Source organism: Arthrobacter yangruifuii, from assembly GCF_009192775.1.
Classification (GTDB): Bacteria; Actinomycetota; Actinomycetes; order Actinomycetales; family Micrococcaceae; genus Arthrobacter_B; species Arthrobacter_B yangruifuii.
Genome location: NZ_VTFX01000005.1, coordinates 454455 through 512125, shown reverse-complemented (window position 1 = coordinate 512125; position 57671 = coordinate 454455). Strand labels below are relative to the sequence as shown.

General features: G+C 68.2%; 40 protein-coding genes, 1 tRNA gene and 1 pseudogene (2 of these 42 cut by a window edge). 14 read left to right on the top strand and 28 right to left on the bottom strand.

Going from position 1 to position 57671, the window contains the following annotated elements; genetic code table 11:
• The 12 genes from GD627_RS13225 to GD627_RS13170 all read right to left on the bottom strand — a co-directional run.
• On the bottom strand, positions 1 to 540 hold the start of the coding sequence (locus GD627_RS13225) for a glycosyltransferase family 4 protein (protein WP_152272878.1). It extends 768 nt beyond the left edge of the window; 540 of the gene's 1308 nt are visible here — the first part of the coding sequence; its start codon is at positions 538 to 540; its stop codon lies beyond the left edge, outside the window.
• An 82-nt stretch (positions 541 to 622) separates the two neighbouring features.
• On the bottom strand, positions 623 to 2332 hold the full coding sequence (locus GD627_RS13220; protein WP_246165501.1) for a sugar transferase: 1710 nt from the start codon (positions 2330 to 2332) through the stop codon (positions 623 to 625).
• Positions 2333 to 2598: 266 nt separating this feature from the next.
• Entirely contained in the window at positions 2599 to 5340 is a 2742-nt protein-coding gene (locus tag GD627_RS13215; RefSeq protein WP_152272877.1) for a helix-turn-helix transcriptional regulator, read from the bottom strand.
• Positions 5337 to 7979 carry a helix-turn-helix transcriptional regulator gene (locus tag GD627_RS13210; protein WP_152272876.1) on the bottom strand — a complete coding sequence of 881 codons (2643 nt, stop codon included), beginning with the start codon at positions 7977 to 7979 and terminating at the stop codon, positions 5337 to 5339. Before GD627_RS13210 ends, GD627_RS13215 begins: the two co-directional genes overlap by 4 nt.
• A 398-nt stretch (positions 7980 to 8377) precedes the next feature.
• Positions 8378 to 10471 (bottom strand): LuxR C-terminal-related transcriptional regulator, encoded by a 2094-nt coding sequence (locus tag GD627_RS13205; protein WP_194266052.1) that lies wholly within the window; start codon positions 10469 to 10471, stop codon positions 8378 to 8380.
• A gap of 390 nt (positions 10472 to 10861) precedes the next feature.
• Positions 10862 to 13558, bottom strand: coding sequence for a helix-turn-helix transcriptional regulator (locus tag GD627_RS13200; RefSeq protein ID WP_152272874.1), 2697 nt, complete (start codon positions 13556 to 13558; stop codon positions 10862 to 10864).
• 19 nt (positions 13559 to 13577) lie between these two features.
• Positions 13578 to 16178 carry a LuxR family transcriptional regulator gene (locus tag GD627_RS13195; protein ID WP_152272873.1) on the bottom strand — a complete coding sequence of 867 codons (2601 nt, stop codon included), beginning with the start codon at positions 16176 to 16178 and terminating at the stop codon, positions 13578 to 13580.
• Between the two features lie 401 nt (positions 16179 to 16579).
• Positions 16580 to 17167 carry an aminoacyl-tRNA hydrolase gene (gene pth, locus GD627_RS13190; RefSeq protein WP_152272872.1) on the bottom strand — a complete coding sequence of 196 codons (588 nt, stop codon included), beginning with the start codon at positions 17165 to 17167 and terminating at the stop codon, positions 16580 to 16582.
• 67 nt (positions 17168 to 17234) lie between these two features.
• Positions 17235 to 17843, bottom strand: coding sequence for a 50S ribosomal protein L25/general stress protein Ctc (locus GD627_RS13185; protein WP_152272871.1), 609 nt, complete (start codon positions 17841 to 17843; stop codon positions 17235 to 17237).
• A 282-nt stretch (positions 17844 to 18125) separates the two neighbouring features.
• Positions 18126 to 19109 (bottom strand): ribose-phosphate diphosphokinase, encoded by a 984-nt coding sequence (locus tag GD627_RS13180; RefSeq protein WP_146363596.1) that lies wholly within the window; start codon positions 19107 to 19109, stop codon positions 18126 to 18128.
• On the bottom strand, positions 19109 to 20620 hold the full coding sequence (gene glmU / locus GD627_RS13175; protein WP_281350001.1) for a bifunctional UDP-N-acetylglucosamine diphosphorylase/glucosamine-1-phosphate N-acetyltransferase GlmU: 1512 nt from the start codon (positions 20618 to 20620) through the stop codon (positions 19109 to 19111). Before glmU ends, GD627_RS13180 begins: the two co-directional genes overlap by 1 nt.
• A 75-nt stretch (positions 20621 to 20695) precedes the next feature.
• Positions 20696 to 20767 (bottom strand) — tRNA-Gln (locus tag GD627_RS13170).
• Between the two features lie 166 nt (positions 20768 to 20933).
• On the opposite strand from GD627_RS13170, the pseudogene GD627_RS17055 reads away from it, so the two are divergent.
• Positions 20934 to 21518: pseudogene (locus tag GD627_RS17055) on the top strand (TetR/AcrR family transcriptional regulator); the annotation flags it as partial.
• Between the two features lie 6 nt (positions 21519 to 21524).
• Entirely contained in the window at positions 21525 to 21989 is a 465-nt protein-coding gene (locus GD627_RS17050) for an NUDIX hydrolase (RefSeq protein WP_210250511.1), read from the top strand.
• Between the two features lie 34 nt (positions 21990 to 22023).
• Here GD627_RS17050 and GD627_RS13160 read toward each other — a convergent pair whose 3' ends face one another.
• Genes GD627_RS13160 through rsmA form a run of 3 tightly spaced genes read right to left on the bottom strand, consistent with a single transcriptional unit; the run spans position 22024 to position 25792 of the window.
• On the bottom strand, positions 22024 to 23919 hold the full coding sequence (locus GD627_RS13160) for an ABC-F family ATP-binding cassette domain-containing protein (protein WP_152272869.1): 1896 nt from the start codon (positions 23917 to 23919) through the stop codon (positions 22024 to 22026).
• A gap of 6 nt (positions 23920 to 23925) precedes the next feature.
• Positions 23926 to 24888 (bottom strand): 4-(cytidine 5'-diphospho)-2-C-methyl-D-erythritol kinase, encoded by a 963-nt coding sequence (locus tag GD627_RS13155; RefSeq protein ID WP_152272868.1) that lies wholly within the window; start codon positions 24886 to 24888, stop codon positions 23926 to 23928.
• Positions 24889 to 24907: 19 nt separating this feature from the next.
• Positions 24908 to 25792 (bottom strand): 16S rRNA (adenine(1518)-N(6)/adenine(1519)-N(6))-dimethyltransferase RsmA, encoded by an 885-nt coding sequence (rsmA, locus tag GD627_RS13150; RefSeq protein WP_146363604.1) that lies wholly within the window; start codon positions 25790 to 25792, stop codon positions 24908 to 24910.
• Positions 25793 to 26090: 298 nt separating this feature from the next.
• Between rsmA and GD627_RS13145 the strand changes: the two genes are divergently transcribed.
• Positions 26091 to 27248, top strand: a complete 1158-nt coding sequence (locus GD627_RS13145) for a hypothetical protein (RefSeq protein WP_152272867.1) — start codon at positions 26091 to 26093, stop codon at positions 27246 to 27248.
• 96 nt (positions 27249 to 27344) lie between these two features.
• On the opposite strand, the gene GD627_RS16960 is transcribed toward GD627_RS13145, so the two are convergent.
• Both GD627_RS16960 and GD627_RS13135 read right to left on the bottom strand, forming a co-directional pair.
• Entirely contained in the window at positions 27345 to 28529 is a 1185-nt protein-coding gene (locus tag GD627_RS16960; protein WP_281350000.1) for a resuscitation-promoting factor, read from the bottom strand.
• A 343-nt stretch (positions 28530 to 28872) separates the two neighbouring features.
• Complete coding sequence (locus GD627_RS13135; protein WP_146363608.1) at positions 28873 to 29808, bottom strand: TatD family hydrolase; 936 nt, start codon at positions 29806 to 29808, stop codon at positions 28873 to 28875.
• A gap of 122 nt (positions 29809 to 29930) precedes the next feature.
• Here GD627_RS13135 and GD627_RS13130 point away from each other — a divergent pair, with 122 nt between their 5' ends.
• From GD627_RS13130 to GD627_RS13120, 3 genes are read left to right on the top strand one after another with little or no spacing between them, the layout of a single operon-like run.
• Positions 29931 to 30992, top strand: coding sequence for an AAA family ATPase (locus tag GD627_RS13130; protein WP_152272866.1), 1062 nt, complete (start codon positions 29931 to 29933; stop codon positions 30990 to 30992).
• A complete protein-coding gene (locus GD627_RS13125) occupies positions 30993 to 32378 on the top strand; it encodes a DUF58 domain-containing protein (RefSeq protein WP_152272865.1) in 1386 nt (461 codons plus the stop codon).
• Positions 32375 to 34753: a transglutaminase TgpA family protein gene (locus tag GD627_RS13120; RefSeq protein ID WP_194266051.1), complete on the top strand. Its 2379-nt coding sequence runs from the start codon at positions 32375 to 32377 to the stop codon at positions 34751 to 34753. Before GD627_RS13125 ends, GD627_RS13120 begins: the two co-directional genes overlap by 4 nt.
• Positions 34754 to 34825: 72 nt before the next feature.
• Here GD627_RS13120 and GD627_RS13115 read toward each other — a convergent pair whose 3' ends face one another.
• The gene (locus GD627_RS13115; protein ID WP_152272863.1) at positions 34826 to 36307 is read right to left on the bottom strand and encodes an NAD-dependent succinate-semialdehyde dehydrogenase; all 1482 of its coding nucleotides are present in this window, start codon (positions 36305 to 36307) and stop codon (positions 34826 to 34828) included.
• 171 nt (positions 36308 to 36478) lie between these two features.
• A complete protein-coding gene (rsmI, locus tag GD627_RS13110; protein WP_425481929.1) occupies positions 36479 to 37303 on the bottom strand; it encodes a 16S rRNA (cytidine(1402)-2'-O)-methyltransferase in 825 nt (274 codons plus the stop codon).
• Positions 37304 to 37562: 259 nt separating this feature from the next.
• Here rsmI and GD627_RS13105 point away from each other — a divergent pair, with 259 nt between their 5' ends.
• A complete protein-coding gene (locus GD627_RS13105; protein WP_246165533.1) occupies positions 37563 to 39044 on the top strand; it encodes a dolichyl-phosphate-mannose--protein mannosyltransferase in 1482 nt (493 codons plus the stop codon).
• A gap of 42 nt (positions 39045 to 39086) precedes the next feature.
• On the top strand, positions 39087 to 40895 hold the full coding sequence (locus GD627_RS13100) for an AMP-dependent synthetase/ligase (protein ID WP_152272860.1): 1809 nt from the start codon (positions 39087 to 39089) through the stop codon (positions 40893 to 40895).
• Between the two features lie 87 nt (positions 40896 to 40982).
• Here GD627_RS13100 and GD627_RS16985 read toward each other — a convergent pair whose 3' ends face one another.
• Together GD627_RS16985 and GD627_RS13090 are read right to left on the bottom strand one after the other, a co-directional pair.
• Positions 40983 to 42719, bottom strand: coding sequence for a TIGR01906 family membrane protein (locus GD627_RS16985; RefSeq protein ID WP_343032397.1), 1737 nt, complete (start codon positions 42717 to 42719; stop codon positions 40983 to 40985).
• A gap of 102 nt (positions 42720 to 42821) precedes the next feature.
• The gene (locus GD627_RS13090) at positions 42822 to 43814 is read right to left on the bottom strand and encodes a stage II sporulation protein M (protein WP_152272859.1); all 993 of its coding nucleotides are present in this window, start codon (positions 43812 to 43814) and stop codon (positions 42822 to 42824) included.
• 54 nt (positions 43815 to 43868) lie between these two features.
• On the opposite strand from GD627_RS13090, the gene GD627_RS13085 reads away from it, so the two are divergent.
• Positions 43869 to 44669 carry an RDD family protein gene (locus GD627_RS13085; RefSeq protein WP_152272858.1) on the top strand — a complete coding sequence of 267 codons (801 nt, stop codon included), beginning with the start codon at positions 43869 to 43871 and terminating at the stop codon, positions 44667 to 44669.
• 31 nt (positions 44670 to 44700) lie between these two features.
• On the opposite strand, the gene ahcY is transcribed toward GD627_RS13085, so the two are convergent.
• The 3 genes from ahcY to GD627_RS13070 are packed head-to-tail and all read right to left on the bottom strand — an operon-like array spanning position 44701 to position 46886.
• Positions 44701 to 46185 carry an adenosylhomocysteinase gene (gene ahcY / locus GD627_RS13080; RefSeq protein WP_152272857.1) on the bottom strand — a complete coding sequence of 495 codons (1485 nt, stop codon included), beginning with the start codon at positions 46183 to 46185 and terminating at the stop codon, positions 44701 to 44703.
• 38 nt (positions 46186 to 46223) lie between these two features.
• On the bottom strand, positions 46224 to 46409 hold the full coding sequence (locus tag GD627_RS13075; protein ID WP_152272856.1) for a Trm112 family protein: 186 nt from the start codon (positions 46407 to 46409) through the stop codon (positions 46224 to 46226).
• A 57-nt stretch (positions 46410 to 46466) separates the two neighbouring features.
• Positions 46467 to 46886 (bottom strand): DUF3499 domain-containing protein, encoded by a 420-nt coding sequence (locus GD627_RS13070; RefSeq protein ID WP_152272855.1) that lies wholly within the window; start codon positions 46884 to 46886, stop codon positions 46467 to 46469.
• A gap of 176 nt (positions 46887 to 47062) precedes the next feature.
• On the opposite strand from GD627_RS13070, the gene GD627_RS13065 reads away from it, so the two are divergent.
• On the top strand, positions 47063 to 47572 hold the full coding sequence (locus GD627_RS13065; RefSeq protein WP_146363632.1) for a metallopeptidase family protein: 510 nt from the start codon (positions 47063 to 47065) through the stop codon (positions 47570 to 47572).
• A gap of 16 nt (positions 47573 to 47588) precedes the next feature.
• Here GD627_RS13065 and GD627_RS13060 read toward each other — a convergent pair whose 3' ends face one another.
• From GD627_RS13060 to GD627_RS16870, 3 genes are read right to left on the bottom strand one after another with little or no spacing between them, the layout of a single operon-like run.
• Positions 47589 to 49286 (bottom strand): DUF5719 family protein, encoded by a 1698-nt coding sequence (locus GD627_RS13060; RefSeq protein ID WP_152272854.1) that lies wholly within the window; start codon positions 49284 to 49286, stop codon positions 47589 to 47591.
• Positions 49283 to 52687 carry a glycosyltransferase gene (locus tag GD627_RS13055; protein WP_281349999.1) on the bottom strand — a complete coding sequence of 1135 codons (3405 nt, stop codon included), beginning with the start codon at positions 52685 to 52687 and terminating at the stop codon, positions 49283 to 49285. Before GD627_RS13055 ends, GD627_RS13060 begins: the two co-directional genes overlap by 4 nt.
• A gap of 26 nt (positions 52688 to 52713) precedes the next feature.
• Positions 52714 to 53259: a WhiB family transcriptional regulator gene (locus GD627_RS16870; RefSeq protein ID WP_146363639.1), complete on the bottom strand. Its 546-nt coding sequence runs from the start codon at positions 53257 to 53259 to the stop codon at positions 52714 to 52716.
• Positions 53260 to 53597: 338 nt separating this feature from the next.
• Here GD627_RS16870 and GD627_RS13045 point away from each other — a divergent pair, with 338 nt between their 5' ends.
• Complete coding sequence (locus tag GD627_RS13045; RefSeq protein ID WP_152272852.1) at positions 53598 to 54344, top strand: TIGR03089 family protein; 747 nt, start codon at positions 53598 to 53600, stop codon at positions 54342 to 54344.
• On the opposite strand, the gene GD627_RS13040 is transcribed toward GD627_RS13045, so the two are convergent.
• Positions 54322 to 54873, bottom strand: coding sequence for a GtrA family protein (locus GD627_RS13040; RefSeq protein WP_152272851.1), 552 nt, complete (start codon positions 54871 to 54873; stop codon positions 54322 to 54324). The two genes, GD627_RS13045 and GD627_RS13040, sit on opposite strands and share 23 nt — an antisense overlap.
• 192 nt (positions 54874 to 55065) lie before the next feature.
• Here GD627_RS13040 and GD627_RS13035 point away from each other — a divergent pair, with 192 nt between their 5' ends.
• The 3 genes in view from GD627_RS13035 to GD627_RS13030 are tightly spaced (at most 5 nt apart) and all read left to right on the top strand, a layout consistent with a single transcriptional unit that may run on beyond the window.
• Positions 55066 to 56232 (top strand): 5-(carboxyamino)imidazole ribonucleotide synthase, encoded by a 1167-nt coding sequence (locus tag GD627_RS13035; RefSeq protein WP_246165499.1) that lies wholly within the window; start codon positions 55066 to 55068, stop codon positions 56230 to 56232.
• 3 nt (positions 56233 to 56235) lie between these two features.
• Complete coding sequence (purE, locus tag GD627_RS16865; protein WP_246165498.1) at positions 56236 to 56763, top strand: 5-(carboxyamino)imidazole ribonucleotide mutase; 528 nt, start codon at positions 56236 to 56238, stop codon at positions 56761 to 56763.
• A gap of 5 nt (positions 56764 to 56768) precedes the next feature.
• Positions 56769 to 57671, top strand: partial view of an LCP family protein gene (locus tag GD627_RS13030; RefSeq protein WP_152272850.1) — the 5' portion only. It continues 729 nt past the right edge of the window; the window shows 903 of its 1632 coding nt (coding positions 1–903); it begins with the start codon at positions 56769 to 56771; its stop codon lies beyond the right edge, outside the window.

Genomic DNA, 57671 nt, shown 5'->3' with positions numbered 1-57671 from the left:
CCCCCATTGGCGGTAGGCCCGCCGGAACTCTTCCCCAATGGCCACCACCTGGGTGGCACTGCGCACCACGTTGGCCTCTGTCCTGCGGACCAGTGCGCTGCCGGCTCCCGCGGCCGGCCCCGGCAGCCGGCGGTTTATCTCATCGGAAATGGCATTGCTGAAGAGGTCCTGGTGCCAGAGCACCCAGGGCTGGTTCCATCGCGCAGCAGCCCGCCGGAACGCGGCCAGGGCAAACAGCGGGACGTTGCAGGCCACCACGCAGTCCGGAGCCGTCCGTTCCGTGTGGGCAAGCCAGGCGGAGGCATAGGACCGTTCAAAGCGGATGCGGCCCACGGCGCTGTACTTCTGAAAGGGCCGGCCCGCGGTCAGCGGTGAAAAACGCAGCTGCTGCGGATCTTCCGCCGTTCGTTCCAGGGTTCCCTTTCCGCTGGCGTACTGGGCCGAGTACACATGGTCCACGTTGTGTCCGCGCGCCGCCAGGTAGCGGGACAACTCAGCCGGAAACAGGTGACCCGAGAAATCGTGCATCTGGATATGCATGCCTATCCCCTTCCGGAAACGAGAGAGTTCATGGTTGTCAGCTTTCTTCTTGGTGAGACCAGCCGAAGCCGGAGGGGAATGGCTAATAGGCACCCACGGGCCTGCGGAGCATCTGCACCGTGCGCCAGAGAATGATGAGGTCGCCGGCAAGCGACCAGTTTTCGACGTAGTACAGGTCCAGGCGGACACCGTCTTTCCAGTTGAGTTCGGACCTGCCGTTGATCTGCCACATGCCGGTAAGGCCCGGTTTGATGTAGAGGCGCCGGTGGACACGGTTGCCGTACTGGGCCACCTCGCGCGGCAGCGGGGGCCGGGGACCGACCAGGGACATGTGCCCCAGGAACACGTTCCACAGCTGGGGAAGCTCGTCGAGGGAGTACTTGCGCATCCAGCGGCCCACCCGGGTGACCCGCGGATCATGCTGCATCTTGAACAACACCCCCGAGCTTTCGTTCCGGTCCAGCAGCCCGGCCAGGTCATCCTCCGCCGTCTGCACCATGGAGCGGAACTTAAGCATTTCGAAGACCTCCCCTCCACGGCCCACCCGCTTCTGCCGGAATATCACCGGTCCGGGACTGTCCCGCCGGACCAGCACCGCAAGGATGAGGAAGACCGGGATCAGGGCGAGCAGGGCGGCGCCGGAAAGCGCAACGTCCAGGCTGCGCTTGAGCACGTGCTTGGCGCCGGAATACTGCGGCAGCTCCACGTGCATCAGGGGCAGGCCCTCGACGGGCCGGGAATGGATCCGGGGACCGGCCACATTGGTCAGCCCGGTGGTCAGGATCAGCTGGGTGGAGGACTCTTCCAGTTCCCAGCTGAGTTCCTGGACATAACGGCTTCCGCCCTTGGTGGGGCCCGCGACAATGACGGCATCGGCGCGGAGCCGGCCCACGGCGTCGACCACCGTCTGTTCGTCGGAAACCACGGGCAGCCTGGTGGAGTCCACATCTAGCCAGGTCCGCTTCTTGCCCGTCAGGGCCACGCCCACCACCTGGTAGGCAGCCTTGGACTTGGCGTTGATCTGGTGGACGACGTACCGCACGTCCCGGGCGCGCCCCAGCACAACGACCTTGAAGAGGTACCGTCCACGCTGCCGCTGGGCCTGCAGCCACTGGCGCAGCAGCCACCGCGAGCAGACGAGCCCGCCCACCCCCGCAGGGAAAACCAGTCCGAGATATCCCCGGGACACATCGAACTGGAAGACCACTGAGGCCAGGGCCAGGCCACCCAGCAGCATGACGCTGGCGTTGACCACCCGTTTGTATTCGTCGGCTCCCATGCCGGTGATGCGGGAATCCCGGCTTCGGTAAACGTGCAGGGCCAGCATCCAGCCGGAGCCGACTATCACGGAGAAGACCAGGTAGGTGGTGGTCACCGAACCGATGTGCAGCGGGGCCGGTGACAGGCCGAACCAGGCCAGGTGTCCGGCCAGGGCCGCCGCGAACACCACCACGGCGTCCGTCACGGTGATGATCCGGGAGTATTTGCGGGCCCACGCAGCGGCGGCACTCCTGGACTGGCCGGTCCCGGGAAACGGCCGCCGTTTGGTGAAACTGGGAAAGACGAACGCTTCCGCCGGCGGTGCAGCGGGGGCGGCCGTGCGTACATGGGCAGACGCCGGCGCCGGTGGGAGTGTCCGAAGCGGGCCGGACACATGGCCGGACACCTGCCCGGACAGAGGTGGTGCGTCAGTGGGAAACGGCGTGCCCATGATGTCCGCGCCGGCTGGCGACCCCGGCACCTCCAACGCCGGGGCGCCCGGCAGAAGCCCGGGCTGCATATCAGCACCCATAACGAGACCGTCATTCCTTTTTGTGCAGACCATTTATCCAACGGACATCAATCTAGGAGCGCCCCCCTGCCACGGGCACGAGTACCGGGTACTCAGTTGAACCGGCGGGCGTGCCCCGCACCGCAGGGCTTCTACCTGTCTTGCTACGCGGGTACCGGAAACACAGTGGCTGCTGACACTGCAGGGGTTCCTGTTGACACCGGTATCCGCGGTCCGGCCCGTGCCACCGGTACTGCCGGAAAACTCCTGCCCGTGCCTCCGGAGGGCTAGAGCAGTGACCCCGTCCGGTGGCCGGGTTCCAGGGCACGGTAGGCCGACTCGAGGTCCGCCCTGCGGCTGATTCCGAGCTTCACGTAGATCCGGTAGACGTGCCCTTCCACGGTCCGCTGGGACAGTGTGAAATGGACGGCAATGTCCTTGGTCGTGGCACCCGAGAGAAGCAGATCCACGATTTCGTGTTCCCGGCGGGTCAGCCGCACCAGATGCAGTGAAGGGCTGAGATAGGAAACCGTCACTCCGGCCAGTTCCTCCCGACGCCGCCGCAGCTGCTGGATCAGGGCACGCTGCCGGCGGAGGTTTCCGTGGTTGCCGTAGAAGCGGATGGCATGTCCGATGCTCTCCACGGCCACGAGGTATTTCTGCGCGCGGATGGCATCCTCGGCGGCCGCGACCATCCGGTCCGGGTTGCCTGAGGCGACGGCAACGGCATAGGCGTGCAGGGCCTGGGCCTCCGCGCCGTCGAAGTCCGCAGTCAGCTCCGCCAGGCGCCCCAGCTGCGCGAGGCCGCCGACGGCCAGGCACAATTCCAGGATGTCCTTCTCGCTGCTATGCAGTCCGGCCTCCCTGGCCTCGGCGGCAAGCGCGGCAAGCTGCTCAGGAGGCGGACCCTCGGTGGACTGAGAGGCTTCGGCCGCAGCGGCGTAGGCCTGGGCCGTGAGCCACAAATGCCGGCGGCCGGTGTAGCCCGCCGTGGAAACCCGGGTACTGCCCGCGGGACCGGAGGCTCCGTCGCCGACCACGGCCGATGCGTAACCTGCCAGCCCCAGCGCGTAGGGAAGCAGGACCTCGGGGTCCCCGTCCCGCAGCGCTTCCACCGCAGGCCGCAGCCGGCGCAGCCCTTCGTGCAGCCTTCCCCGGTGGATTTCGAGAGCCCCCTCGATCACACCCAGCGTCCCGCCCAGTGCGGTCAGCAGGTGCTGGGGGCCGGAATGTATCCGGGCGGCCAGCTGCTCCACCTGCGTAAACCGCCCGCTGTGCAGCAGGGCGAAGGCATGGCGCACGAAGACAAATCCGGTGTAGCCCCACAGCTGTCCGGCACTGTTATTCAGCAGATCCGCGGCGGCCTGCGCCTGCTCCAGCGCAGCTTCCACCTCGCCGCACGCCGTGAGGACCTCTGCGTAGAGACCGTGCAGTACGAGCGCCCGTTCAGCATCCTGGTCCGTCTCCCCCGCGGCAAGATCGGCCAGCCGGCTTCGGGCTTCGGTATAGTTGCCGTCCACGATCAGAGCAGCTGCGGCCAGCAGCTGCGCCGCTGCCGAAACGCCGGCCGGTGTGCCCGCGGAGGCATCTTCCGAGGCGGACAGCCGCGTTGCCGCTTCCACCCACCTTTCGGCCAGGCCGGTCAGTTCATTGCCGTCCGCGTGCGACTGGCGAAGCATCAGGGCACTGGTGAAGGCCGTTCGCTGCAGGCTGCGCTGGGTCCAGCTGCCGGCGTCGTCCGTCCCAGCCCTCAGCGTCTCCAGCTGCGTGCGTACCCGCCCGTAGCTGCCCTCCTGTGCATAGGCGACGGCGAGCTCCACCTCCGCGTCCTTCCTAAACGGCAGCGGTCGGACCGCGGCCGCGAATCTCCGGCCACGGGCGCCGTCCCCCATGTTATTGGCCGCACGAGCCGCCGCGAGCAGGTCTTCAGGTGGAAGCCGTTCGCCGCAGTCCAGTGCCCACTCGACATAGCGCAGCGCCATATCGAGCCCCTCGGGGTCCGTCTGCTCCCGCAGCGGGCCTGGGTCATAGCGGCCCAGGACCCTGGCATGGATCTCCGCGCTCCGGGCTGCCGGAACGAGGCAGCGGATGATCTCCTCGTGCAGCGGCTGCACCAAATGCGCGAATTCATCCTGGCCCGGCAGGATTTCCACGAGGCCGTCGATCATCAGCGACCGCACCGCCTCGTCGTCGGAAACCGCCGACGCCACGGACCGCGGCAGGCGCCCGGCGAGTGCCACCGTCTCCAGCACGCTGCGTTCGGCGGGGCTGCGTGTTGCCAGCAGCGTCTTGACCAGGTCAAACAGCGGGGTATCCACGCAGTCCGGCTCGCCGGAGAGGTACCAGGCGCCGTTGCGTTCCACCAGCCGCTGCTGCCGCCGGGCACGGGTCAGCATTTCCTTCACATACAGCGGATTGCCGCGGGACATCCGGTGCAGCACCGTACTGGAGGCCTGCAGTACCGGTCCGCCCAGCACACTGGCGCAGAACTCGTGGACGGCGGGGCCGGACAACGGCTCCAGATCGATCCGGGCCAGCAGCCCGTCCCGGGCAAGGGAGAGAAGTTCATGGATCCGGGGTGCCCTCGGCCGGGAAATCACCATCAGCCGGAGCTCTCCGGACATGGCCAGCTGGGTGAGCAGGTGTGCACTGGCTTCATCGAGATGCTGGGCGTTGTCCACCACCAGGAGGCTCTGCATGCCGCTGGTTTCCGTCAGCCGCTGGAAGTGCGCCCGTACTGTCCGCAGGACGGCCAGCGGTGACTCCATATCGGCGGCGGTGGCCGATCCCAGGTAGGTGGAGAGAATGCCGTACTGCATGCGGGACAACACGGGGCTTCCGCTGACGTAGTACGGAGCCATGACCGAGCGCAGGTGTTCTGCGGCGGATGCGGCCAGGGAGGACTTGCCGATTCCCTCTGCCCCGAGCAGGACCACGCCCCGCAGTCCGGGGTCCAGCAGCCGGCTGGTCACCTCGGCGAGTTCCCGGTCGCGGCCGAAGAGCTCACTGGTCTGTTCCCGGTGTGTCATTTCTTTGCCCCTGCCTGCTCGGCGATAGTGCGTGCCAGCTCCCGGCGGCTGCCTACATGGAGCTTCGAATACACCTGGTACAGATGCCCTTCAACGGTCCGGACCGAAATGCCCAGTTCCTCCGCGATCTTCTTGTTGCTGGTGCCTGCTACGGCTTTGCGGGCAATCGAGCGCTCCCGTGCCGTGAGTGCGCCGAGGAACTCGTCTGAGGCCTCGACCGGAGAATCGGGGGCCGCCGTCCGGCGGCTTCGGTGGATGAAGCGGACCGTGGCGCGGTCCCCGGCGCCGGAGGCGATGCCCAGGGCGTGCTCGGAAATTTCGCGGGCCAGCAGGACATGTCCGGAGCCGGCGGCCTGCTCCGACGCCCGCAGGAGCATCTGCGCGTCGCCGTTGCCCAGGCCCTTGGCATACAGCTCGCACAATGCTGCGAAGTCCCCCTGCTGGTTCGCCGCCACGGACAGCACGTCATCCAGGCTGTCCGCGTCTCCCAGCCGCATCGCGGTGACCCGGGCCAGGAGTTCGTACGCATGGGCTCCGCGCCTGTGGTCCTGCGCGGCCAGGGAAACGAAGCGGGCGCTTCCGTTTCCTCCTCCCAACGCCGCTTCCGCCAGGGCGGCGAAGTGGCGGGCACCGCGCCGGACAACCCAGGGGCCACCGTCGGCCGCTGAGCGCTGCACCTGCAGATACCGGCCCGCGTCCTCACGCCGCTCTTCCAGGGCGTGGCAGTACGCCGCAGCCGCCGCCGCAAGCGGCAGGAGGGCTGCGGGTCCGCTGGCCGCCAACTGGTCAACCGCGGGGGTCAGTGCCGCGAGCGCCGGCTCCGGCTTGCCTGCGAAGGCATTCAGCAGGCCCTCGGCCAACTCCAGGTAGGTGCCGTCCATGCCGGACGTGGCGGAAGGGTCGTCCAGCAACCGCTCGCAGTCGGACAGGGCTCCGGTGAACAGATATGTATGCAGCAGCCGGCCGACCACCCTGGCACGGGTGCCTGCATCCGTTCCTTCAAGCTGCCGTTCCACCTTTCCGGCCAGTTCGGCGGCGTCATCCTGGCGGTTGGTCATGCCCCAGGCCTCGCTCTGCCAGGCGCCTTTGAGGATCCGGAAGTCCGCATCCGGGAGCTCAAGGCCGTCCAGATAGGACGCGTTCACCAGGAACCGGCCGTGGGCCGAATGGCATTCAGCCCGGGAGAGCGCCAGCTCGCGCACCAGCCCGGCGGTGTTCGCCCGGCCCACTCCGGTCAAGGCCTCGATTTCGCGCTCTATCTGTTCAAAGAGCTCCGTGTGCCGCATGCGTGCCGGCTCGGCTGCGGCTTCGGCGGTGCGGGGATCCCGCAGCCCGGTGGCCTCGATGCACAGCACCCGGCACTCGGCGAGCAGCAGGCGGATCCTGTCCTCGGCGGACGGAACGACGTCGCTGCCCCGGAAGCGTGCCAGCACTCCGAGTGCGGCCCCGTATTCGCCCTGGGCCGTGCGTGCGCGGGCAAGTTCGATAACGGCGGCCGCGTTCTCGCCGCCGTCGAACGCGGCTGAGATCAACCGGACGGCGGTTTCCGGCAGGCCGGTGACGGTCGCCTGCCGAGCGGCTTCCACAGCCAGGTCCCGGGCCGGCACTTCGCCGATGCTGTCCAGCCACCGGGCCAGGACGAGCGGATCCAGGACCAGTCCGGTGTTCAGCGAAGGCGCAAGTTCCTCGAAGAGCTGCCGCTGCCGTGACGGAGTCAGCCCTGCCCGCACCGAGCGTGCCATTACCGGGTTGGTGATCAGCACGTCCGGTACGGGATTCGCATTGAGGGTGACCAGCCCCTGCTCCTGCAGGGAATCCAGCTCCGTGCTGTCCAGCCGTGCCAGGACCACCGGAAGCGGCAGGGACCCTGCCATCGACAGCAGCTGAAACAACGTGCTCTGGGAAGGTGTCAGCGCCGCCATGGTGGACGTCACCGCACCGGCCACCCGTCCGGCGCGGATATCCTCACCGGGAACCAGGATCCAGCTGCCGTTGTGCTGCCTGAGCCGGCCTGCGTCCTGGAAGTCTGCCTGTGCCAGGGTCAGCAGATGCGGGTTGCCTCCGGCATAGTCGTTGATGGCGGCAGCCGCGGCGCGGGAGACCGTGCCCCCCAGCAGTGAGCCGAGGTAGGCGGCGGTTTCCTTGACGCTCAGCGGCTCCAGATCCACCCGCGCAAGGATCCCGTCCCGCCAGAGGCCCGCGAACTCCGCCGGAGCCGAACAGAAGTCGCGGAAGGCAACAAGCATGCCTGCGCTTCGGTTGTGCACCATCTGGGTCAGCACCATGGCGGAGAACTCGTCCAGTTCCTCGGCGTTGTCCACGGCCAGCAGGACGGGAAGGCCACCGGCACGCTCCGTGACCAGGCGGGTGAGTCCGCGCAGGATCATGACCGGATGCTCGGAAAACTCGGGGTCCAGGTCGGAGAGCAGGAATGTCAGGGCGCCGAACGGTGTCCGGCTCGCGAATTCCGAACCCCGCACCTGCACAATGTAGGTCTCCGCCTCCAGGTTCCGAAGCACGTGCTGCATCACGGCGGTCTTCCCGATGCCGGGTTCGCCCACGAGGAGACAGCCCGCCCCCGGTGTTGTTCCGGCGAGGTTCCGCAGGATTTCCTCGACGACTCCGGCTCTGCCGATCATTGCCGGGTAGGCACCCTGGCCGGCCGGGACGGCAGGTGGAACCGGTGCCGGTAGACCGGAAGGAGAAGCGTGGAGCGGGAGTCGCTGATCATCATGTGGCTGCACTTTTGAGACCCGGTTTCTGTCGGTTCAGATTCGGCGGTTCAGATTCGGCGGTTCAGATTCGGCGGTTCAGGTGTGTCGGTTCAGCAGCAGGTAGCCCTCTACCCTGGGGGAGGGTTGCCACCGGTATTGCTGTTGTCCACCAGAGTAGGAAGGCCTTCCGGGCGCTACACGAGTAGCGCTCCCTAGTTCCGCTACTCGATTACTCGGAAATCGCCCGTACATGGCCGTGTATGCCTACGTAATTACCGGTGCGAACCACCTGCGACGGTCCCGCCTCGCGAAGATCTGCGCCCTCAAGTACGCTGTTCTTCCGTTTCCAGACACTCACGCAGTTCCGCGCGGCCGGAAACGCGTAGCTTCGCGAAGATACGGCCGAGATGCCAGTCGACGGTCCGGGGCGAGAGATGCAGCGCCGCAGCGAGGTGGGAACTGCTGGTTCCCGCCGCGGCGCCCAGTGCCAGCCGCTGCTCGAAGCCGGTCAGTTCCGGCAGCCGGTCGGTTACGGAATGAGAGGTCCGCAGCATCCGGTAGCTGGTGTTCGCCAGCCGGGTTGCGGCGCGCAGCCGTGGCCTGTCCGCCGCTCCGCGGGACAGGTCTGCCGCATGCCGGGCCGCCTCATGGGCCATCAGGAACTGTCCCCGCCCGTAGGCCCGCTCTGCCGCCCGGAGGATGGCGGCGGGCTCCGACGCCGTGAGACCTTCGGCCAGCTCGAGGTACATCCGGGCGGCGTCCCCGCTGCAGCCGGCTGCCGTGGTGCCGAGTTCCCCTGCTGCTCCGGGCCTGCCCTGCAGCGCAGCAGCGGCGAGGACCAGGAGGGTTCCGGGCAGGTCCGGGCCGGTTCCGGCGGCAGCGGCACTGAGGCCGCGGACAGCGCACAACCCGGAAAAGCATGCCGTGAGATCGGCCCACGGACCGGTGTGCACCGCCACGGACGCAGCAGGATCACCCCGGTCCGGCCCGGGATCGCCGGGAACGGCAGCGGCCAGGTAGGCGCGCGCTGTTTCGACGTCGTCAAGCACAAGGCATGCATAGGCTGCGGCGGTGCGTGCCAGGGCCAGCAGATGGGCGGATCCGTCTTCCTCGAACTGGGCAATGGCCCGTTCCAGACAGTCCAGGGCGCGGTCGGCACGTCCGCCCAGAGCGTGGACGGTGCCCCCACACAGGTCATTTCCGCCGTCAAGCTCCGTGTCCGCTGCGCCCTGCTCCGTCCTTGCCAGCAGGTCCGCAGCCTGGTGCACCTCACCGCACCGCAGGAAGACATGGAAAAGCTCTGAAGCAAGGTCCGGACGCCGCCCGCCGTCGGCGTCGGGTTCGGTCGATGCGTCAAGGCACACCCGGGCGGCGGCCGCGGCCTCCTCCCAGCGGCCGCGGCGGGACAGATCCGCGGCAGCGTAAACCGCTGCGGTGGCCGCCGTCCGGCGGGCAGCCGATGACGGTTCCCTGCCGGTACGCAGGAAAGATCCGCCGGCGACGGCGTCGAGCCGGGAACGGATCTCGGCGGCCCGGCCGTGCGGGACCAGGGCCGCGGCAGCCGCCGCGAGCACCGGGTCCTTGAGCTGAACGGTACCGGGCGGACCCGAGGTGAGAAGGCGATCCCGTTCGAGCCTTTCAACGGCGGCCGGATCAGCGACCTGCAGGAGCAGGAGCGGGGGCACGGCCCCGGCCACCGCGAGTACATCCGCCGCATACCGTTCCGCCGGACCAAGTCCGGAGGTTTCCGCTGCCACCCGCTCGGCCAGGGCGCCGGAATACGAGACCGCCCCTGTCCAGACAAGGGTTCCGCGCCGTTTCAGCACCGTCCCGGCATCGAGTTGTTCCCGGAGGAACATGGCCGAAAGCAGCGGATTGCCCAGGGCCCTTGCCTGCACCTGGGCCACGACTCGATTCGAGACCTTTCCTCCGGCCAGTTCCTCGAGCAGCACCCGGGTAGCTGCGGGGTTCAGGGGCTCGAGGGCCTCCCGGTGTACCGATCCTTCAGCCCACCAGCGCACGAGTTCGCTGCTGCAGGAGGACAGCTCCCGGACCGTGGCCAGCAGGAGGGCGCAACCGGCCCTGCACAGCTGGAGAAGAACGGCCACCGAGGCATTGTCCAGCTCGCCCATGTTTTCGACGGAGATCACCAGGCGGCGTCCGGCTGCCTTCTCCTTCAATACCCTGCGGACAAACTGGAGTACATACACCGGATCGGACAGGAGCTCCGGGGGCAGTTCACTCAGGAGCCACAGGAGACCGTCGAAATCCTTCCCGGCCCAGGAGGCGCTCCCCCGCAGCTGCAACACGGAATAGCCGCTGCCAAGTCCCGCCAGGACCGTGGCCATTACGGTGGACTTCCCGGCCCCCGCTGCCCCTGTGACCAGGACGCTCTTGCCTTCGGTCAGTGCTTCCATTGCTCCTGCGGCCGCATTCCTGATCTGGGCCGGGACGGCTTCGGCACGAGGGCCGGGCTCCCGGCTGCCGTCGGGGCTTCCACGGAGTAGGGCAGCTTCCATGGAACGGGCTCCTCCACCGGTTGCGCGGTGCTGTTGATGCCGGCATTCGGAAGTGCCTGCGGATAAGCGTTCGGGAAGGAGCCGGCGGCGGCTGGGGGGACACCCCGGTCTCAGAGGGCATCGACGCCGCCGGCTCCGTATGTGGGACCCGAAGTTCCCGGGCACCGCGGGCGGTGGGCCTAGGCCCGGTCCGCATCCGCACCCAGTGAACCGTGGGTAGCGGTTTTCACTTTACGAAGCCCGGATTGGCGGCGCCCGAGTAAAACCTACTGGTGTTTCCGGCGGAAACTACTCGGCGCCCACGATCCGGTTTTGCAGTCCGGATGGCTGGTCCAGCTGGGGAAATATTTCCTTCAGTTCTTCCCTGCGGCTGATCCCGAGTTTTTCGTAGGTCCGGTAGATATGCCCTTCTACCGTACGGACGGAGAGGTTCAGCATTCCGGCGATTTCAGCATTGCGATGTCCGTCCGCGACCAGCGCTGCTATGTCGCGTTCCCGGCGGGTCAATCCGGGAAGGGAACCCCGGTTGCCGCTTCCACGCCGCCCGGTGAGGCGCTCGATCCGGTTGAGGACGTCCTTGTTGTTGCTCCTGCGGGCCAGCCGCAGCGCCTCGGCGAGGCACTGCTTGGCCAGCAGCTCATCCATTTCCGGATCCGGGTCGGCAACCAGGGCAGCAAGGGCCGCACAGTCCTGGTCGACGACGGCGCGGGCCACCCGGTTGAGCACAGCCGCCTGTGGTCCCTCGAATCCCTCCGTGACCTTCAGCAGGCGGCCGGCGTCGTCGAACCCGCCCAGCCGCAGGTACAGGTGGCGGAGGGTGAATTCCACCGCCGTGAACGAACGCTCCTGCGCCTGCTCCGCGCTCTCCCGCAGCGCCTTCATGGAGGCCTCGTCCGAATCCCACAGATAGCGGCCCCCGGCGAGGATTCCTTCAACCAGCAGCCGGAACTGTTCCGGTCCCCGCGGGGCGGTCCTTCCGGCCTCCGCGAGCATCCTCCCGGCGAGGTCCCGCTGGCCCAGGCTGCCGGCTGCAAACGAACCCAGGGCCAGGGCCAGCGGCAGGATGCCCTGGGGATCGTGGAGGGCCGCAGCTTCCGCCGCGGCGGAAAAGTGCCTGGCGGCGTCATCGGGGGCATTGGAGCGCAGGCGGCTGATACCGAGCGCAAAATCAACGACGCCGCCGGAATACAGAAGCGCCGGCTGGACGGGCGAGTCCACAGACCCAACCGTCTCCTGAAGCTGTTCCCATTCTCCGAGCCATCCGAGCACGTCGAGGTGCCGGTGCAGGACGAACGTACCCATCAGCTGTGACTCCGCACTGCCGTCCTGCAGCATCTGCATGGCAACCGTACTGTGTTCGAGTGCGGTTTGCGCCCGCCCCGTCGCCATGAGGACTTCTGCCGTCAGTGCCTCTGCACACAGGATCGCGTCACGGTCTGCGCTCTCCCGTGCACGGCGGAGCATCTGGGCCAGTTCCAGTTCTGCGTGGACGTAGTCGCCCTCCCTGACCATGCGCAGGATCCCGAGCAGCTGGGCCCCGCAGCGGGCACGTTCCACAGCTTCGAGCGGCTCGTCTTTGGACAGCCGGTCGATTACGCGGGTCCAGGCGAGGGCCAGCGGGCCTGCCCAGTCCGTCTCCCCGGTGGCTGTCATGGCGAAACGGATATGCACCAGCATCGCCTGTTTTACGGTGTGCAGATCCGGGGCCTGCTCCAGTGTTCCCTCCAACGCCGCGGCGGCCGGGCCGGCTTCCCCGAGCAGCAGCAGCGCGCGGGCCTCCTGGACCTGTGCGGGTATGCGTAGCTTCCCCTGGCCGACGGCAGCGGCTGCGCGGAGGGCCAGACGCGGATCGGAACGGTTGTTCGCCGTTTCCGCCGCGAACAGCAGCTGCTGCTCCGGGATGTCGGCTCCCAGCGCCAGGGCCCACGAAATGCGGCGGAGCACTCCTTCCTCCCCCACCTCCACACCGTCGAGGGCGTGCTGCAGCTGCTGAAGCAGACGCGCGCTTCGTACAGCCGGCACCATGCCGCGGACAACATCTCCGTAAAGCGGATGCATCGGACGCAGGACCTGGCCGAGACGGGCATCCGCCGAGACCTTGACCAGCAGCGAATCCGTCAGCCGGTCCACCGACTCGTGCAGGCCCAGCCGGAAGCCAGCCGTCAGCGGCAGGGGTTCCGCCAGGCAGATGACCTCCATGGCGGCGCGGTCCTCGTGGTCCAGGCCCCGGATCTGGGTCTTGACCAGATCGCCCACGCGTCCGCCCACCGGGAGGGCCCCGTTGGTCGCTACCCAGATGCCCTGCCGCTGGACCAGGAAGCCGCCGCGCACCGCTTCATCAACCACCGCCAGCAGGTACATCGGATTTCCACCGGTGAGGCGGGCCAGCTCAACAGCTGCCGCAGCACTGATCTGGCCTTGGAGTTCCTGCTGGCACAGGCTGAGCACTTGCCGTTCGTCCAGCGGGAGCAGACGGTGCCGGGACAGCTGGCCATCCCACGTATGCGGCAAGACACCGGAAATATCCTGGAAGGACCGGGTCAGGACAAGGAGCCGGATATGGCGGGCCTCCAGCAGCTGGGCGAGCAGGTCGAGGCTGGGCCCGTCAATGTCATGCGCATCATCGACGATGATCAGGGGTTCTGCACCCTGCCCGGCCGGCAGCCCGCCGGCCGTTTCCGACAGTTTGCCTATCAGGGCACGCATCACCGCCAGCGGAGATCCGGTCTGCCCCGGAGCGAGGTCCGGCAGGAGGGAAGCCAGCGCCCCGTACGGAACACTCTGCAGGGCCGGGCTGGAATAGACCCAGTGCACGGGCATCTTTTCCTGCAGCTTCTGCGCAACTGCCGCAGCGAAGGCAGTCTTCCCCAGCCCTGTTTCCGCGGCAACGGCCGCGCCGTGTCCAGCAGGCCGGGTCAGGCTCTCGAGCACGGAGGAAAGGACAGTGTCCCGGCCCATCAGCGGCCGCGGGTTCAACCCGTACATCCTCTTCCCCCATCGGTTCCTAGACCAGAATCTCCGCCAACTCGGATCGGCCGGAGACGTGGAGCTTTGCGAAGATCTTTCCCAGGTGCCACTCGACTGTTCGGGGAGAAAGGTTCAGCTCCCGGGCTATCTGCGTGGTGGTCGCTATCGTAACCGCCCGTTGCGCAAGATCGGCCTCGAATTGGCTCAAGATCGCCAGTGTTTCCGCGCGGCTTCCGAGGTGGTGCATGCGCCGCAAACTGGCATTGACCAGGGCACGGGCCGTTCTGGCCAGCTTTTTCCGTTCCGCTGAGCTGCCGTTCGCCAACCGGTCCTCTGCAGCCTGTGCAGCGTCCCGGGCCAGCAGGTAGTGTCCGCGGTCATTGAAGCCCTTGGCCGCTGTGACCAGCAGCGCCGGATCATCACGGAGGATCCCGGCTGCGAAATCCGCCACCAGTTCACTGAACCGCCCGCTCACCTCCCGCGCCGTCGAGAGGACCTCTGCCGCGGCCTGCCTGTCACCCTTCCGCACCGCTGCCGAAAGAAACAGCAGCGCCGGTGCTGCGTAGCCGGCTGCCCGGGCAGATCCCGCTTCAGCGCGTAGACGGGGAACGGCGTCGTCGGTGGTGTCGGTGAGAACGGAAAAATAGCGGAGCAGGAAATCCTTGGCATATCCCGGCCGCCTGCCTGCCGCCTTCTGCTGTCCGGGCAGTCCCGCCGCCTCCGGATGCTGTTCGCGGCGGACGTATGCCGAAAGGACCCGCGCGAGCGGCAGCATATCCTGCGGGTCGTCAAACCGGAGCTGCGCCATGGCGCCGGCGAGCGCATCCCGGGCTGCACGGTCCTGCCCCTGCCAGGCCGCGAGGACGGCCACGGCCAGCTCGCCGGCGGCACCCTGATAGGACGGCCGGACACCAAGGTCATCAAAGGAACGAACAAAGTCCGCCGCCAGGCCGAGCTCACCGGTGAGGATGTAGGCATCGAAAATACGGGTGCAGACCTCCCCCGCATTCCCGGGGTGGACGGCGTAGTTCTCCGGCGGACCCAACCGCTTCAGGACCTGCAGTGCTTCAGAGTTCCGTCCGGTCAGGGCAAGCACGTGCGCGTGCAGCGCTGCGGCCTCCATCCGGGTGAACGGAGTCAGGGCACTGTCCCCGGCAAGCTCCGCGAGGCGGTCCGGCACGTCCCGGACACAGCCCCCGTCCGCCGCCAGCGCACTCCGGGCCATAACCACTGCCGCTTCCAGCTCAGGGTGCTCACCCTCCGCCGGGCACGATACTTCCACAGCTGCCAGTGTCTGCAGGGGATCTCCGGACCCCGGCAGGCGGGCCTGGGTCCGGACATGCAGCAGCATCAGCGGAACATAGCTGGAACGCTCCTGCGGGACCAGCTGCGGCTCCGCGTCCTGCAGGACGCGGACAGCCTCCGGGAGGTGCCCGGCCAGGTGCAGGGCACGAACCTCTTCAAGGACCAGTTCCTGGCTGCGCCGGTCCCGGGGCACCGTCCGGACGAACCGGAGCGCCGCCGCCGGGTCCGCGCGCCTGTTGGCGGCACGCGCTGCACGAAGAATCTCCGCCGGAGGAACCTCCTCCCCGCAGGACAGTGTCCAGCCCACGTACGCCATCAGTTCCTCACCATCGAGATCTTCGGCGTTCACCAGCGCGGACGTGTCTTCCCACAGTTTCCGTTTACGCCCCGGCGGAATACTCTCCGCGATGACCGTTCCCGGGGCCCGTCCCCTGAGCCTGACGGCCGCCGGACTGCCGGCTACGGAAATGATCTGCTGTTCCTCCAGGGCATCCACCCGCGAAGCCGGCAGAAATGCCAGGACACTGGACAGGGGCAGGCTCACGCATTGAGCAAGGATCTCCACCAGCCGCCGTTCGGCTGTGCCCAGCCTGCCCAGCACCTTGCCCAGCACTTCACTGACTTCCCCGGTGTGGACGAAGGCAGCAATGCGGACCCAGACGGCATCCCGAAGAGCAAGGGTGCCGTGATGGACCTGGGCGGGGGTCAGAAGCCTGACCAGCAACGGATTGCCTTCGCTTTCCCGCCACATGGTGCCTGCAGCGAGGGAGGACACCTGCCCGCCGAGGAGCTGCTGCATGAGCAGGCGGGTCTCCCGCTCGGTCAGCGGATCCAGTTCCACCCGCTCCAGCAGTCCCTCGCTCCACAGCCGGACCAGCTCTTCACTGATTTCCGAGTGCCTTGAGGCGGTGGCCAGCACGGCGATATTCCCCCGCCGCAGCAGCTGGGACAGAACCATGATGGAGAACCGGTCCAGCCGGTCCGCGTTATCCACCAGGACCAGGACCCGGCCCTGTCCGGTGCGCGAGGAAAGGGAGCGGTTCAGTTCCTGGAGCAGCTGCAGCGGATCCTGCTCGGCGCCTTCGGGCACGTAGCTGAGGAGGAAGGCCAGCGCACCGTACGGGGTCCGGGCGGAAATAGCGGTGCCGCGTACCGGAACAATGCGGAAGTTCTCCTGGAGACGGTCTGCTACGGCGCGAAGCACGGCAGTCTTCCCGACGCCCGCACCGCCCAGAATGACGGCTCCCGGCCTGCCGGCAATCAGATCCGCACAAAGCCCGTCAAGAACCTCGTCCCGCCCGATCAGCTCAACAACAGGTGACGAACTCTCCATTGACCGGCCCACGCCCCCCACAAAGCCCGCATGGGATCCGGAATTGGACTCCACGGCAGCAACTGCTTAGGAAAAGGAGCATACGGGGCACAGCCGTGCGCGTCTAGGGACAATGCGGGGCAAATGTCTTTAGACGGGCACGGCTGTGGAGTCTGCAGCACCGTGGCTGAGGAACTCGGTGACGACGCAACACGGTGGATGATGCAGCGGGAAAATAAGGGACCGACGCCGGGATGGGGGTGGCCCAGTCTCGGAGGCCTCCCGACGTCGGCCCCGCTTTGGGAGCCCTGAAGGCTGGTTCCATTTTAGGCCGGGCAACGGAACCATAACAATGGTTCCCCGCTATTCCCGTCGCTGGAAAACTACTCCATTCCGGTCCGGTGCTACCTAGTGCCTGCGGGTCAGGCGCCCGCGCTGTGGAACTTCTGCTGGGCAGCCGTCAGGCCCTCCGTCAGGAGCAGCTCCACGGCGTCGGCGGCGTCGTCCACGAGGAACGGCAGCTCCTTGGCTTCGGTGCCGGAAAAGTCCTTCAGGACGTAGTCCGCGGTGTCCATGCGCCCCGGCGGACGGCCGACGCCCACTCGGACCCGGAGATAATCCTTGGTGCCCAGGGCCTTGCTGATATCCCGGAGGCCGTTGTGTCCGCCCTCTCCCCCGCCGAGCTTGAGCCGGACGGTGTTGAACGGAATGTCAATCTCGTCATGCACCGCCACGACATGCTCCGGGTCGATGTCGAAGAAACGGGCCAGGGATGAGACCGGCCCGCCGGACAGGTTCATGTAGGTCAGCGGCTTGGCCAGCACCACCCGCGGACCGCCGATGCCGAGGCGTCCCTCCACAATGGAGGCGTGTGAGCGGTGCGTCTTGAATTTCCCGCCCATGCGCGTGGCCAGCTCGTCGAGGACCATGGCGCCGATATTGTGCCGGTTACGGCTGTAGCCGGGCCCGGGGTTTCCGAGCCCGGCTACAAGCCAGGTGTTGCTGTTCACTACGGGTACTGCTCCTTCGCTAAGAACCGGACGGCTCCGTTCCTCAGGAGCAGACGCCCGAAGCTGGTTAGACTTCGGCGCCGACTTCAGCGGCTGCCACGGCAACCTGCTCGTCGGAGGGAGCGCCCAGATCCTGGACGGTGGATTCGGAGATGTTGATGATCATGGTCTCCGGGTCCAGCAGCAGCTCGACGCCGGAGGGCAGTTCCAGATCCTTGGCGTAGATGTGCTCGCCGGCCGTACGGCCTTCGATGTTGACGACAATGGTCTCCGGCAGGTTGGTGGCGTCGGCGGCAACCAGGACGGTGTTTGCTTCCTGGTTGAAGACGGATTCGCCTGCGGCCAGTTCGCCTTCAACGTGGACGTTGACCTCAACCTCGACCTTTTCGCCCTTGCGGACGGTCAGGAGGTCGATGTGCTCGATGATCTGCTTGATCGGGTCGCGCTGGATGTCGCGGGCCAGAGCCAGGTGGGACTCGCCGTCGACGTCGATTTCCAGCAGGGCGTTGGAGGTGCGGACGGCCAGCGTGGTGGCCTTGGCCGGCAGCAGGATGTGCAGGACATCGGCGCCGTGGCCGTAGATAACTGCGGGGATCTGGCCGGCGACGCGGGCCTTGCGGGCTGCGCCCTTGCCGAACTCGGTGCGGGCGGTTCCTGCGAGCTTCTGCTCAGACATTGCTACTCCTGTAAATGGTGTTCCGTGGTTGCCGTGACGGCTTCCCTGGGGCGTAGGCGCCGGTTTCGGAACAATGCACCGCACGGACCGGACTGCGGTCCCTCGTGCGGTTCAGAAGTTGCCAGCCACCGTCGATAACGGAGTTCGTCCGGAATTCTCCGGGCCGCTCCCTCGCCTAGGCATCTTTTTCAATATTAGCAGTACAAGTCCGCCCGCCCGAACGGCGGCAGGGCCGGGTTCGGACGGGCGGACGGTCGGACGGTCAAGCCGTGCGGTGAGGGCCTAGGCCTTGCCGTCGAAGAGGCTCGTGACGGATCCGTCTTCGAAGACCTCCTTGATGGCCCGGGCAATCAGCGGAGCGATCGACAGCACGGTCAGCTGCTCGAAGCGCTTGGCGGCCGGGATCGGCAGGGTGTTGGTGACCACTACCTCGCGGGCGCCGGACTCGGCAAGGGTCCGTGCGGCCGGATCGGAGAACACTGCGTGGGTGGCCGCAATGATGACGTCCTTGGCGCCGGCCTCCTTGAGCACGCGGACAGCGCCGGCGATGGTGCCGCCGGTGTCGATCATGTCATCGATCAGCACGCAGGTGCGGCCCTGGACCTGGCCCACAACCTGCTTGGACACTGCCTGGTTGGGGACGGTCAGGTCCCGGCTCTTGTGCACGAAGGCCAGCGGGGAACCGCCAAGGCGTTCGGCCCACTGCTCGGCGACGCGGACGCGGCCGGTATCCGGCGACACCACGGTGACGTTGGAAACGTCAACGCGGGTGCGGATGTAGTCGGCCAGCAGCGGAATGGCCATCAGGTGGTCCACGGGGCCGTCGAAGAAGCCCTGGATCTGGGAGGTGTGCAGATCCACGCTCATGATGCGGTCCGCGCCGGCGGTCTTGTACAGATCCGCAATCAGGCGGGCCGAAATCGGTTCGCGGCCGCGGCCCTTCTTGTCCTGCCGGGCGTACGGGTAGAACGGTGAAACCACGGTAATCCGCTTGGCGGAGGCCCGCTTCAGGGCGTCGACGGTGATCAGCTGTTCCATCAGCCAGTTATTCATCGGTGCCGGGTGTGCCTGGATGACGAAGGCGTCGGTGCCGCGGACACTCTCACCGGGACGGACATAGATCTCGCCGTTTGCGAAGTCATAGGCCGCCAGCGGCAGCAGATCCGTGTCAAGACAGCGTGCAATCTCCTCGGCCAGCTCCGGATGTGCCCGGCCGGTGGCAAGGACAAGCTTCTTTTCACCTTGTGCGGTGATTTCGCTGCTCATTAATGATCGCTTTCTCGCGTGGGGGAATCAGTTACTGAGGAAGAAGTCTTGGTGGCTGCGGCCGCCGCGGCTTCCGCCGCGGCAGTTCCGGGGCGCTTGTCCAGCACCCACCCGTCGAGGTTGCGCTGGGGCGCCACGTTGATCGCGAGGGCACCGGCGGGCACATCCTTGCGGACCACCGTTCCGGCTCCACTGTACGCTCCGTCGCCCACCGTGACGGGCGCCACATACATGTTGTCGCTACCCATACGGACATGGGATCCGATGGTCGTGTGGTGCTTATTTACGCCGTCGTAGTTCACGAATACGGACGCGGCGCCGATGTTGGACTGCTCGCCGATGGTGGCGTCCCCCACATAGGAGAGGTGCGGAACCTTCGACCCGGCACCGATGTCGGCGTTCTTTGTCTCGACGAAGGTGCCGATCTTGCCCTTGGCGCCCAGCACGGTTCCGGGACGCAGGTACGCGAACGGTCCGACGCTGGCTTCGGCGCCCAGTACGGCGTCGCTGCCGTGGGTCCGTACTACGTGCGCCCCCTCGCCGACGGTGACGTTGGTGAGCGTGGTGTCCGGTCCCACGACGGCGTCCCGGGCGATGCTGGTGGAGCCGTGCAGCTGGGTGCCGGGCAGGATGGTGACGTCTTCATCGAGGCTCACCCCGGAGTCGATCCAGGTGGTGGCCGGATCCGCGATGGTGACGCCGGCGCGCATCCACTTGTCCAGAATGCGCCGGTTATGTTCGGCGTTCAGGGCGGCCAGCTGGACACGGTCATTGGCGCCTTCGACCTGCCATTTGTCCTCGGTCACGACGGCGGCGATCCGGCCGCCGGCGCTGCGGGCGATGCCCAGGACATCGGTCAGGTACATCTCGCCCTGCGTGTTGGCGGACGTGACGGATTCCAGTGCGGTGCGCAGGACGGCGGCGTCGAAGGCGTAAATGCCGGAGTTGATCTCCTTTACGGCACGCTGGGCCTCGGTGGCGTCCTTGTGCTCCACGATGCCGGTGACGGTGCCGTCTTCGGCGCGCATCACCCGTCCGTAGCCGGAGGGGTCAGCAAGCCTGGCGGTGAGCACGGTCACGGCATTGCCGTCCGTTTCATGCACCGCGACGAGGTGGCGCAGGGTGTCCGCCTCAAGCAGGGGGACATCGCCGTAGGTCACCACGACGGTGCCTTCCAATTCCGTCACGGCGTCCAGGGCCGCGACAGCGGTCTGGACGGCACGGCCGGTGCCCGGAACGTCATCCTGGTCCACGATGACCGCCCCGGGGACGCATTCGGCGGCGTGCGCGGCAACGAGGTCCCGTTCATGGCGGACCACAACGGCCAGGAAGCGCGGGTGCAGCGCGGAGGCTGCGGCAAGTGCGTGGCCGAGCATCGATGTGCCGCCCACTGGATGCAGGATCTTGGGGGTCCGGGACTTCATCCGGGTGCCGGCGCCGGCCGCGAGGACGATCACTGCCGACAAGCTGCCGGTGGAGCCTCCACTGGTTCGGACATCATTGGTGGTCACGAAATGGCGCTCCTCGGTGGTACGGCCGGCAGATAGCTGGTGCACGGCAGCCCTTCACGGACCTACTGCACAGCGTTCCGCCCATAGGATTCGAACCTATACTCCACGGCTCCAAAGGCCGGGGTGCTGCCATTACACCAGGGCGGACCATATGCCCGGCTTGCCGCGCACACAAGAGTTTAGTCTGCCATGGGAGCCGAGGTGTTCGCGACTTGAGTCGCGCAGCCCACGGCCGCGCCCGCCGTGGGCACCGGGCCCGCGTGGGTACACTTATCCGGTGGCAAAGACTTCCGCCGGCGGCTCACGCCCGCGCATGACCGGCGTCCAGCGACGCGCCCAGCTCATCGAGGTGGCACGCGGCCTGTTTGCCCTGCGCGGCCTCGACGGCGCGACCATCGAGGACATTGCGGCCGCGGCCGGCGTGTCCAAACCGGTGGTGTACGAGCACTTCGGCTCCAAGGAAGGCCTCTACAACGAGGTAGTGGACATCGAGTTCCAGCGGCTGCTGAAGGTGATGACGGAGTCCCTCAGCGCCGACGCCGGCCCCCGGGTGCTGGTGGAACGCGCGGCCTACGCCCTGCTGGACTATATCGAGAACTTCACCGACGGTTTCCGGATCCTCACCCGCGACGCACCCCCGGCCCAGCCGGAGGGAACGTTTTCCACCCTGCTGTCCCGGATCACCCGGCAAGTGGAACATATCCTGTCCAAGGAGTTCGGCAGCCGCGGCCTGAGCGCCGAGGTGGGCGGAATGTACGCGCAGATGCTGGTGGGCATGGTGGCCATGACCGGCCAGTGGTGGCTGGACACCCGCACCCCGGACAAGGCCACCGTGGCGGCGCATCTGGTGAATCTGTCCTGGAACGGGCTGGCGGGGCTGCAGAAGGATCCGAAGCTTTCCCACATGCCGGCTCCGGGCTTCGCCGCGGTATCCCCGGACGGCGACGGCGACGGCGGGGACGGTCCCGCGGTCCTCCGCCTTTCGGCCGTCCTGGTCCGGGACGATGCCGGCCGGATCCTGCTTGTCCGCAAGCGCGGCACCTCCCGCTTTATGCAGCCCGGCGGAAAGCTTGAGCCCGGCGAGAGCTTCGCCGAGGCCGCGGCACGCGAAGTCGGCGAGGAGCTGGGGCTGACCGTTGCCGCCGCGGAGCTGGAGGATCTGGGCCGCTGGTACGGCCCGGCCGCGAACGAGGACAACACCTTCATCGACGCCGGCCTGTTCGCCTGGACCCTGCCCGCCGGGAGCCCGCAGCCCGAGGCCGCGGCCGAAATCGAGGAACTGCTGTGGGCCGCACCCGCTGCGGCCGCCGAACGCACGGACCTCTCACCGCTGCTGAGCGAGCACATCCTGCCCCGGCTGCTGGGCTAGGCGAACCGGGTGGTGCCGCGGCGGGAGCCGGGGCCTACTCGAGGATTTCGGAGGCCTCCAGCCACTGCATTTCCAGTTCCTCCTGCTCGGCGGCAACAGCCTGCAGCTTGGCGTTGAGCTCACCGATCAACTCAAAGTCCGCACCGCCTGATTTCTGCGTCGCGTCGCTCATCTGCGCATTGATCTTCTCCGCCTGCGCGGTCAGCTTGCTCAGCTGGCGCTCGATCCTGGTGAGGTCCTTCTTCGCCGCCCGCTTCTCAGCTTCCGAAGCGCCGGAGCCGGCCAGCGCCGTCGTCGTTCCGCCGCCGCCCGAGGGCTCGGCGGCTGCCGCATGACCGCCGGGGCGGGACGCACCCGCGGCAGCCGCACGGGCCGCCTGGGAGGAACCCCGGGCTGCCGTGGACGCGGACGAGTTGGCCGCCAGGGCGGACGCCCGCAGTTCCAGGTACTGGTCCACACCGCCGGGCAGGCCGCGGATCTTCCCGTCGCCGAGCAGGGCAATCTGGTGGTCGGTGACACGCTCGAGCAGGTAGCGGTCGTGCGAAACCACCACCAGGGTTCCGGGCCAACCGTCCAGGACATCCTCAACCGCCGCCAGGGTGTCGGTGTCCAGGTCATTGGTGGGTTCGTCGAGCATCAGGACGTTGGGTTCGCCCACCAGCAGGCGCAGCAGCTGCAGCCGCCGGCGTTCCCCGCCGGAGAGTTCCCGCACCGGTGTCCACTGGCGCTGGGCGCTGAAGCCCAGCTGTTCCACGAGCTGGCCGGCGGACAGCTCGCGGCCGCCCACGTTGAAGACCCGCTTCTCGTTTTCGATGACCTCGATGACACGCTGGTCCGCCACCTCGTCCAGTTCCTTGACCTCCTGGGTCAGGACCGCGGTCTGGACCGTCTTGCCGCGCTTCAGCCGGCCGGAGGTGGGCTCGATCTCGCCGTTGAGCAGGCGCAGCAGGGTGGTCTTGCCGGCGCCGTTGACGCCCACCAGGCCCAGCCGCTCCCCCGGCGCCAGCCGCAGGGTGATGTTCCGGAACAAATCCGTATTCCCCAGCGTCAGGGACACGTTCTCCAGGTCCAGCACGTCCTTGCCCAGGCGCGCGGTGGCCATCTTGTTCAGGGACAGCGTGTCGCGCGGTTCGGGAACGTCCGCGATGAGGTTGTTCGCGGCCTCGATGCGGAACTTCGGCTTCGCGGTGCGGGCCGGAGCACCGCGGCGCAGCCAGGCCAGCTCCTTCTTGACCAGCTGCTGGCGCTTGCTTTCCACCACGTTCGCCATCCGGTCCCGCTCGGCACGGGCGAGGACGTAGGCGGCGTACCCGCCGTCGAACGGATCAACGACGGCGTCGTGGACTTCCCAGGTCCGCGTGCAGATTTCATCCAGGAACCAGCGGTCGTGGGTGACCACCAGCAGGCCGCCGTCCGTGGGACGCCAACGCTGCTTCAGGTGCCGGGCCAGCCAGGCCACGCCTTCGACGTCGAGGTGGTTGGTGGGCTCATCGAGCATGATCACGTCATCGTCGCCGGTGAGCAGCTTGGCCAGCGCCACGCGGCGCTTCTGCCCGCCGGAGAGCGAGGAGACCTGCGCGTTCCAGTCCACTTCCTGGATGAGGCCGCTCATGACGTCGCGGATCCGTGCGTTGGACGCCCATTCGTAGTCGGCGGCGTCACCGACAATGGCCTGACCCACGGTCAGGTCCCCGTCCAGCACGTCCGTCTGGTCCAGGTAGCCCACCGTGACATCACGGCGGCGGGTGACCCGGCCGTCGTCGGGGGTCTGCCGTTCGGCCAGGAGGCTCATCAGGGTGGATTTGCCGTCGCCGTTGCGGCCGACCATGCCAATCCGGTCGCCTTCCTCAAGGCCAAGGGAAACACCATCGAGGATGGTGCGCGTGCCAAAGGAAATGCTGAGGTTCTCAGCACCAAGCAGGTGTGCCAATCGGTACTACTTTCTGTACGTCGCGGGTGCGGAAGTGTCGGCGGCCGGAAGCACGACGGCGCCCTCGGCCGGCCCGTAGACGGCCAGGGCATCGTGCCCTTCGGCGCGCAGGGCCCGGGCCAGGGCGGACGCGGCGGGCTCATCGGCTGCCAGGAAGGCCAGTGTCGGTCCGGAGCCGGAGACCATCCCGGCCAGGGCGCCGAGCCGAACCCCTGCATTCAGCACAGCGCCCAGTTCGGGGGCAAGCTCCAGTGCTGCCGGCTGCAGGTCATTGACTAGAACGCCTGCGAGGCCGGCAGTGTTCCCGCGGGCCAGGGCGGTGAGGACCGCGGAGTCCGCCTCGGTGGGTTCCACCACGCCGGTGCCGGCCCGGAGGCGGTCCACGGCGGCATAGACCTGCGGGGTGGAGAGTCCGTAGGACGCCGGTACCAGGACCCAGTGCAGCCGGCCGGGAGCCGGTACCGGGGTGAGCCGGTCCCCTACCCCGAGCCCGGCGGCTGCCCCGCCGAGCAGGGCAAACGGTACGTCGGCGCCCAGTCCGGCCGCCAGCTCCGCGAGCTCATCCCGCGTCAACCCTGCGTTCCACAGTTCGTTGCACGCGACCAGCGCCGCCGCGGCGTCTGCGGATCCGCCGCCCATTCCACCGGCCACGGGCACGCGTTTAATGATGTGCAGGTGGACGCCGGCGTGCGGCAGGCCGGCCCGGGAGGCGACGGCGCGGGCGGCGCGGGCGGCAAGATTGTCCCCGTCCAGGGGTATGCCTGCGTCGGGGAGCCGATGATCCGGATCGCTGAGCGTCAGGCGGATTTCATCCGCCGCCAGCGCGGTGGCGGTGATCTCTTCGAAGAGGGACACCGCCAGATAGACGCTGGCCACGCCGTGGTATCCGTCCGGGCGGAGCGGACCTACCCGAAGCGAGACGTTGATCTTGCCGGGGGTCCGGACACTGACAGAGCGCGGCGCGGGCATTTCCGGGATTCCTTTATCCTCAGGCAATGAGCGGCTTCCGGGCTTCGGCTATCCGGGCAAACGCGGTGATATCCAGAACCTCGCCCCGGGCGCTGGGGTCCACGCCCGCGGCCCGCAGCGCCTTCTCCGCCTCGGCAGGACTGCCTGCCCAACCGGCAAGAGCGGCGCGCAGCGTCTTGCGGCGCTGGGCAAAGGCCGCGTCAATAACGGCAAACACTTCTTCGCGGGTGGCGCGGGTCTGCGGCGGTTCGTGCCGGACAAACCCCACCAGCCCGGAGGCGATCTTGGGCGCCGGCCAGAACACGTTCATGCCGATCACGCCGGCTTTGCGCATCTGTGCGTACCAGGCGGCCTTCACCGACGGCACCCCGTAGGTCTTTGATCCCGGTTTGGCAGCCATCCGGTCTGCGACTTCGTCCTGCACCATCACAAGGCCGTGCTGCAGGGACGGAAAGTGCTCCAGCAGGTGCAGCACTACGGGGACCGCAACGTTGTACGGCAGGTTCGCCACCAGGGCCGTGGGCTCGGCGGGCAGCTCGGTGATCCGCATGCCGTCGCCGAGGACAACGTGGAGGCGGCCGGCCGCGCCGGGCCGCCGTTCGGCCACGGTTGAGGGCAGTTTGCCGGCGAGAACGGGATCGATTTCCACGGCCACCACTGACTCGGCGGCGTCGAGGAGACCGAGAGTGAGCGATCCCAGGCCCGGCCCCACTTCCAGCACCGTTTCCCCGGGAGCCAGATCGGCGGCAGCCACAATCCTGCGGATGGTGTTTCCGTCAATCACGAAGTTCTGGCCAAGCGTCTTGGTGGGGCGGACTCCGAGTTCTTCCGCCAGCGCCCGGATATCCGAGGCGCCAAGGAGCGCGGGGACGGGTGTTCGGGGGGCAGGCTCGGATTCTCTCACCCAGTAATACTAGCCGAGCCGAGCGGATCCGCCGGAGCCGGCGGTTTGGCTGCGGACGGTTCCGGAACGGCCCGCGGTCCCGTTTTCCCGCCGCCCCGGACCGGGCGGAAAGCAAGTAAGGAGTTCACCGTATTGCCGGCCGTTAGTACCGAATGCTCTGCCGACCCCGGACACCCGCCGGTAGCATCAGGCGCATTGCCGGCACACCGGCGACAGAGTGCACACCCCAGGATCGGCGGTATCCATAATGGGCAGATTATTCGGTGAAAAACTGCGGTCGGAGCGGCAGCAGAGGAACATGACCCAAACCCAGCTGGGCTCCGGACTCTTTCGGCTGCGGGACATTTCACTGCTGGAAAACGGGCGGAGGGAACCCGCTCCGGGCATAGTCCGGCTGCTCTCGGACCGGCTGGCGGCGGCCGGGACGGGCGGGGCGGATGAGGGCGCCCTCTTCCTTGAACTTTCCGCCCGGCAGGCGGTGGACGAGCGGGACTACAGTACGGCGTGCCTGATGGCGCAGGCAGCGGCGGAAGCTGCGTTGGCGGAGGGGGATTCCGACGCTTGGTGGAACCTCACCTACCTCGCCGCCCGCTGCTTCTGCACCATCCACGCCTACCGGGACAGCATCAGGACCGCGTCCGGCCTGGCCCGTCACGGGCTGGCGTCGGAGCGCCGGGACCGGGCGGCGCAGGCGGAAACCCTGCTCGCCACCGCCTACCAGGGCATCGGAGAACTAGGCGCCGCAGTTGACCACGCCCGCAGGGCAGTGGACCTGGTGCAGGGATCCGAGGCCGGGGTGGCGGCTTTCATGGATACCTGCGAGACGCTGGTGACCGCGCTGGCCGAGGCGGGGCAGGTCGAAGCGGCCTGGGCTTACTGCTGCACCCTGGTGCTGCCGGTCCTGGAGACGGATCTCAGCTCCCAGACAAAGGGCAAGGCGCTTTGGGCCGTGGGCAATGTGGCGTTCCGCCGCGGTGACAAGCGCACCGGGCTGCTGCACCACCGCGCTGCAGGAAACCTGCTTCGGCCGGAGTTCGATGTCGAGTTGTGGGCCCGGTTCAACAACGCGACGGCCGCCGTCCGCCTCGCCGCAGGCATTCACGACGACGAGACCCTGGCCTGCATCGAACACGCGGAGGCGGCAATGTCAGTGGTGGGGCTGTCCGGTCCCGAGGAGCTGGAGCTGGCCCACAGCCGGGGTCTGCTGCTGGACCTGAACGGTGACCATGCCCGGGCGGTGGGACTGCTATCCGACGTGTACATCCGCCGGGATGAACTTTCGCCCCAGGACTCGGCTGAACTGGCCCTGCACCTCGGCCTGGCCCTGGCACGAGCCGGGCAGGCCGACGCCGGTTCCGCCTACCTGGCAGACAGTGAACGGTCCTTCCGCTCGGCGGGCGCCGGAGACAGGGCCGCGCATGCCGCCGCCCTGGCCCAGGACCTCGCTTCCTGCTGAACCGGGTCCGGCCGGCCCCTGGGAAGGGAGCCGGCCGGAGCAGGTGTCGGCGGGAACAGGCACCGGGGAAAGATGTTCCGTGGGGAAGCGGTCCGCCTAGAGCAGGCCGAGCTTCGCGGCGCAGGACGGCCAGTGGCCCCATCCGCCGTTGGCGCGCAGCTTCTCAGCCACGGCGATCTGCTGTTCGGGAGTGGCCTCACTGGCCACCGGCGCGTAGGCACCGCCACCGGCGCCGAGCCAGCTGCCGGAGCTGAACTGCAGGCCGCCGTAGTAGCCGTTGCCGTTGTTGATGTGCCAGTTTCCACCGGATTCACACTGTGCCAGGGCGGCCCAGGTGCCGGAGGCGGGTGCTGCGCCGCCTGCGGCGGGAGCCGGCCGGGCGGCAGCGGGCGGTGCGGCAGCACCGGCCGCCGGGGCGGCGGGCTTGGCTTCCACGGGTTTCCTGGTGCCCTTGGCCACGGTTTCCGCCACCGGTTCCCGGACAACGCTTTCCTTGACGAGGGTCCGGCTGATCTCCTTGCCGTCCACTACGGTGACCGAGAAGACCCGTGACCGTTCACCGTTCACTCCGGCGGTGGTCACCTTCGTTTCGCCCTCGGGAAGGTTGGCATCCGGCACCTCGGTGCTCGAGAAGGGCACCGGCTCCGTAACTGTTTCCTCAACGCCGGCCGCAACGCGCGTGACCTTCAGGCCCATGCCGTCCACCAGGGCGGCACTGCGAGGGGCCGACACCTGGTCCGCCGTACCCAGTTTCACGCCTGACTCCTTGAGCAGGTCCCGGACGGTCCCGGCGGTGGTGCTGCGCTCGTGGGTTTTGCCGTCCACGGTCACGAACACCGTTTTGGGGGTGGAGATGAAAATGCTGCCGTCCAGCCCCTCAAGGGAGGTGTCCAGCGGGGCGGAAACGGCGGAGGCTGTGGAAACCCGGAGTTCCTCGACCAGGTCCTCGACGGTCTCGCCGGTGGTGTGGACCGTGGTCCCCTTGCCGTCCACCATGACATCCACTGCAAGCGCCCGCTGGACGTCGATGGTGGTGCCGTCCTCCACGGCGGCGGCCGGTTCCGGCGTCACCCGGTCCGCGGAGGTGACGGAGACGTCCGCCTTTTCCAGGACATCGGCCACGGTGCCGTCGAAGGTCTGCACTGTCCGGCTTTCGCCGTCAACAACCAGCACCACCGATTTGCTGGCGCCCACGAAGGCCACCATTCCCAGCAGGAGACAAACCAACACGGCTGCCTGGCCGACGATCTTTAACCCACGCTTTGCGAGTGAACTTGCCACGAGATTCCAAACGGTCAAAGAATCCGGGCACGGGGACTTGAAGCGCCCTGCGCTTCCAGCGCACACCACCTCAGGGCGGTGTGCGCAGAACGCGGCCAGGCACAGGCTTGGCGGAACGGAACCTGTACGCGCAGCGGCTTCCCGCTGTGCGCACAGGTCTTCGGGTCCGTACCGCTGAACGGCACGGGACCCGCAAAAACAAAGAGATAGTCCGGCTGCCTTCCCCGACCCCGGCTAATTGTTCCCTACCGTAACCGAAACGTGATGTGCTGGCAAACACGTCTTCCGCGGCTACTTGGGCGTATGTCCCCCGGAACCGCCTTCCGCGGCCGTGTGCACGGGCCTACGCGTCGGCCCAGGATCCGTAGGCACGCACGGTGTTGGCAGCGAGGTCCGTCCCCAGCTCGGACAGATCCGCACCCAGCCGCTCGGCCATGGAACGCACCGTATAGGGCACCATGTAGCTGGCATTCGGACGCCCGCGGTGCGGGTGGGGTGTAAGGAAAGGTGCGTCCGTTTCGACCAGGAGCAGCCGGCGGTCCGCAACCTCGAGTGCCTCGTGCAGATTTGCGGAATTCTTGAAGGTCACCGTTCCGGAGAAGGACATGTACCAGCCGTTTTCGTTGCAGATGCGTGCCAGCCCCCGGTCCCCGGAGAAGCAGTGGAAGACCACCGTGTCCGGAGCACCCTCCTCCTGCAGGAGGCGAACGACGTCGTCGTGGGCGTCACGGTCGTGGATCTGCAGTGCCAGTCCCAGTCGCTTGGCAATGTCAATGTGCCGGCGGAACGAATAATGCTGCTGCTCCCGGCCGTCTTCCCCGGTCCGGAAGTAATCCAGCCCGGTTTCCCCGATCGCCCGGATGCGCGGATGGGCGGCGAGCGCTTCGATCTCTTCGAGTGCGGGTTCCAGCGTCCCCGCCCCGGCAAGCACGGGGGCGTCGTTGGGGTGGATGGCCACCGCGCCGAGCAGGCGGGGATCGGCGTCGACGGCGGCTGCGGTGAACCTCGAGGACTCCAGATCGGTGCCTACCTGGACGGCACCGGAGACCCCCGCGGCCTCTGCCGCATCCAACGCGGCGGCGAGCGCAACCGTGAAATCCCCGGTGCCGGCGGCTGCCGGGAAGTCGAAATGCGTGTGGTTATCCATGACCGGCACCGGCAGCGGCTCGGGTGCCGGCGGATAGCCTTTGCCCTTGTGCCGGGCGGTTGCGGCGTCTTCGGCGGGCAGCTGGTAGGCCGCCGGTGTGCTTCCCGGAAGAAATCCACTTCGATTAGTCATGTTCTTAAGCCTAGGTGAGCTAGTAGCCTGAGGGAGACAAACCGCCGTCGGCCGGACCCGGCTGCGCAGGACCGTGGGCATCCACGTGCCGCAGCGGCAACCGCCGAGCATGGAAGGTGTCCATGGACGCTCCGATACCGTCTGGCGCTGCAGCGTCCCTCAAGGGTTTGCCGTCCCGGCCATCCGCCCCCACGTTCTCCTCCCCTTCCGCGGCCATCGACGCAGAATCCTTCGCCGCTGCAGCGGACGGCATCCTCGCCGCTATCAACTCGGTCATAGACGGCAAGGAAGACGCCGCCCGGCTGGTGCTGACGGTTCTGCTGGCCGAGGGGCATGTGCTGCTGGAGGATGTTCCCGGCGTCGGCAAGACGCTTCTGGCCAAGACCCTCGCCCGGTCCATTGACTGCGCTGTCAGCCGCATCCAGTTCACCCCCGATCTGCTGCCCTCGGACGTCACCGGGGTGTCCATCTACAACCAGGACAGCCACCGGTTCGAATTCCGCCAGGGTCCGGTCTTTGCGAACGTGGTGATTGCCGATGAGATCAACCGGGCCTCGGCCAAAACCCAGTCCGCCCTGCTGGAGTGCATGGAGGAACACCAGGTGACGGTCGACGGCGGCACGCACCGGCTCTCGGCGCCCTTTATGGTGGTGGCCACGCAGAACCCCATCGAGATGGAGGGGACCTATCCCCTGCCGGAAGCCCAGCGGGACAGGTTCATGGCCAAACTCTCCCTGGGCTACCCCGACGCCAGGTCGGAAGTGGACATGCTGGACCACCACCAGGCCGGCTCGCCGCTGGACAGCATTACCCCCGTGGTGGGAATCCGCGAGGCGTCGGCGATGATCGCCAGGGTGCGGGACATTTACGTTTCCGCCGCCGTCAAGGAGTACACGGTCGCCCTGGGCCGGGCCACCCGGGAACATCCCGATCTCCGTCTGGGCGCCAGTCCGCGGGCGCTGCTGCAGCTGCTGCGGGCGGCCAAGGCCTACGCGGCGCTGCAGGGCAGGGATTTTGTGCTGCCCGACGACATTGCGCGGCTGGCGGATTCCGTCCTCGCCCACCGTCTCCTGCTGCAGCGCAAGGCTGCCGGAACCGGGATCAACGCCTCAGCCGTCATTGCGTCCGTGATTGCCTCCGTGGCGGTCCCCCGCACAGCGGCGCCGGAGCGCCTGCGCCGCTGAGTGCCGCCCACCGTCTCCGCCGCACCGCCCAAGCGAAAGGCCACCATGGAAGCCGCCTCCTTCACGAGGTTTTTCACTCTCCGCGGCTGGGGCCTGCTGTGTGCCGGCGCGGCATCGCTGCTGGGCGCGGCGGCACTGGGACGCCGGGACCTACTGGCCCTCGCGGTCCTGTTGATCGGGCTGCCGGTCCTGGCCGCTGCGCTCCTGCGCCTGGTCAAACCCGGCTTTGACGTGGAACGGACCTTTACGCCTCCGCTGGTGGAGACGGGGACCGCGGCTACGGTGGTACTGCGGGTGCAAAGCCGGGGCGCCCCGGTGTCCGGAGCGGTGATGCGCGAGGGGCTTCCGTTCCGCTTCGGACCGAGTCCGGTGTTCCGGTTTCCCTCCGTCCACGCGGCGGGAAACAGCCGCAGCAACTATGAGTACCGCCTGCGCTCGAGCCGGCGCGGGCTCTACGGCATCGGCCCGGTGACCGCCGATGTCATGGATCCCCTGGGGCTGGCCAGGATGGTGCACACGCTCGGCGGAACCGACAGCCTGGCCGTGGCTCCGGCGCCGCTTGAACTTCCGCCGACATCATTGTTCGGATCTCTGGGCGCCGACGGCACCGCAGCGAGCAGGCGGCGCGGAACACCCAGCGAAGACGATGCCTCCACCCGGGGATACCGGCACGGAGATCCCATGCGCCGCGTGCACTGGGCCGCAACGGCCAGGCACGGTGAACTGATGGTGCGGCAGGAGGAACCGGTGACGGCGCCCACCGCTTCCATCCTGCTGGACCAGCGGCTGTCCTCCTATGCCGACGGAGCGGCGGGCACCCCGGGCAACGGTGACCTCCTGACCTCGGAAGCGTTTGAATGGGCTGTTTCGGCGGTTATCTCCTGTGCCGTGTTCTTCGCGGAAGCCGGTTACAGCGTGCGGTTCACCGATGAACTGTCACGGCCCGGGCTGGCACGTTCCCCCTCCGCGCTGGACGGCGCCGAGACCGCTTTCCGCGGCGCGGACGGGGTGCAGAACCTCGCTGAAGGGTTGGCCGCCCTGGGGCTGGAACCCTCCCCGCCGCCGTCGGCCGGGAGCCCGCCCGACGCCGCCGTGCCCTTCGCTGCACTGGACGGCTCCGGCCAGGCACCGGGACCACTGCTGGTGATCGCGGGCCGGATGACCCCCGGGGAAGCCCTCGTCCTGGCCCCGGCCTCCCGGTATGCCCGCCAGCCGCTGATTCTCCTGGTCACGGACCGGCCGTCTGCGCTGCGCCCGGTACTGGGGATCCTGCGGGAGGCCGGATGGATTGCCGCCGCCGTTCCCCCGGCCCTGCCGGTACCGGCTGCGTGGTCGCTCCTGGACGGGGACCGGCAGGCCGTCCACTCCGGCGGGGAGCCGGTATGAGCGCCCTCCTCACGCGCCCCGGAACCAGGTCAGGGCCGTCCCGAAGCGCACAGCAACCCGAGCCGGCCTCCGGCGGACGCCGCGGGGCGGCCAACGTTGCGGTAGGCGCGGCCAGTGCCCTGGCCGTACTGCTGTGTTCACTCAGCGTCCACGGAGTCATCGAAGGCTGGTCCTGGCTGCCGCGGCTGCTGTTCGCCGTTCTCGTTCCGCTGGCAGCCACGGCCGGGGCACGGCGGCTCGGGCTGCCGCAGCCGCTGGTGCCGGTGGTGGGCACGGCGGTCCTGATCTGCACTCTCGCCTGGTTGTTCGCCGCATCATCATCAATCCTGGGGTTCCTGCCCGGCCCGGGCACCGTTGCCCGGGCCGAAGCGCTGTTGTCCGAGGCACACGCCGTGGTCCTCACGGAAGTCACTCCCGTGCAGCCGCTGCCGGGCATCCTGTTCCTGTGCTGCGCCGGGATCGGGCTGGTGGCCGTCCTGACGGACACCCTCGCGGCGACCCTGCGGATGCCGGCAACGGCGGGGCTCGGGCTGTTTGCCGTCCTCATGATCCCGGCGGTGCTCAAACCCGAGAGTCTGGGCACGGGGTATTTCCTGCTCGCCGCTGCCGGGTATCTGGTGCTGCTTGCCGTCGGTGCCCGCCGGGAACAGCAGGGTCCCGGCGCACGGGTTTCCGGGCCCTGGCTGGCACGCGCCGCAGCGGTGTGTGCACCTTCCCTGGTGCTGGCGGTACTGCTGCCGTCGGTCCTGCCGGGCTTCACCGGCGGAGCCTTCCCGGAGGGCGCCAGGTTCAGCTTCCTCTCGGGTGGCACCGGGCTGAATCCCGTGGTCAGTCTGGGGAATGACCTGCGTCAGCCCGGGTCCGCGGGACGGATAACCTATGCAACCTCGTCTACAGAACCCGTGTATCTGCGGTCCACCACCCTGGAGGATTTCTCCGGCAGCCGGTGGGCTCCGGACACACGGGCAGACGAACGGCGGGAGGGCATCTCCACCATGCCGCAGGATCCCTCCGCCTCCGGGCGGGGCCAGGGCACACCGGTGGTGACGCGGATCAGCTCCCGGACCTACTCAAGTCCCTGGCTATTGGCTCCCTACTATCCGGTCGGAGTGACCGGCGCCGATGGAAACTGGTCCTGGGACCCGAAGACCATGACCGTGCTCAGTAACGACGCCGGCGGGGACGTGAAGCAGGACTACCAGGTTCAGAGTGTGTCCCCCCAGCTGACTCCCGAACAGCTGGCAGGACTCCCGCAGGCTGCCCCCAACAGCGTCGACGCTGTTTTCACGGAGCTGCCCGACGACCTTCCGGGGAACATCCGCGACGCTGCCGCAGAGGCAGTGAAGGGTGTTTCCAGCCCGTATGACAAGGCCATGGCGATTCAGAGCTATCTTCGCGGACCGGCGTTTTCCTACTCGCTGGAGGCACCGGTGCAGGGTGGTTATGACGGGAACGGCATGTCGGTCCTGTCCGAGTTCCTGGAGCGAAAGGCCGGTTACTGCGTGCATTTCGCCGCGGCCATGGCGGTGATGGCCCGGGAGGAGGGCATTCCCAGCCGGATGGCGCTTGGATACGCTCCCGGCCAGCGCACCGGCCGGACAACGGAGGGCACCGGCCCCAACGGTGAGCCGCTGCGCGAATATGAGGTTGACTCCACCGACGCCCATGCGTGGCCGGAATTGTATTTCGAAGGGGCCGGATGGATCCGCTTCGAGCCGACTCCGTCCCGGGGATCGGTGCCGGAGTATGCCCGGCAACAAACGGCAGCACCTGCCGAGACGCCTATCCGTGACGATGACGATCCGCGTATTCCCGGTCCACCGGTAACCGCACCGGCGGTCCCGCAGGAACCACCGCTGGAACCGGAAACCGTGCTGGAACCGAGCGATACGCCCGAAACCGCGTGGCTGGGGGCGCTGCTGGCAGTGCTGGCTGCAGCGGGCGCCGTCATGACGCCGTGGGCAATGCGCCGGAGACGGGCTGTGCGGCGGCGGCATGCGGCCGCCGACGGCAGGGCCGGCCCGGTCTGGGACGAGCTGGCGGACCTGGGGATCGATTACGGCTATCCCGGCCGGACCTCCGACACCCCCAGGAGCTATGCCGGCCGGCTGATCCAGGAGGCCGGGCTCTCTCCGGGCGCGGAGGAAGCCCTGACGCGTATCCGGAACTCCTTCGAGGTGGAAGCCTACGCCGGGGTCGGCAGCGGGTCCGGCGGTGGCGGGGTCGGCGGCGTCGGGCCCGGCAGCGGGGCGGCCTCTTCGTGGGCTGACCTGGAAACCGTGCAGGAGGATCTGCGCCGCGGCACGGGACTTCTTGGCCGGATCCATGCCCGGTTCCTTCCACCCTCGCTCGCCATGCGTTTCCGGCACGACTGACCCCGTCCGTGCCCGAGGTACGGAGGAACCCGGTGACGCTGCAGCATCACCGGGTTCCTTGGCACCGCCCGCCTAGCCCGCGTACGGGTCCGCGATGCCGATGTACTGCGTGTACAGGTATTCGTCGATGCCTTCGGCGCCGCCCTCGCGGCCCAGCCCGGACTGCTTAACGCCGCCGAACGGAGCGGCGGCATTAGAGACCACGCCGGCATTCAGCCCCAGCATGCCGGTTTCCAGCTTTTCCCCGATCCGCAGTCCGCGGTTGAGGTCCCTGGTGAAGACATAGGAGACCAGGCCGTACTCGGTGTTGTTGGCCAGCGCCACGGCTTCGTCTTCGCCGGAGAAGGTCACGATCGGTGCCACGGGCCCGAAGATTTCCTCCTTCAGGATCCGTGCGTCCGCGGGAACGTTCGTCAGGACCGTCGGCCGGTAGAAGTAGCCGGGGCCGTCCTCGGGTTCCCCGCCCACCAGGGCGACCGCGCCGCCGTCGAGCGCTTCGCTGACGAGGGCGTGCACCTTGTCCCGTGACTTGCCGTCAATCAGCGGGCCAATCTTGGTGTCCTCTTCCGTGCCGCGTCCGGTGGTCATGGCGCCGACGCGGGCGGCGAATTTCTCGGCGAACTCGTCGGCCACGGTGTCCTGGACGATGAACCGGTTGGCTGCGGTGCAGGCCTCGCCCATGTTCCGCAGCTTCGCGGCCATGGCACCGTCCACGGCTTTGTCCAGGTCAGCGTCCTCGAACACGATGAAGGGCGCGTTGCCGCCAAGCTCCATGGAGGTGCGCAGGACGTTCTCGGCCGCGTCGCGGATCAGGCTCTGTCCCACCGGGGTGGATCCGGTGAAGGACACCTTCCGGAGACGGGAGTCCTTCAGGATGGGGCCGGTGACGTCGCCGGCCGCGGTGGTGGACACCACGTTGAGCACACCGGCGGGCAGTCCGGCTTCCATCATGACGGCGGCGAACAGCTGGGATGTCAGAGGGGTGAGCTTGGCGGGCTTGAGCACCATGGTGCAGCCGGCCGCCACGGCAGGAGCGATCTTGCGCGTTGCCATCGCCAGCGGGAAGTTCCAGGGGGTGATCAGCAGGCATGGTCCCACCGGTTTCCGGTTCACCAGCAGGCGGGACTTGCCGTCCGGAGCGGTGCTGTAACGGCCGGAAATGCGGACCGCTTCCTCGGAGAACCAGCGCAGGAACTCCGCACCGTATGTCACCTCGCCGCGTGCCTCGGCCAGCGGCTTGCCCATTTCCAGGGTCATCAGCAGGGCAAAGTCCTCGGCGCGTTCCGTGACCAGTTCAAAGGCCCGGCGCAGGATTTCCCCGCGTTCCCGCGGCGCCGTCCGCGCCCAGCCGGCCTGGGCAGCGGCGGCCGCGTCCATGGCGAGCGCGCCGTCCCCGGCAGAGGCATCCGCGATGCTGAGCAGGGTTTTTCCGGTGGCGGGATCCTCGACGTCGAACGTGCGGCCGCCGGCGGCGTCCCGCCACTGGCCGTCAATCAACAGCCCGGTGGGGACCTGTGCCAGAAGTTCGGCTTCACGGTCTGCGGAAATACCCATGGAAAATGCCTCCAGAATTCAGCGGATCCAGCACGGGCGTGATACCCGCGGTTTCCCCTTCACCGTAGGCTCCGGGGGCAGTCCCTGTAAATGCGGTCCTGCACTGCCGCCGGCGGAAAACACTGTGCATCTGCCCAGCCCCGGCCCGGAATCCTGCCGGGACGGAAAACGTCAGCTGCGCGCTTCCAGCACCGCTGAATACAGTTCGCGCTTGCTGATCCGGGCGTCCTCGGCCACGGCGGCGACGGCGTCCTTGAGCCGGATGCCCTGCTCCAGCAGCGAGTTGACGGCGCCCACGTGGTCTGCGGCCTGTTCCGGGGCGGCATCCGGCGCGCCTTCAACCACTACGGCAATCTCTCCGCGGACGTCCCCGGCTTCGGCCCATTCCAGCAGTTCGCGCAGGGATCCCCGCAGCACCTGTTCATGCAGCTTGGTGAGCTCGCGGGCGACGGCGGCGCGCCGGCCGCTGCCGAAGGCCTCATCGAGGGCCCGCAGCATGGGTTCGAGGCGGTGCGGGGCTTCGAAGAACACCATGGTCCGCTGCTCGCCGGCCAGCTGCGCCAGCCGGGTGCTGCGCTCCCCGGATTTGCGGGGCAGGAACCCCTCAAAGCAGAACCGGTCCGTCGGCAGCCCGGAGAGGGCCAGTGCGGTCAGCACCGCGGACGGTCCGGGCGCCGCAGTGACCGTCAGGCCTTCGGCGGCTGCGGCCTCCACCAGGCGGAAACCGGGATCGGACACCGCCGGCATGCCGGCGTCGGTGACCATCAGGAGGGTGGCGCCGCCGCGGACCATTTCCAGCAGATCCGCCGTGCGGGAGGCCTCATTGTGTTCGTGGTAGCTGATGATCCGGCCCCGCGTGGTGATGCCCAGGGCGGTGACCAGCCGGTGCAGCCGCCGGGTGTCCTCCGCGGCAATGATGTCGGCGCTTTCCAGCAGTCCGATCAGCCGGTTGGTCGCGTCCCCCATGTTGCCGATGGGTGTTGCCGCCAGGACAATCTGTCCCGGCCCCGCGGCGTCGTTGGTTGGAGTGCCTGTCTTAGTGCTGGTTAGCTTGCTCGAGTCCACCCTTCAACCCTACGCGACAGGCTATAGAGTGGTGCGCGTGAGTCTCTCCGGTTCCTCGACGACGCGCCGCGAGGCACCGGCCCCGGTCGAGTCCCCCCAGCATGCTTTCACCTTCGAAGCGCTGCGGGAGCGCCTGCTGGGCAGTGCCCTGGTTCCGCTGGGAGCGGCGGGATGGATCCTGCCGCTGGTGATGGCGGTGCTGGGCGGGGTGCTGCGTTTCACCCGGCTGGGCGAGCCCGGGTCCCTGATTTTTGACGAGACCTACTACGTCAAGGACGCCTATTCCCTGCTGCAGTCCGGGTATGAACGGGCCTGGCCCGAGGACGCCAACGAGTCCTTTACTGCCGGCCAGCCCCAGGTGCTGCTCAATGAGCCCGAGTATGTGGTGCATCCCCCCGTGGGCAAGTGGATGATCGCCTTGGGCATGGCACTCTTCGGCTCGGACAATTCCTTCGGCTGGCGCTTCGGCGCGGCACTGACCGGCACCGTCACGATCCTGCTGCTGGGGCTCATTGCCGCCCGGCTGTTCTCCTCGGCTCCCCTGGGCGGCCTCGCCGGCCTGTTCCTGGCCGTGGACGGGCACCATCTGGTCCATTCCCGCACCTCCCTGCTGGATGTCTTCCTCACGTTTTGGATTGTCGCCGCGTTCGGCGCCCTGCTGCTGGACCGCAGGGACGGCAGGCTTCGGCTGGCACGGGCACTGGCCCGTGCCACCGATTCCGGCGGCCGGATCTCTGCGGGCAGCGGGCCGCTGGTGTACGGACCATGGCTGCTGTGGCGTCCGTGGCGGCTGGCAGCGGGTGTCTGCCTCGGCCTGGCCGTGGGCACCAAATGGTCCGCGCTGGCCTTCGTCGCCGTCTTCGGCCTGATGACGGTCCTGTGGGACGTCAGCGCCAGGCGCGTGGCCGGCGTCGTGCAGTGGGAGGCCGCCCTGCTCCGCGACGGCATTCCGGCGTTCCTGACCCTCATCCCGGCTGCGCTGATTACCTACACGGCCAGTTGGAGCGGCTGGCTGCTCTCCGATGATGCGTACAACCGGCAGTGGGCGGCGCAGAACCCGGAGGAAGGGTGGAGCTGGCTGCCGGCCCCGCTGCGTTCCCTCGCCGAATACCACCGCAGCGCATACGCGTTCCATAACGGGCTCTCGTCGGAGCACAGTTACTCGGCTTCCGCCTGGACCTGGCTGTTCATGGGCCGGCCCACCTCGTTTTTCTACGAGAGCGCGGAAAACGGCGAGGGCGGCTGTGCCGCTGACAGCTGCTCGACGGCAATTACCTCGGTGGGCAACCCGCTCATCTGGTGGGCGGCGGCCCTCGCGCTGTTGGTGGTGCTCTTCTACTGGGCGGGCCGGCGTGACTGGCGTGCCGGTGCCGTGCTGTCCGGAGTGGCTGCCGGATACCTGCCCTGGTTCGCCTATCCTGAACGGACCACGTTCTTCTTCTATTCGGTGTCCTTCGAACCGTTCCTCGTGCTCGCGCTGGTCTACGTTCTCGGGCTGGTCCTGGGCCGCCCAGGGGACAGCCCGCAGCGGCGGCGGACCGGAATTGTCGTGGTTTGCTGCTTCGCCGCCGGGGTCCTGGCCCTCTCGGCATTTTTCCTGCCGGTCTGGACGGCGGAAACCATCCCGTATTCTGACTGGCGGCTGCGTATGTGGATGCCCAGCTGGATTTAGTCTCATTACCCATGTGCCCACGGCACAGAAAGAGAGGACGAAGTGCGCGAATCCGCCACCGACCTCCTGGTTAGCCTTCCCGAAGATTCGAACATCACGGATCTGCTGCTCCAGATGCATCGTCAAGACCCTTCCCGTGTCCTCTACGCGGTCAAGAACGGCAGCAGCTGGGACGACGTCACCGCCGCCCGGTTCCTGCAGGAAGTCACCCGGCTGGCCAAGGGCCTGATCGGGTCCGGCGTCCGCCCGGGAGACACCGTTGCCGTCATGTCCCGGACCTCCTACGAATGGACCGTGGCGGACATGGCCAACTGGTTCGCCGGCGCCGTCACCGTCCCCATCTATGAAACGTCCTCACCGTCCCAGGTGGAGTGGATCCTCGAAGACTCCGGCGCCCGGCACGTGTTTGTCGAGGATGAGCGCAAAGCCGGCATCGTGCTGACCGCCGCCTCCGCCCTTGAAGGGGAGATTTCCATCTGGCTGATGAACGACGGCGACGGCGCCGATACGTTCACCGCCCTTGCCGCCGCCGGCACAGGTGTCAGTGACGACACGCTGGAGGCAGCCCGCAGCACCGCGAAGCTCAGTGACACTGCCTCGATGGTGTACACCTCAGGCACCACCGGACGGCCCAAGGGCTGCGAAATCACGCACGGAAACTTCGCCCTCTTCGGCGTCAACATCCGTGAGGTGCTGCCGGAGATGCTTAAGGCTCCGAACCCCAGCACGCTGATGTTCCTGCCGCTGGCCCACGTGCTCGCCCGCGCCGTCCAGGTCGGCTGCCTGCATGCCGGGGTCAAGGTGGGCCACTCGGGCAGCGCCTCGGATCTGATGGCGGACCTGAAATCCTTCTCCCCCACCTTCCTGCTGGCCGTGCCGCGGATCTTTGAAAAAATCTACAGCGGGGCTCAGGCCACCGCCGAGGCCGCCGGCAAGGGGAAGGCCTTTACGGCCGCCGCCGCCACCGCCGTCGCCTATTCCGAAGCCCGGGATTCCGCCGCCCGCGGCGGCCGGGGCCCGTCGGTGGCGCTGACGCTGAAGCACACCCTGTTCGAGCGGCTCTTCTATCCGAAGGTGCGCGCCGTCCTGGGCGGAAACGCAAGATTCGCCATCTCCGGAGCCAGTGCCCTGAGCCCGATGCTGGCGCACTTCTTCCGCGGCTGCGGCGTCACCGTGCTGGAGGGCTACGGCCTGACGGAGACCACCGCCCCGGCGAGCGTCAACCAGGTGTCTCGCACCCGCGTGGGCTCGGTTGGCCTGCCCATGCCGGGCACCACCATCCGGATTGCCGACGACGGCGAGGTCCTGGTCCGCGGGGCCGTGGTCTTCAAGGGTTACCACCGCAATCCCGAGGCAACCGCCGAGGCCTTCACCGACGGGTGGTTCAAGACCGGCGACGTCGGGGACCTCGACGATGCCGGCTTCCTGCGCATCACCGGCCGCAAGAAGGACCTGCTGGTCACCGCCGGCGGCAAGAACGTGGCACCGGGTCCGCTGGAGGAAAAGATCCGCGAGAACCGTCTGGTCTCACAGGCCATTGTGGTGGGCGAAGGGCGCCCGTTTGTGTCCGCACTGATCACCCTGGATGACGAGGCCCTCGAGGCGTGGAGCCGTGAGAACGGCGCCCCGGACGGCATCCCCGCCGATGATCCCCGGGTGCAGCAGCTGCTGCAGGAATCCGTTGACGCCGCCAACGCCACGGTGTCCCGGGCCGAGCAGATCCGCAAGTTCAGCGTGCTGCCCAAGGATTTCACCCTGGAATCCGGCCATCTCACGGCCACGCTGAAACTGCGCCGCAATGCAGTGATTGCGGACTACTCCGACGTAGTGGAAAAGCTCTACGCAAAGTAGGCCGGCCGCACCGCAGTTGGAAAAATCCCCCGTACCGATGCCGGTACGGGGGATTTATTCTTCCTGCAGAATCCCGGAGCAGGATTCCTAGAGTGCTTCGAGGGATTGTGCGTAGCGGCGGCGGGCATCCTCGCGCGCCTTGCGTACGCGTTCCCGCCGTGCCCGGGTGGGCCAGCAGCACACCAGGACCACGATGCAGGTCAGCAGCACCAGGGCGGCAATGGTGATCCCGGCGTCCATCCAGAACTGGGACGGGAAAAGCCGGATCAGCGTGTCGTCCAAGCGGAACGTCCAGTTGCCGTTCGCGAAGAAAATGGTGTGCACCTGGGTGAAGAACTGTTCCCAGCCCAGGACCGCAAGGACCACGAGAACGGCCATCAGCACCAGCGTCACCACCGCGCCGGAGAACAGCGAACGGCGGATCCCGCCCGGGCTGCGGCGGCGCAGGTAAAGCGCTGCAACGAGGCTGAGGACGGCCATCACGGTTGCAGCGACGAAGGCCACCGTCAGCACCGTCTTGACGTCCGCCATGTGGCTGACTTCGCTGCTGAGATAGAGCGGCTGCCCGCCGTCTCCGACCAGATCCCCCAGGTAGCGCGAGCCGCTCCAGTTGAGCAGGTAGTCCATGGCATACGAGCCGTAGGTCATCCGGTCATCGGTGGAAAAACCGAAGCTGTCTGACGGGAAACCGGGACGGTGGTACTCGACCCAGAGGAACAACGGGGTCGCCACGGCGCGGATGGCGGCGGCAATCACCATGATCGGGAAGAAGACGGCGATCATCACCTGGAGAACGCGGGCCAGGACGGGTTTTCCGGCCGCTGCTTTTTCCCGTTCCCGGGCACGCCGCTGGGCTTCCGCCTCCGACAGTGCAGGGTCGGCGTCGCCGTCGGCGTAGTCCGCCTCGTTCTTGCCGCGCCCGGTGCCGGTGCCGCGTACGCGGGAACTGGAGCCGGCTGCGACAGGGGCGGCCACGACGGGGGTGAGGGCGGTGCGGGCGGGCTCCGGGGCCTCCCCCGCCGTTTCCCCGGCGGCGTTGTCCTGCTCGGCGGAGGCGTCCGCGGCGGGAGCGCCTCGGTCGCTGGAATCCTCATCGCCGTCCTCCGCGCCGGAGGAATAGGCGCTCAGGTCCGGCAGGGTGCTGGCAGGGCGCATCGGCAGATGGCTGCGCTGGGCGACCGACGGGTGCCCGCCCGGGACAGTTCCCGGGATGCCGGTGGTGTCTGCTGGATCTGCGGTCCCGGAATGTCCGGATCCGGTGTCGGGCAGGGGGGACGCGGGTGCGGACGCGTCAGGATCCGCCGGGTCCTCCGGGTCCTCCGGCCGGCTGTCGGCGGCCGCGTGTTCGACGGCGTCGTGTTCGGCGGCGGAGTGTTCGGCCACGTCAGGTTCGGCGGCGTCGGGCGCGCCGGTTACCGCGTCGCGGCCGGGTCCTTCAACAACGTCGGGGTCTTCAGCAACGTCGGGGTCTTCAGCAACATCACGTTCTTCGACCGCGTCGGGCACCTCGGCTGCGTCACCGGCAGGGTCTTCAACAGCGTGGGGCTCTTCGACAGCGTGCGGGGCTTCAACGGCGTCGGGCGCGTCGGCTGCCCCGTCCGTCGCCGCCGCATCCCCGGCCTGCCCGGAACCGGCGAGGGTATCGAACTCGGCGTCCCAGTCCTCGTGCCCGTCCGTGCCGGCCGGCCCGGGTGGGGTGACCTCGCGGGAGCCGTCGTTTGAGCCGGTTGCACTCTGCGGGGAGAACGCTGAAGCTTCGGTCCCGTTGGGCGGTTCCCCTCCGGCCGTCGTTCGATGCGTGGGGGTTTCGTCCTGGCTTGCCACTGCTTCCTCTTTCACTTCCCTGAACTTGCTGTCCGCTGGTCTTACCTTCGACCCTACCGGGACAGCACCGGGTCGGCTGCACCGCCACCCCGTGCTGAGCCCCTATGCGGTGCGCAGGTACGCCCCGGCGTCGCGCGCTGTCAGGTCACCGCGGTAGCCTGCCCGGTAGGCCCTGCGCCCGAGGATCAGCGTGTAGGCCCAGTACGCGGCAAACACCAGGAACCCGAGGCTGAGGCGGAGCCAAGCCGGCAGCGGGCTGGGCGTGACGAACCCCTCGACCAGCCCCGAGATGAACAGGACCACCACCAGTCCAAGGGCAACGGTCATGAGCGAGCGCCCTTCCTGCGCCACGGAGGTCGTCCGGGCACGCCGTCCGGGGGCAATGAACGCCCAGAAGATCCGCAGGCCCGCGGCACCGGCAATAAAGATGGCGGTCAGTTCCATGAACCCGTGCGGCAGGATGTAGACAAAGAAGACGTCAAGGCGGTCGTGGGCTGCCATCATGCCGGCACTGACTCCCAGGCTCACGGCGTTCTGGTAGAGCATCCAGGGCACCCACACTCCGGTGATGCCGAAAGCTACCGCCTGGACCGCAATCCAGGCGTTGTTGGTCCACACCATGCCGGAAAACGAGGCGGCGGGATTCTCGGAGTAGTAATTGACGAAGTCTTCTTCAACGTAGCGGCGGACCTCTTCGTCGGATCCCACAGCGGCCAACACGCCCGGCGTATTCACGGCCCAGATGCCGGTCAGCCACGCCACCAGGATGAACGCCGCACCTACGGCCGCGGTGAGCCACCGCACGCGGTAGAAAGCCGCGGGCAGGGAGTGGACAAAGAAGTTGGCCAGGTCCTCCATGACGTTGGACCGGCTGCCGGTGAGCCGGGTCCGTGCCCGGGACAGCCGCATGGAAAGGGAAGCGGAAAGTGTCCCTTCGGGAGCCACCGAGCGCACGATGGAAAGATGGGTGGAGGCACGCTGATAAAGCCGGAGCAGTTCGTCGGCTTCCGGGCCGCTGAGGCGGCCGCGGGCAACCAGTTCGTCCAGTCGTTTCCAGTCATCGCTGTGCACGGCAGTGAAGGCGTCAAGGTCCACGGTTACACCCTAACGGGTAGGTACAGTGGTGCCCATCACCTCGGAAGGGCATAAATGAGCAGCATTGTTACCGGCGAAGCAGTGGTCCTGGAACTGCGTCCGGCCGGCTTCGCCGCACGGATGGTCAGTGCCTTGATAGACGTCATTGTCCAGATCCTCGTGTTTGCCGCCCTGATTCTGTTGGTTGCAAGGGCCCTGGAGGAATCCGACCCGGCCCTGGCACAGGCAGTGTCGCTGAGCCTGGTGGTGCTGCTGTTTGTGGTGGTTCCTGCGTCGGTGGAAACGCTCACGCGCGGAAAGTCGCTGGGCCGCCTGGCCATGGGGCTGCGGATAGTCCGCGACGACGGCGGTTCGGTCCGCTTCCGGCACGCCATCATCCGCTCGTTCACCGCGGTTCTGGAGATCTACATGCTGGCCGGTTCGCTGGCCTTTATGGTGGCGCTGTTCAACAGCAAATCCAAACGCCTCGGGGATCTCCTGGCCGGCACCTACGCCCTCCGGGACCGGGTGGTTGCGCCGCTGCCGCAGCTGGTGGAAACACCGCCCGAGCTCGCCGGCTGGGCGGATCTCGCGGATATGGGGCGGCTGCCGGACGGGCTGGCCCGCCGCATCTCCCGGTTCCTGGCCCAGAGCGGCCGGATGACCGGTCCGGCGAGGACGGTGCTTGCCGCCGAACTTGCCGGGGAAACCACGTCCCATGTGTCCCCGCAGCCGCCGCCCGGAACGCACCCCGAGGCTTACCTCCGCGCCGTCGTCGCCGAACGCCGGGACCGCGACTACGTCCGGCTGGACCGCCAGCGGCGGCAGGCCGGTGCCCTGAGCGAGCGGCTGCACCGGATGCCGTTCGGCGACTAGCCGGGCCGGGTATCCCCCGGCCCGGGGCGGCTTAGTACCGGTAGCGCTCCGGCTTATAGGGCCCGGCTACGTCGACGCCCAGGTAGTCCGCCTGGCTCTTGGTGAGCTCCGTGAGTTCGACGCCGAGGGCTCCCAGATGCAGGCGCGCCACCTTCTCATCCAGCACCTTGGGCAGCACGTAGACCTGATTGGTGTACTCGGGGCTGCCGTCCGCCCCAACCTGCCCGTGCTTGGTGAACAGTTCAATCTGGGCGATGGTCTGGTTCGCAAAGGAATTGCTCATCACGAAGGACGGATGCCCGGTGGCGTTGCCCAGGTTCAGCAGGCGCCCCTCGGAGAGGACGATGATGCTGCGCTGCGCGTCGGTGCCTTCATCAAACACCCATTCATGGACCTGGGGCTTGATTTCGACCTTCCGGATTCCGGGAACCCGGGCCAGGCCCGCCATGTCGATCTCGTTGTCGAAGTGGCCCACATTGCCCACGATGGCCTGGTGCTTCATCGCGGCCATGTGCCGGGCCATGATGATGTCCTTGTTGCCGGTGGCGGTGATGAAGATGTCCCCGGAGTCCAGGACGGATTCCAGCGTCGCCACCTGGTATCCGTCCATGGCGGCCTGCAGGGCGCAGATGGGGTCGATCTCCGTCACGATGACCCGGGCGCCCTGCCCGCGCAGCGCCTCCGCGGCACCCTTGCCGACGTCGCCGTACCCGCAGACCACGGCCACCTTGCCGCCGATCAGGGTGTCGGTGGCCCGGTTCAGGCCGTCCGGCAGGGAGTGCCGGATGCCGTATTTGTTGTCGAATTTGGACTTGGTGACCGAGTCATTGACGTTAATGGCGGGGAACAGGAGCTTGCCCTCGGCGGCCAGCTGGTACAGGCGCAGGACGCCGGTGGTGGTTTCCTCCGTGACGCCGCGGATGCCCCGGGCGATTTCGGTCCACTTCCCGGGGTGTTCGGCGAGGCTGCGGCGCAGGCGGTCCAGGATGACGGTGAACTCGTAGGAATAGTCCTCGTCATTGTCCTGCGGATTCTCCGGGACAAATCCGGCGGCTTCGAATTCCACGCCCTTGTGCAGCAGCAGGGTGGCATCGCCGCCGTCGTCCAGGATCATGTTCGGTCCCCCGGAGCCTTCGGGCCAGGAAAGGATCTGCTCGGCGGTCCACCAATAGTCTTCGAGGGACTCGTTCTTCCAGGCGAACACGGGAACCCCTGCGGGCTCGTCGGCCGTTCCGCTGCCCACCACCACCGCCGCGGCGGCTTCATCCTGGGTGGAAAAGATGTTGCAGGAGGCCCAGCGCACCTCGGCGCCCAGGGCCGTCAGCGTCTCGATGAGCACCGCGGTCTGGACAGTCATGTGCAGGGACCCGGCGATGCGCGCGCCGGCGAGCGGCTGGCTCGGCCCGTACTCGCGCCTCAACGCCATCAGGCCGGGCATCTCGTGTTCGGCCAGGCGGATCTGGTGGCGGCCGGCAACGGCTAGGGAAAGGTCGGCTACTTTGAAGTCAATGCTCACGCTGGAATCCTTACGGGTTCACGGCGGGACCGGGCGGTTTAGCCCTCCTGCCGAGGGGCGGCGGCCTTCAGCAGAACGGGAATTCCTTCTTCCAGGCGGTACCGGACCGGGGTGCCGTCCGCACCGGGAACGGACGACACAAGCTCGTCACCGTCCTCGACGAGAGCGGATCCGGTGACGGGGCAACGCAGGACGGCGAGGAGTCCGGCTGTCAGTCTGGCCATTGATACAGCACTTCCTTGTACATCGGGTGCCGCGGTGGGCGGCACATCACAGCAAGCCTAACGCCTGGACGGCTCTGAAGGAGGTGTCGGGTTGGGGTCGCGCAGGACCTTCAGGTGCGCCTTGCGGGCTCCGGGGGTTTCGGCCGGCCGTTCCAGGGGCTGCCTGCCCTCGCGGGACGGCTCGGGCGCATCCTCCTTGGCGGCCTTCGCGGCCTGCTCGCGGACCGCATCCACAAGGGCGGAGAGCTCGTCGCGGCCCGGAGTCCGCGGACGGCCCTCCATGTTCAGGCGCACAAGCTCCCATCCCAGCGGAGCCGTGAGGCGGGCCGAGTGGTCCGCACAGAGGTCGTAGCAGTGCGGCTCCGCATAGGTTGCCAGCGGGCCAAGCACCGCGGTGGAATCGGCATATACATAGGTCAGGGTAGCGACGGCCGGATGGCTGCAGGCTGACCGGGAGCACTGGCGTAAGGATTCCACGGAGAATCACTGTACCCGCTCACCTGCCGGCACCCGCGCAGGCGCGCCGGAGCCGAGTCCGCCGGACGCCCGCGGCCGTCAGCACCGCGGTCCGCACCGCGGCTCCCCACCGGGGCTCCCCCTCCCCGTGGCGGAAAAGGGGTTCCCGGGGCCGTGCCAGCAGTTAGAGTTCTTACATGTTCCAGGGATCTTCGTTCCGGGTGCGCCTCGACAATGATGCGAGTGCCACAGCCGTTTCCTCCGATGCGCCTGTCCGCTCCTTCCGGCAGCGCCGGCGCAACCGGCACGGCCGCGGGCTGCGCGGGGACGTGATTCCGCCGCACCTGGCCGGGGCCCGTACCCGCGCCGAACGGTTCGACGAGTGGGTCCTGGAATCCGCCCAGCGGCTGGAACGGCTCTGGGGCGAACGGATCCAGGCCTACCAGTTTGTGGTGGAGGAGATTCCCCCGGGGCTGGAGGAGCTGGCACGCTCCGGCGGCCCCATTCCGCTCGGCGCAGGGACGCCCCCGGCTCCGAACCGGCCGGCGGTCATCACCGTCTACCGGCACGCGGTTGAAACGGCTGCCGGCTCGCTGCTGCCCGTGAGCGAACTGGTGCACGAGGTCATCGTGGAGCAGCTGGCGGCACTGATGGGAATGGATCCGGAAACCGTCGACCCGGCGTACGGGCGGTTCCGCCCCCTGTAACGCTCGGCAGCAGCGGCTAGTAGCCCACACCCACCTGCACGCGGCTGCCGCCCACGGTGCCGCGCGGCAGGACCATAACGCTGATTCCGGTGTCTCCCGCGGTGAGGACCTGTGCGCCGTAGACGGGGGCCCCCGTGGCACTGACCAGGACAGCGGCCGCGGACGCGCCGAGGCCCCCCGGGCGGACGGAAATGCTCGAGCCGGCGTTGAGCTGCACCGTCTTTTCCTCCAGGAGGACGCCGTCGGCGGACACCGCCGCAAGGCGTATCTCGGCGGCACCGCCCGGCGCGGCAAAGGACAGCGTGGTGTCCGCGGACGGCAGCACCGCCAGGTGCTCGCTGCCCAGGCGTTCGCCCGCGGGAGCGACGGCGAGGTCGGTGCCAACCTTGGCATCCGAGCCCCGGCTGAACACGGCCGACGCGGCCACTGCCACATCGGAGGAAATGTCGAGGGTGTAGGTACCTCCGGGCAGCGTGTCCAGCGGCAGCCGGGTGACCGTGCCGGCCGCCGCGTTGTAACTTCCGCCGCCCTCCAGGGGAACTTCGCCGTCGGCCCCGAAGACGCGGACATTCACGACGGCGTCACTGGCTCCCGGAACGGCAACCTGCAGCGACGGCGTGACGGAGGCGTAGCCGTCCTCCTTCGCCAGCCGGCGCGTGGCCTCCGGATCCTGGATGCTGACGCCGGTGACCACCTGGGCCGGGCCGGGCGCTGCCGTGGGCTGGATCAGTTCGACTCCGCCGGGGGTGAGCCCGCGCAGCTGGTTCTGTGAAATCACTGCCGCGACAGGTCCGCCGGAGCTGCGCACGCGGACGGCCAGGGATTCCTGATTGGCTGCCAGTCCGGCCAGGACCACGGACCGGGTTTCACCCGGCGCCACGGCGATGCCCCGGCTGCCCGGGCCGTCCACGGGGCCTGACGCACCGTACAACTCCAGATCGACGTCGGCCGGGGTGGAGGACGGGTTAGTCAGCTGCAGCACCGCGGAGGCGCCGACGTTGGTGCGGGCTCCGACCAGCCACAGGTCATTAGCCGGCGCCTGGCAGGCGGCGGCGGTGAGGCCGGCCAGGTCGCCGTCCGCAGCGGTATAGGTCAGGGCGGCACCGGCGGTGACCTGCAGTTCACCGTCCGGCTCCGCACTCAACAGCGACGCCGCGGAAACCGGCTGGTCACGCACGACGCCGGCGGTCCGGTCCCCGGCGAGGGGGACGCCTGTTCCGCCGCCGACGGCTTTAAGGACAGCACCGTCGGGAACGGATGACAGCTCGGCCGCCGGGGGCAGATTTCCCGCAGCGGCCAGGACGACGGCGCTCACTACGGACTTGGCCGACTTGGATTCCGGGCTGAACTCGGCATCCGTGCCGGCCACGTTGCCCGAAAGCAGGCGCGGCGGCTCCGGGCAGACGCCGGTCAGGGGCCCGGCGGGCACCTCGGCAAAGGGAACCTCGACGGCGCCGCCGGATGTTCCGACGCCCGCAACGGCTGTGCCCGCTGCCAGTGCGCCGGTGCAGGCCAGGAGCAGGATGCCCCCGGCCCAGCGCCCGGCGGTCCGTCCACGCCCGGCCTCAGCCCGTCCGGCCTCCGCCCGTCGGGTTTTCGCCCGTCGGTCCGTGCCTGTCCCGGCGGCGGAGTCCCCAACGCCGGTCCCTGACCCCTCGTCCGCGGCGGCCGGCTGCGGTTCCCCCGCCTCGCTGCCCGTCTTGTCCCTGCTCATTGCTGGCTTCCTTCCGGGGTCCGGGCTTCCCGTTGCGGGCCGGTACCGGACGGGACCGATTGATTGTGGACCAGCACCATATGCTCCGCGGACCGCGGGGCCGGGCCGGCTGCGGGCTGCGGCTCAGCCGGGACCTGCGCCTCGGGGAGTTCGCGTTTGCCGGGCAGGTGCATGGTGCGGCCTGCCGGCGTCGGCAGTGCCAGCAGCAGTGTCAGACCAAACACCAGGATCTGCAGGAACTCGAGCCAGGGCGAGGCAGCGCTGACGTAATCCACGCGCAGCTCCCCGCCGTCGGCGGGAAGTTCGAAGGCCTGCGCCCATCCCTCGTCCACGGCGGTCAGCTCCCGGCCGTCCAGGGTGGCCTGCCATCCTGCATCGGCGCGTTCGGCGAGGACAAGCCGGCGCCCCTCGGCTCCTGCCGGAAGGGACGTGCTGACGCTTTCGGCTCCGGAGGGAACCGCAGCCGCCGTGCTGCCGTCGGCATTCACAATGCGGACCCGGGCACCGATTCCGGCCGGAGCTGCCGTTTCGGTGTCGCTGAGCGGTCCGTTCACGCGCCAGAGCCATCCGGAACCGGTCTGCCCTACTGCGGACAGTCCGGGCACGGAATCCATGCGCCCGGCGAGCAGCTCCGCGGCGGTGTCGGATTCCTGCAGCACCACAAAGCCGACGCCGAGCCGCTCCAGGTCCGCCCGCGGGTCCACTCCGGTACCGGCAGTGATGACGGCAACCGCCCGGCGGAGGTCTGCGGTGGCCGGGTCATCGGCAGCCGGGCGTTCATCGCCCGGGCCGCCCTGGATGCCGCGGGCGGCGTAGATGGTGGACAGCTGTTCAAGCGTTGTGCCGCCGCGCCGCATCAGCGCGGCGGATACCTTGCCCTCGCCGTCGACGTGCAGCACCAGGCTGCGTGACTGGGTCGCATCGCTGCCGGCGTCGGCTGCGGTTGCGGGCAGGCTGCGGTCCTCGGCGGCCCGGACGGCAGACTGGGTTCCGGGCAGGATGCCGGCGGCGCTGTCCTGGGCCTGCGTCCCGGGGAAACCGCTGCCGGTGAACTGCGGGACAACCCAGAGGCCCAGGCTGGCGACGGGGCCTGCGGCCAGCACCACTCCCAGGGCGACCGCCAGGACACGGTTGCTGCGGACCATTCCGCGCCGGCGGGTTGCGGAGGGCATGTCCCCCGCGGCAGCCAGGGCGGGGCAGAGCAGCAGCAGTACGGCGGCGGAGACCAACGGACCGGTAAAGGCCGTCACCATGGCATCCGCGGCGGCCGCGGTGGCCAGGTAGGAGGCGGCGGCATTGAGCGCCAGAGCGGTGAGGACCAGCAGCCAGGTGAGGCGCGCCAAGCGGGCGGACCGCTGGCGGAACAGGGCGACGGCGGCCAGCAGCACCACGGGAGCACCGACCACGAGAGCCAGGACCAGAGGCCAGGGGCCGTCCGGAAGCAGTCCGCCGAGGGTGCCCTCCGGGTCAAAGGCCAGCGGATAGCCGAGCAGCTGCTGCCAGGCCTCGGACCGGGTGAAGGCCAGCGGCATTCCGGGATCGGACACGACGGCGCGGAGGTTCGGCGCCGCGGAAAGGACCTGCGGAACCAGGAGGGCGGCGGAGGGCAGCAGCGACCACCACAGGGTCTTTGCGCGGCGCCGCATTCCCGCCGTCAGGAAAACCACGGCGGCTACGGCCAGCAGGAAGACCAGCGGCGCTGCGGCGCTGACCGCGGCCAGGAGAAGGCCGGCGGTTGCTGCGGCGGTCCAGGACGCGGTTCCGGCGGGCGGGGTTCTCCTCCGCGGAGCACCTGCACCCACGGCGCGGGCCATGGCCAGCACGGTCAGGGGAAGAAGGATATGGACCAGCAGTGCTCCGAGCCGTCCGCTGCCCAGAGCCACCTGGAACGCGGGGACGGACGCCCAGAACATCGCTGCCCAGAAACGCAGCCAGCGGTTTGCGGTGAAGGCACCGGCCGCCCACCAGGCGCTCAGCCCGGCCAGGGGCAGTGCCAGCAGCAGCAGGACCAGTACGGCCGCGTTGCCGTTGCCCAATCCGGCGATGGCCAACAGGGAGAGCACATAGTTGAACGGGTCACCGTGGGCGGGGGCACCCGAACCGAGCTGTGCCCACCAGCCGGTTGCGGCCGCCCAGATGTCCTTGATGCCCTGTCCCAGCGGCAGCAGCCCCCCGCCGGCCGCGGCAGGGGCACCGATGAGCCGGTGCAGTCCTGCGAGCGAAAAAGCCGTCAGCAGCAGGGCCGCCGCGAGGGCCCCGACCCCCGCCCCGGTCCGGTCCGGTCCATCCAGTGCGGCAAAGTCGTCCGTGGTGTCGCCGCTGGGGACGTATTCCGCGCCCGCCGGTTCGGCTGTCCCCGGGACGGAATCCCGGGACTGTGTCCGCCGGTGCTCCCGCACGTCCCTGCTGCTGCTGCGCAGGGTATGCACCGCACTGCGGGGGCGCCGCCGGCTGGCCGCGGCACGCCGCCTGGAGCGGTACAGGTCCACCGGACGCAGGACCGCGGTGGTGCTGGTGAGCAGCGAGGCAACGGCATATCCGGGGTCCTTGGCCAGCATTCCGAGGAAGAAACGGCCGATGCCGCCCAGCACCGCGCCGACGGCCAGGAACGGGACCTGCCAGAGGGGTGCGTGCTTGAGGCGCAGGAAGATCTCCGCCCGCCGTGCGGCGGACGCGGAAGTGGCCGGGGTGGAACGGTAGCCGGCGTGGCGCAGGCGTGCAGCCGGAACCACCACCACACGGTTTCCGGCCAGCCGGTTCCGCCAGCAGAGGTCCACGTCGTCTCCGCTTCCGGGCAGGGCAGGATCGAAGCCGCCCAGCAGGTCCCAGGCATCACGGCGGACCAGCATGCCGGCGGAGTTCACGGCAAAGATGTCGCTGCGGGAATCGTACTGACCCTGATCCAGCTCATCGGCGTCGATCAGCGTGAGCCTTTCGGCCCATTTGCTGATGCTGACGCCTACGTCCACCAGGAGCCGCTCATTGGTCCATTCCACCTGCTTGGCACCGGCAATGGTCACCGAGGGCGCCCGCTCAACGGCGAGGAGCAGCTCGTGCAGCGCCTCGGGATCCGGAGCCGAGTCGTCGTGGAGCAGCCAGATCCACTCCTGGGCGGTTCCGGGGCCGTCGCCGGAGGGTGCGTCACCGGCAGGGGCGTTCCCCGCAGGGCGCCTGCCGGCGGGAAGTTCGGCGAGTCCGGCCTTCACGGCGGCGCCAAAGCCGCTTTTCGCCGGTACCGCGATGACCGGGCTGCCCACCGGCAGCCCCAGCTGCAGCAGTGAGGCGCTGGCATCAGTGGATCCGGCATCAACGCCTATGCAGAAGTCCGGCGGCCGGGTCTGGGCCGCCAGCGCGGAAAGGGTCTCAGGCAGGTAGGCGGCGCCGTTGTGGGCCACGACCACCGCACAGACATGGACTTGCGAATGAATTAGACTGCCTGCTTCCGAAGCCGGCGGCGTTCGCGCTCGGACAGTCCGCCCCAGATCCCGAACCTCTCGTCATTGGCCAGCGCATACTCCAGGCACTGCGAGCGGACATTGCAGGCCGCGCAGACCTTTTTGGCATCCCGGGTGGAGCCGCCCTTTTCAGGGAAGAACGCTTCGGGGTCGGTCTGGGCGCAGAGGGCGTCCGCCTGCCACCCCAGTTCGCCTTCGTCGGCGTAATCCTGGCCCAGGCCCGGCAGCCCGATCCAGACCGGCCGGCTTTCAGACTCGGCCGGAGCCTGGAACAGGGAGACGGGCGGATCCAGCATGAGGTCATCGTCGGCGGGGGCAGCCGCCAGGGCCTCATGGGCGGCGAGGAACACGGTGGCCTGGTCCTCGAGGGAACCGGCGGTTTCCCTGCGGTAACGCTCGGCGGCAGCCGGGTCTGCAGGGTCCACATACCAGTCGACGGGCACACCCCTTGAGCCGTAACTGGCCGAAGCCTGCTCGGCAATGGCGGTACTGTCCTGTGCTTCTTCTGCCTGCCCCATGGAGTCCTCCCGGTGTTGCTGCTCCAGCGGCCGCTGTGTGGTGGAGCCTGCGGAGCCTGGGCCCGGCGGGTTCTGCCATGTGGCTGGAACAAATCCGATACCTAATTACACGCGTGTAATACGGCCCCGTCAAGCTGTTCAGGCATCCTATAGAGTTCAATCGTCGGATGCGGGGAACGCCACGCCCGGGATTCTCTCGATTTGCCCGGCGAGTCGCACGTCACACGAGGTTTACAGGGCTCATCGAAACCGGAAGTCCGGGCCCGTGCGCATCCCCGCCCGAGGAGCCGGGGCATCCCCCGCCGCCTGCAGAAACCAACGAAAGAGGGATTTTCTCCATGAACACGACTGCCTCCGGCGCCCTGTTGTCCGGACTCCGGACCCGCCAGGCCACGTCCCCCGCGCTGATCTGGTACGGCGGGAGCGGCGAGCGGATTGAGCTTTCCGGGAAGGTGCTGGACAACTGGGTGGCCAAGACCTCCAACTTCCTCGTTGACGAACTCGACGCCGAGCCGGGCCTGCGCCTGCGGCTGGACCTTCCGGTCCACTGGAAGACGCTGGTATGGGTGCTGGCTGCCTGGCAGACGGGCTGCACCGTGGTCCTCGGGTCACCGGCCGAAAGCGGCCCCGCCGACGTCACCGTGAGCGCGGCAATGGACGGCGCCGCAGCGGCCGGCGGTGCAGGCACCGTCGTGGCCGTGGCGCTGGGGGCCCTGGAGCTGTCATTCCCGGCGGACCTGCCCGCCGGCGTCGTCGATTATGCCGCGGAGGTGCGCTCCTACGCAGATACCTACCTGGAGGAAGACCGGCCCGACGCCGGACAGACTGCCCTGGAAGCGGCAGGGGCAACCCGCGCCCGCACGCTCCGCGGAACGGTCTCCTATGCAACCCTCGGGGAGCTGCTCGGAACCGGCGGGAACCCGGGCGAAGTGCTGCTGGCTACGGGCACGGACCTGCCGCAGGTGCTGGAAGGGGCGGTTGCCGCCTGGGCCGCCGGCGGCGCCGTCGTCCTCGCGGGGGCTGACGTCGAGCCGGACGAGAAGGTGCTGGCGTCGGAAAGGGTTACGAAGCGCTTGGAGGCTTAGCGGTACTGTACGGGTCGGCGTGGCCGGGCTGGGCTGCGGGCTCGTCGAGCAGCGCGCGGTCCTGCTCGAATCCGGGTTCCTGGTCCAGCTCGGCGTTGAAGACCCAGAACCGGTAGGCGAAGAATCGAAGGACAGTGGCAACCGCGATCCCCAGCACACCGGCCAGGAAGAGCATGTTCTTGTCCTGGATCCCCATCGGGTAGCGGGCAACCCACGTGAAGCCGGTGGAAATGACGATGCCTACACCGTTGATGAGAACGAACAGACCCAGTTCACGGCCCACGTTGTCCACGCTGCGGCGCCGGCGGAACGTCCAGTAGCGGTTGGCCACCCAGGAGACCCCGGTCGCGACGACGGCGCCCACAAACCGCGCCTTGACCTCACTGCCGGACAGCGGTCCGTGCATGAGGTAGAGGGTGAGGCCGTTGTCGACAACGAAAGCCAGGGCACCTACCGTGCCGAACTTGGCAACCTCGCGCCAAAAAAGGGACACCAGGCCCCGTAGCCGATCTGACAGCGATGTAAACATGACCCTCCGAGGCCGATCAACGGCAGCACCTCCGGAAGACTCCGGAAAGAATAATGTCTGCCTGTCTCCGCCGCGCGGACGCACGGCAGCCAGAAGTCGATATTACAGCTCCTTTATGGGAGTTTCCCGGGACTCCGGAGGAACCCAGCGCCGCCGGGCGGGGATTGTTTCCCTTTTCGGTACGCTTAAGCAGTGGATTTCCCAATTATCGGCGTGATAGGCGGCGGACAGCTCGCCCGGATGATGGCCCCGGCGGCCACCGCACTAGGATTCGAGCTGCGCGTGCTCGCCGAGGGGCCGGATGTGTCGGCTGTGGCGGCCGTGGCCAATGCCACAGTGGGCGACTACCGGAACCTCTCCGAACTGGCGGATTTTGCCGCCCAGGTGGACGTTGTCACGTTCGACCATGAACATGTGCCCGGTGAGCATCTGCGGGCCCTCGTGGAGAAGGGCATCAACGTCCAGCCCGGACCCGCCGCGCTGGTCCATGCCCAGGACAAACTCACCATGCGCGCCGCCGTGGACCGCCTCGGGCTGCCCAATCCCCGCTGGGCCGAGGTAGCGGACACCGCGGAACTGGTGTCCTTCGGCACCGACGCCGGCTGGCCGGTGGTCCTGAAGACGCCCCGCGGCGGCTACGACGGCAAGGGCGTCCGCATCATCGCCGACGCCGCGGCTGCCGCAGACTGTGCCGACTGGTTCGCCACCGGCCCGCTGCTGGCCGAGGAGAAGGTACCGTTCCGCCGCGAACTGTCCGCCCTGGTCGCCCGCACCCCCGGCGGCGAAAGCAGGGCCTGGCCGGTGGTCGAATCCATCCAGGTCAACGGCGTCTGCGACGAGGTCCTGGCGCCGGCGCCGGGCCTTGACCCCGCCGTCGCCGAGGCGGCGGCTGCTGCGGCCCTGTACCTGGCCGGGGAACTGGGCGTCACCGGCGTCATGGCGGTTGAACTCTTCGAGACCCCCGGACGGGGCCCAGGATTCCTGATCAATGAACTGGCGATGCGCCCGCACAACTCCGGGCACTGGACCATGGACGGATCCATCACCGGACAGTTCGAACAGCACCTGCGTGCGGTCCTGGACCTCCCGCTCGGAGCGACCGGGCTGCTGGGCGGGGCCGCCGTCATGAAAAACTTCCTGGGCGGGGAAAACAGCGACCTGTTCGCGGCCTATCCCGCGGCTCTGGCAGCCGAACCCGCCGTCAAGGTACATACCTACGGTAAATCCGTACGTCCGGGCCGTAAGATCGGCCACGTTAACGCCGTCGGGTCCGCCGACGACGTCCCCGCCCTCCGACGCAGCGCGGACCGGGCAGCAGCCATCATCCGTGACGGCCGCGATCCCCTGAAGGAGAACTGAAGCATGCCCCACCGTGCTACCACGCCACTGGTAGGCCTTGTTATGGGTTCGGACTCCGACTGGCCGGTCATGGACGCTGCCGCCGCTGCCCTTGCCGAATTCGACATCCCCTACGAAGCCGACGTCGTCTCCGCCCACCGGATGCCCGCTGACATGCTGGCGTACGGGCAGGACGCGCACCGGCGCGGGCTCCGCGTCATCATTGCCGGGGCGGGCGGCGCAGCCCACCTGCCCGGGATGCTGGCCGCCGTGACGCCCCTTCCGGTCATCGGTGTACCCGTGCCGCTGAAGTACCTGGACGGCATGGACTCCCTGCTCTCCATCGTCCAGATGCCCGCCGGCGTGCCGGTGGCTACGGTGTCCATCGGAGGCGCCCGCAACGCCGGACTGCTGGCCGTGCGGATGCTCGCCGCAGGTACCGATCCCCTCGCCGCCCGGCTGCAGCAGCAGCTCATTGAATTTGCCGGCGCGCTGCGCCAGTCCGCCATGGCCAAGGGCGCTGCGCTGCGCACTTCGCTGGGAACGGACTAGGCGGCATGAGCCAGCAACTCTCCGATCCCACCGGCAGTTCCTACACCGATCCCGTCCGCTATCCCGCAGCCGCCGCCCCCGGGGTGCGCACCAAACGCGCCTTCATCCTGCTGCTGATGACGCTGGTCCTTCCCGGTTCGGCACAGGTGGTCGCCGGAAACCGGAGGCTCGGCAGGCGCGCCCTCAAGGTCACGTTCACGGTCTGGGCCGCGGCTATTGCAGCCATCGTGCTGGCGGTCACCAACCGCGCACTGCTGATCAACATCCTGACCCACGGCTGGGCGTCCTTCCTCATCATGATTGTCCTGGCGGTTCTGGCCGTGGGCTGGGGACTGCTGTTCCTGAATACGCTGCGCATCATCCGTCCTCCGCTGCTCCAGCGCAATGTGCGGCCCCTGGTGGCCGCCTGCCTGGCCCTGCTGATGATTGCCACCAGCGGCACCCTCGGCTACGGGGCCTACCTGCTCAACGTCAGCCGGAACACCTTCGGCTCGATTTTTTCCTCGGGACCCTCCCTTGATCCCGTGGACGGCCGCTACAACTTCCTGCTGATGGGCGGCGACGCCGGCGAGGACCGCACCGGCCTGCGCCCGGACAGCATCTCGATGATCAGCGTGGATGCAAAAACCGGCCAACCGGTGACCTTCAGCATCCCCCGCAACTTCCAGAACGCCAGGTTCCCCACAGACTCCCCGCTCCACGACATTTATCCCGACGGTTACAACTGCGGCGATGAGTGCATCATCAACAGCCTCTACCAGACGGTGACCGAGAACTACGCCGATCTGTATCCCGGATCAGCCGATCCCGGGGCCGAAGCCATGAAGGACGCCGTCAGCGGCACACTCGGGCTGGAGGTGCAGGCCTACGTGATCGTGGACATGCGCGGCTTTGAGCAGCTGGTGGAT

What these genes read in the sequence shown, in the direction of transcription:
- GD627_RS13220 (WP_246165501.1), bottom strand. Translation starts at nt 2,332, where the DNA reads ATGGGTGCTGATATGCAGCCCGGGCTTCTGCCGGGCGCCCCGGCGTTG.
- GD627_RS13215 (WP_152272877.1), bottom strand. Translation starts at nt 5,340, where the DNA reads ATGACACACCGGGAACAGACCAGTGAGCTCTTCGGCCGCGACCGGGAA.
- GD627_RS13210 (WP_152272876.1), bottom strand. Translation starts at nt 7,979, where the DNA reads ATGATCGGCAGAGCCGGAGTCGTCGAGGAAATCCTGCGGAACCTCGCC.
- GD627_RS13205 (WP_194266052.1), bottom strand. Translation starts at nt 10,471, where the DNA reads ATGGAAGCACTGACCGAAGGCAAGAGCGTCCTGGTCACAGGGGCAGCG.
- GD627_RS13200 (WP_152272874.1), bottom strand. Translation starts at nt 13,558, where the DNA reads ATGTACGGGTTGAACCCGCGGCCGCTGATGGGCCGGGACACTGTCCTT.
- GD627_RS13195 (WP_152272873.1), bottom strand. Translation starts at nt 16,178, where the DNA reads ATGGAGAGTTCGTCACCTGTTGTTGAGCTGATCGGGCGGGACGAGGTT.
- GD627_RS13185 (WP_152272871.1), bottom strand. Translation starts at nt 17,843, where the DNA reads ATGTCTGAGCAGAAGCTCGCAGGAACCGCCCGCACCGAGTTCGGCAAG.
- GD627_RS13180 (WP_146363596.1), bottom strand. Translation starts at nt 19,109, where the DNA reads ATGAGCAGCGAAATCACCGCACAAGGTGAAAAGAAGCTTGTCCTTGCC.
- GD627_RS17050 (WP_210250511.1), top strand. Translation starts at nt 21,525, where the DNA reads ATGCCGGCTCCGGGCTTCGCCGCGGTATCCCCGGACGGCGACGGCGAC.
- GD627_RS13155 (WP_152272868.1), bottom strand. Translation starts at nt 24,888, where the DNA reads ATGCCCGCGCCGCGCTCTGTCAGTGTCCGGACCCCCGGCAAGATCAAC.
- GD627_RS13145 (WP_152272867.1), top strand. Translation starts at nt 26,091, where the DNA reads ATGACCCAAACCCAGCTGGGCTCCGGACTCTTTCGGCTGCGGGACATT.
- GD627_RS13135 (WP_146363608.1), bottom strand. Translation starts at nt 29,808, where the DNA reads ATGACTAATCGAAGTGGATTTCTTCCGGGAAGCACACCGGCGGCCTAC.
- GD627_RS13130 (WP_152272866.1), top strand. Translation starts at nt 29,931, where the DNA reads ATGGACGCTCCGATACCGTCTGGCGCTGCAGCGTCCCTCAAGGGTTTG.
- GD627_RS13120 (WP_194266051.1), top strand. Translation starts at nt 32,375, where the DNA reads ATGAGCGCCCTCCTCACGCGCCCCGGAACCAGGTCAGGGCCGTCCCGA.
- GD627_RS13115 (WP_152272863.1), bottom strand. Translation starts at nt 36,307, where the DNA reads ATGGGTATTTCCGCAGACCGTGAAGCCGAACTTCTGGCACAGGTCCCC.
- GD627_RS13105 (WP_246165533.1), top strand. Translation starts at nt 37,563, where the DNA reads ATGGCGGTGCTGGGCGGGGTGCTGCGTTTCACCCGGCTGGGCGAGCCC.
- GD627_RS13085 (WP_152272858.1), top strand. Translation starts at nt 43,869, where the DNA reads ATGAGCAGCATTGTTACCGGCGAAGCAGTGGTCCTGGAACTGCGTCCG.
- GD627_RS13075 (WP_152272856.1), bottom strand. Translation starts at nt 46,409, where the DNA reads ATGGCCAGACTGACAGCCGGACTCCTCGCCGTCCTGCGTTGCCCCGTC.
- GD627_RS13065 (WP_146363632.1), top strand. Translation starts at nt 47,063, where the DNA reads ATGTTCCAGGGATCTTCGTTCCGGGTGCGCCTCGACAATGATGCGAGT.
- GD627_RS13060 (WP_152272854.1), bottom strand. Translation starts at nt 49,286, where the DNA reads ATGAGCAGGGACAAGACGGGCAGCGAGGCGGGGGAACCGCAGCCGGCC.
- GD627_RS16870 (WP_146363639.1), bottom strand. Translation starts at nt 53,259, where the DNA reads ATGGGGCAGGCAGAAGAAGCACAGGACAGTACCGCCATTGCCGAGCAG.
- GD627_RS13045 (WP_152272852.1), top strand. Translation starts at nt 53,598, where the DNA reads ATGAACACGACTGCCTCCGGCGCCCTGTTGTCCGGACTCCGGACCCGC.
- GD627_RS13040 (WP_152272851.1), bottom strand. Translation starts at nt 54,873, where the DNA reads ATGTTTACATCGCTGTCAGATCGGCTACGGGGCCTGGTGTCCCTTTTT.
- purE (WP_246165498.1), top strand. Translation starts at nt 56,236, where the DNA reads ATGCCCCACCGTGCTACCACGCCACTGGTAGGCCTTGTTATGGGTTCG.